55 protein-coding genes and 1 tRNA gene (1 of these 56 running past the window's edge) are annotated in these 57,671 nt (G+C 41.5%); 20 read left to right on the top strand and 36 right to left on the bottom strand.

All coding sequences use genetic code 11. The annotated features are described in order from the left end of the window. Positions 1-1,487 carry the 5' portion of an adenosylcobalamin-dependent ribonucleoside-diphosphate reductase gene (locus I4Q58_RS11170; RefSeq protein ID WP_203295965.1) on the bottom strand. Its footprint begins 1,066 nt before the window's first position, so 1,487 of the gene's 2,553 nt are visible here — the first part of the coding sequence; the start codon lies at positions 1,485-1,487; its stop codon lies beyond the left edge, outside the window. Positions 1,488-1,922: 435 nt separating this feature from the next. On the opposite strand from I4Q58_RS11170, the gene secDF reads away from it, so the two are divergent. After that, positions 1,923-5,009: a protein translocase subunit SecDF gene (gene secDF, locus I4Q58_RS11165; RefSeq protein ID WP_203295964.1), complete on the top strand. Its 3,087-nt coding sequence runs from the start codon at positions 1,923-1,925 to the stop codon at positions 5,007-5,009. Between the two features lie 60 nt (positions 5,010-5,069). Here secDF and arsB read toward each other — a convergent pair whose 3' ends face one another. The 11 genes from arsB to I4Q58_RS11110 form a co-directional block, all read right to left on the bottom strand. Then, a complete protein-coding gene (gene arsB, locus I4Q58_RS11160) occupies positions 5,070-6,116 on the bottom strand; it encodes an ACR3 family arsenite efflux transporter (protein WP_203295963.1) in 1,047 nt (348 codons plus the stop codon). Continuing rightward, on the bottom strand, positions 6,113-6,730 hold the full coding sequence (locus I4Q58_RS11155) for an arsenate reductase/protein-tyrosine-phosphatase family protein (protein WP_203295962.1): 618 nt from the start codon (positions 6,728-6,730) through the stop codon (positions 6,113-6,115). Before I4Q58_RS11155 ends, arsB begins: the two co-directional genes overlap by 4 nt. A 9-nt stretch (positions 6,731-6,739) precedes the next feature. After that, positions 6,740-7,210 (bottom strand): DUF6428 family protein, encoded by a 471-nt coding sequence (locus I4Q58_RS11150; RefSeq protein ID WP_203295961.1) that lies wholly within the window; start codon positions 7,208-7,210, stop codon positions 6,740-6,742. Between the two features lie 2 nt (positions 7,211-7,212). Continuing rightward, the gene (locus I4Q58_RS11145; protein ID WP_203295960.1) at positions 7,213-7,827 is read right to left on the bottom strand and encodes a hypothetical protein; all 615 of its coding nucleotides are present in this window, start codon (positions 7,825-7,827) and stop codon (positions 7,213-7,215) included. A 63-nt stretch (positions 7,828-7,890) separates the two neighbouring features. Further along, complete coding sequence (locus I4Q58_RS11140) at positions 7,891-8,223, bottom strand: ArsR/SmtB family transcription factor (RefSeq protein WP_203295959.1); 333 nt, start codon at positions 8,221-8,223, stop codon at positions 7,891-7,893. A 74-nt stretch (positions 8,224-8,297) separates the two neighbouring features. After that, positions 8,298-8,792 (bottom strand): DUF192 domain-containing protein, encoded by a 495-nt coding sequence (locus I4Q58_RS11135; protein ID WP_203295958.1) that lies wholly within the window; start codon positions 8,790-8,792, stop codon positions 8,298-8,300. A gap of 1 nt (position 8,793) precedes the next feature. Further along, positions 8,794-9,618, bottom strand: a complete 825-nt coding sequence (gene lgt, locus I4Q58_RS11130) for a prolipoprotein diacylglyceryl transferase (RefSeq protein WP_203295957.1) — start codon at positions 9,616-9,618, stop codon at positions 8,794-8,796. 56 nt (positions 9,619-9,674) lie between these two features. Further along, the gene (gene yidD, locus I4Q58_RS11125; protein ID WP_203295956.1) at positions 9,675-9,911 is read right to left on the bottom strand and encodes a membrane protein insertion efficiency factor YidD; all 237 of its coding nucleotides are present in this window, start codon (positions 9,909-9,911) and stop codon (positions 9,675-9,677) included. 41 nt (positions 9,912-9,952) lie between these two features. After that, positions 9,953-10,573 carry an anthranilate synthase component II gene (locus tag I4Q58_RS11120; protein WP_236002906.1) on the bottom strand — a complete coding sequence of 207 codons (621 nt, stop codon included), beginning with the start codon at positions 10,571-10,573 and terminating at the stop codon, positions 9,953-9,955. A 54-nt stretch (positions 10,574-10,627) separates the two neighbouring features. After that, positions 10,628-11,194 (bottom strand): YceI family protein, encoded by a 567-nt coding sequence (locus tag I4Q58_RS11115; RefSeq protein ID WP_203295955.1) that lies wholly within the window; start codon positions 11,192-11,194, stop codon positions 10,628-10,630. A gap of 33 nt (positions 11,195-11,227) precedes the next feature. Beyond that, complete coding sequence (locus I4Q58_RS11110) at positions 11,228-11,680, bottom strand: MarR family winged helix-turn-helix transcriptional regulator (RefSeq protein WP_203295954.1); 453 nt, start codon at positions 11,678-11,680, stop codon at positions 11,228-11,230. A 151-nt stretch (positions 11,681-11,831) separates the two neighbouring features. Between I4Q58_RS11110 and I4Q58_RS11105 the strand changes: the two genes are divergently transcribed. The 5 genes from I4Q58_RS11105 to I4Q58_RS11085 all read left to right on the top strand — a co-directional run bounded on the left by I4Q58_RS11105 (position 11,832) and on the right by I4Q58_RS11085 (position 14,341). Continuing rightward, on the top strand, positions 11,832-12,401 hold the full coding sequence (locus I4Q58_RS11105) for a TlpA disulfide reductase family protein (protein ID WP_236002905.1): 570 nt from the start codon (positions 11,832-11,834) through the stop codon (positions 12,399-12,401). Next, complete coding sequence (locus I4Q58_RS11100; RefSeq protein WP_203295953.1) at positions 12,398-13,042, top strand: thioredoxin family protein; 645 nt, start codon at positions 12,398-12,400, stop codon at positions 13,040-13,042. The genes I4Q58_RS11105 and I4Q58_RS11100 overlap by 4 nt, the downstream gene beginning before the upstream one ends. A gap of 113 nt (positions 13,043-13,155) precedes the next feature. After that, complete coding sequence (locus tag I4Q58_RS11095; RefSeq protein ID WP_203295952.1) at positions 13,156-13,470, top strand: rhodanese-like domain-containing protein; 315 nt, start codon at positions 13,156-13,158, stop codon at positions 13,468-13,470. After that, positions 13,467-13,856: a rhodanese-like domain-containing protein gene (locus tag I4Q58_RS11090; protein WP_203295951.1), complete on the top strand. Its 390-nt coding sequence runs from the start codon at positions 13,467-13,469 to the stop codon at positions 13,854-13,856. Before I4Q58_RS11095 ends, I4Q58_RS11090 begins: the two co-directional genes overlap by 4 nt. A gap of 104 nt (positions 13,857-13,960) precedes the next feature. Then, on the top strand, positions 13,961-14,341 hold the full coding sequence (locus I4Q58_RS11085) for a hypothetical protein (RefSeq protein ID WP_203295950.1): 381 nt from the start codon (positions 13,961-13,963) through the stop codon (positions 14,339-14,341). A 71-nt stretch (positions 14,342-14,412) separates the two neighbouring features. On the opposite strand, the gene I4Q58_RS11080 is transcribed toward I4Q58_RS11085, so the two are convergent. The 5 genes from I4Q58_RS11080 to I4Q58_RS11060 all read right to left on the bottom strand — a co-directional run bounded on the left by I4Q58_RS11080 (position 14,413) and on the right by I4Q58_RS11060 (position 17,790). Further along, positions 14,413-14,568 carry a hypothetical protein gene (locus tag I4Q58_RS11080; RefSeq protein ID WP_203296238.1) on the bottom strand — a complete coding sequence of 52 codons (156 nt, stop codon included), beginning with the start codon at positions 14,566-14,568 and terminating at the stop codon, positions 14,413-14,415. A 7-nt stretch (positions 14,569-14,575) separates the two neighbouring features. Continuing rightward, positions 14,576-14,734 (bottom strand): lmo0937 family membrane protein, encoded by a 159-nt coding sequence (locus I4Q58_RS11075; protein WP_203295949.1) that lies wholly within the window; start codon positions 14,732-14,734, stop codon positions 14,576-14,578. A gap of 81 nt (positions 14,735-14,815) precedes the next feature. Next, positions 14,816-16,351 (bottom strand): cryptochrome/photolyase family protein, encoded by a 1,536-nt coding sequence (locus I4Q58_RS11070; protein ID WP_203295948.1) that lies wholly within the window; start codon positions 16,349-16,351, stop codon positions 14,816-14,818. Positions 16,352-16,357: 6 nt separating this feature from the next. Then, positions 16,358-17,650 carry a DASH family cryptochrome gene (locus tag I4Q58_RS11065; RefSeq protein WP_203295947.1) on the bottom strand — a complete coding sequence of 431 codons (1,293 nt, stop codon included), beginning with the start codon at positions 17,648-17,650 and terminating at the stop codon, positions 16,358-16,360. Continuing rightward, positions 17,647-17,790: a DUF2256 domain-containing protein gene (locus tag I4Q58_RS11060; RefSeq protein ID WP_203295946.1), complete on the bottom strand. Its 144-nt coding sequence runs from the start codon at positions 17,788-17,790 to the stop codon at positions 17,647-17,649. The genes I4Q58_RS11065 and I4Q58_RS11060 overlap by 4 nt, the downstream gene beginning before the upstream one ends. A gap of 91 nt (positions 17,791-17,881) precedes the next feature. Here I4Q58_RS11060 and I4Q58_RS11055 point away from each other — a divergent pair, with 91 nt between their 5' ends. Beyond that, positions 17,882-18,685, top strand: a complete 804-nt coding sequence (locus I4Q58_RS11055; protein WP_203295945.1) for a class I SAM-dependent methyltransferase — start codon at positions 17,882-17,884, stop codon at positions 18,683-18,685. Between the two features lie 91 nt (positions 18,686-18,776). Further along, complete coding sequence (locus I4Q58_RS11050) at positions 18,777-22,463, top strand: BamA/TamA family outer membrane protein (protein ID WP_203295944.1); 3,687 nt, start codon at positions 18,777-18,779, stop codon at positions 22,461-22,463. A gap of 4 nt (positions 22,464-22,467) precedes the next feature. Here the strand turns inward: I4Q58_RS11050 and msrA are convergent, their stop codons facing one another. From msrA to I4Q58_RS11035, 3 genes are all read right to left on the bottom strand, one after another. Continuing rightward, a complete protein-coding gene (gene msrA, locus I4Q58_RS11045) occupies positions 22,468-23,148 on the bottom strand; it encodes a peptide-methionine (S)-S-oxide reductase MsrA (RefSeq protein WP_203295943.1) in 681 nt (226 codons plus the stop codon). A gap of 107 nt (positions 23,149-23,255) precedes the next feature. Continuing rightward, a complete protein-coding gene (locus tag I4Q58_RS11040; protein WP_203295942.1) occupies positions 23,256-24,038 on the bottom strand; it encodes a zinc ribbon domain-containing protein in 783 nt (260 codons plus the stop codon). 3 nt (positions 24,039-24,041) lie between these two features. Then, on the bottom strand, positions 24,042-25,136 hold the full coding sequence (locus tag I4Q58_RS11035; protein WP_203295941.1) for a Nif3-like dinuclear metal center hexameric protein: 1,095 nt from the start codon (positions 25,134-25,136) through the stop codon (positions 24,042-24,044). 87 nt (positions 25,137-25,223) lie between these two features. On the opposite strand from I4Q58_RS11035, the gene lpxK reads away from it, so the two are divergent. Further along, positions 25,224-26,237 carry a tetraacyldisaccharide 4'-kinase gene (gene lpxK, locus I4Q58_RS11030; protein WP_203295940.1) on the top strand — a complete coding sequence of 338 codons (1,014 nt, stop codon included), beginning with the start codon at positions 25,224-25,226 and terminating at the stop codon, positions 26,235-26,237. Here lpxK and I4Q58_RS11025 read toward each other — a convergent pair. The 6 genes from I4Q58_RS11025 to I4Q58_RS11000 all read right to left on the bottom strand — a co-directional run bounded on the left by I4Q58_RS11025 (position 26,234) and on the right by I4Q58_RS11000 (position 32,348). Then, a complete protein-coding gene (locus tag I4Q58_RS11025; protein WP_236002904.1) occupies positions 26,234-28,483 on the bottom strand; it encodes a response regulator in 2,250 nt (749 codons plus the stop codon). The genes lpxK and I4Q58_RS11025 overlap by 4 nt on opposite strands. Positions 28,484-28,514: 31 nt before the next feature. Continuing rightward, positions 28,515-29,513, bottom strand: a complete 999-nt coding sequence (gene gap / locus I4Q58_RS11020) for a type I glyceraldehyde-3-phosphate dehydrogenase (RefSeq protein WP_203295939.1) — start codon at positions 29,511-29,513, stop codon at positions 28,515-28,517. 3 nt (positions 29,514-29,516) lie between these two features. Then, positions 29,517-30,389: a lipoyl synthase gene (gene lipA, locus I4Q58_RS11015; RefSeq protein ID WP_203295938.1), complete on the bottom strand. Its 873-nt coding sequence runs from the start codon at positions 30,387-30,389 to the stop codon at positions 29,517-29,519. Between the two features lie 75 nt (positions 30,390-30,464). Beyond that, positions 30,465-31,034 carry an RNA polymerase sigma factor gene (locus tag I4Q58_RS11010; protein ID WP_203295937.1) on the bottom strand — a complete coding sequence of 190 codons (570 nt, stop codon included), beginning with the start codon at positions 31,032-31,034 and terminating at the stop codon, positions 30,465-30,467. Beyond that, positions 31,025-32,113, bottom strand: a complete 1,089-nt coding sequence (locus I4Q58_RS11005; protein ID WP_203295936.1) for a glycosyltransferase — start codon at positions 32,111-32,113, stop codon at positions 31,025-31,027. The genes I4Q58_RS11010 and I4Q58_RS11005 overlap by 10 nt, the downstream gene beginning before the upstream one ends. 28 nt (positions 32,114-32,141) lie before the next feature. Further along, positions 32,142-32,348, bottom strand: coding sequence for a membrane or secreted protein (locus tag I4Q58_RS11000; RefSeq protein ID WP_203295935.1), 207 nt, complete (start codon positions 32,346-32,348; stop codon positions 32,142-32,144). Positions 32,349-32,441: 93 nt separating this feature from the next. On the opposite strand from I4Q58_RS11000, the gene I4Q58_RS10995 reads away from it, so the two are divergent. Next, a complete protein-coding gene (locus I4Q58_RS10995) occupies positions 32,442-33,065 on the top strand; it encodes a fasciclin domain-containing protein (protein WP_203295934.1) in 624 nt (207 codons plus the stop codon). Here I4Q58_RS10995 and murB read toward each other — a convergent pair. Then, entirely contained in the window at positions 33,062-34,069 is a 1,008-nt protein-coding gene (gene murB / locus I4Q58_RS10990) for a UDP-N-acetylmuramate dehydrogenase (protein WP_203295933.1), read from the bottom strand. The two genes, I4Q58_RS10995 and murB, sit on opposite strands and share 4 nt — an antisense overlap. Next, positions 34,069-35,259 (bottom strand): pyridoxal phosphate-dependent aminotransferase, encoded by a 1,191-nt coding sequence (locus tag I4Q58_RS10985; RefSeq protein WP_203295932.1) that lies wholly within the window; start codon positions 35,257-35,259, stop codon positions 34,069-34,071. Before I4Q58_RS10985 ends, murB begins: the two co-directional genes overlap by 1 nt. Positions 35,260-35,502: 243 nt before the next feature. Between I4Q58_RS10985 and I4Q58_RS10980 the strand changes: the two genes are divergently transcribed. Next, on the top strand, positions 35,503-36,714 hold the full coding sequence (locus I4Q58_RS10980) for an aspartyl protease family protein (RefSeq protein WP_203295931.1): 1,212 nt from the start codon (positions 35,503-35,505) through the stop codon (positions 36,712-36,714). A 6-nt stretch (positions 36,715-36,720) separates the two neighbouring features. On the opposite strand, the gene I4Q58_RS10975 is transcribed toward I4Q58_RS10980, so the two are convergent. After that, positions 36,721-38,235 carry an OmpP1/FadL family transporter gene (locus I4Q58_RS10975; RefSeq protein ID WP_203295930.1) on the bottom strand — a complete coding sequence of 505 codons (1,515 nt, stop codon included), beginning with the start codon at positions 38,233-38,235 and terminating at the stop codon, positions 36,721-36,723. A gap of 31 nt (positions 38,236-38,266) precedes the next feature. After that, positions 38,267-39,292 carry a hypothetical protein gene (locus tag I4Q58_RS10970; protein WP_203295929.1) on the bottom strand — a complete coding sequence of 342 codons (1,026 nt, stop codon included), beginning with the start codon at positions 39,290-39,292 and terminating at the stop codon, positions 38,267-38,269. A gap of 104 nt (positions 39,293-39,396) precedes the next feature. On the opposite strand from I4Q58_RS10970, the gene proS reads away from it, so the two are divergent. The 3 genes from proS to rpsT all read left to right on the top strand — a co-directional run bounded on the left by proS (position 39,397) and on the right by rpsT (position 41,336). Further along, entirely contained in the window at positions 39,397-40,872 is a 1,476-nt protein-coding gene (proS, locus tag I4Q58_RS10965; protein WP_203295928.1) for a proline--tRNA ligase, read from the top strand. A 119-nt stretch (positions 40,873-40,991) separates the two neighbouring features. Then, positions 40,992-41,063: transfer RNA gene (locus I4Q58_RS10960), tRNA-Glu, on the top strand. 21 nt (positions 41,064-41,084) lie between these two features. Continuing rightward, positions 41,085-41,336, top strand: coding sequence for a 30S ribosomal protein S20 (gene rpsT, locus I4Q58_RS10955; RefSeq protein ID WP_203295927.1), 252 nt, complete (start codon positions 41,085-41,087; stop codon positions 41,334-41,336). Positions 41,337-41,388: 52 nt separating this feature from the next. Here the strand turns inward: rpsT and coaD are convergent, their stop codons facing one another. Further along, positions 41,389-41,841, bottom strand: coding sequence for a pantetheine-phosphate adenylyltransferase (gene coaD, locus I4Q58_RS10950; protein WP_203295926.1), 453 nt, complete (start codon positions 41,839-41,841; stop codon positions 41,389-41,391). A 362-nt stretch (positions 41,842-42,203) separates the two neighbouring features. Continuing rightward, positions 42,204-43,190: a D-alanine--D-alanine ligase gene (locus I4Q58_RS10945; protein WP_203295925.1), complete on the bottom strand. Its 987-nt coding sequence runs from the start codon at positions 43,188-43,190 to the stop codon at positions 42,204-42,206. A 96-nt stretch (positions 43,191-43,286) separates the two neighbouring features. Here I4Q58_RS10945 and I4Q58_RS10940 point away from each other — a divergent pair, with 96 nt between their 5' ends. After that, complete coding sequence (locus I4Q58_RS10940; RefSeq protein WP_203295924.1) at positions 43,287-43,910, top strand: PASTA domain-containing protein; 624 nt, start codon at positions 43,287-43,289, stop codon at positions 43,908-43,910. Beyond that, entirely contained in the window at positions 43,900-44,940 is a 1,041-nt protein-coding gene (locus tag I4Q58_RS10935; RefSeq protein WP_203295923.1) for an RluA family pseudouridine synthase, read from the top strand. Before I4Q58_RS10940 ends, I4Q58_RS10935 begins: the two co-directional genes overlap by 11 nt. 48 nt (positions 44,941-44,988) lie before the next feature. Here I4Q58_RS10935 and I4Q58_RS10930 read toward each other — a convergent pair whose 3' ends face one another. Beyond that, complete coding sequence (locus I4Q58_RS10930; RefSeq protein WP_203295922.1) at positions 44,989-46,737, bottom strand: T9SS type A sorting domain-containing protein; 1,749 nt, start codon at positions 46,735-46,737, stop codon at positions 44,989-44,991. A 160-nt stretch (positions 46,738-46,897) separates the two neighbouring features. Here I4Q58_RS10930 and yaaA point away from each other — a divergent pair, with 160 nt between their 5' ends. From yaaA to I4Q58_RS10915, 3 genes are all read left to right on the top strand, one after another. Then, on the top strand, positions 46,898-47,659 hold the full coding sequence (yaaA, locus tag I4Q58_RS10925) for a peroxide stress protein YaaA (RefSeq protein WP_203295921.1): 762 nt from the start codon (positions 46,898-46,900) through the stop codon (positions 47,657-47,659). 74 nt (positions 47,660-47,733) lie between these two features. Beyond that, complete coding sequence (locus I4Q58_RS10920; protein WP_236002903.1) at positions 47,734-48,345, top strand: uracil-DNA glycosylase family protein; 612 nt, start codon at positions 47,734-47,736, stop codon at positions 48,343-48,345. Positions 48,346-48,591: 246 nt separating this feature from the next. Further along, positions 48,592-52,047 (top strand): HYR domain-containing protein, encoded by a 3,456-nt coding sequence (locus tag I4Q58_RS10915; RefSeq protein WP_203295920.1) that lies wholly within the window; start codon positions 48,592-48,594, stop codon positions 52,045-52,047. Between the two features lie 112 nt (positions 52,048-52,159). Here the strand turns inward: I4Q58_RS10915 and I4Q58_RS15690 are convergent, their stop codons facing one another. From I4Q58_RS15690 to folE, 3 genes are all read right to left on the bottom strand, one after another. Then, positions 52,160-52,291 (bottom strand): hypothetical protein, encoded by a 132-nt coding sequence (locus tag I4Q58_RS15690; RefSeq protein WP_262896175.1) that lies wholly within the window; start codon positions 52,289-52,291, stop codon positions 52,160-52,162. Between the two features lie 156 nt (positions 52,292-52,447). After that, on the bottom strand, positions 52,448-53,935 hold the full coding sequence (gene cysS / locus I4Q58_RS10910) for a cysteine--tRNA ligase (protein ID WP_203295919.1): 1,488 nt from the start codon (positions 53,933-53,935) through the stop codon (positions 52,448-52,450). 27 nt (positions 53,936-53,962) lie between these two features. Continuing rightward, positions 53,963-54,634 (bottom strand): GTP cyclohydrolase I FolE, encoded by a 672-nt coding sequence (gene folE, locus I4Q58_RS10905; protein WP_236002902.1) that lies wholly within the window; start codon positions 54,632-54,634, stop codon positions 53,963-53,965. Positions 54,635-54,927: 293 nt separating this feature from the next. Here folE and I4Q58_RS10900 point away from each other — a divergent pair. Beyond that, a partial coding sequence (locus tag I4Q58_RS10900) for a hypothetical protein (RefSeq protein ID WP_203295918.1) occupies positions 54,928-57,671 on the top strand: 2,744 nt, incomplete at its 3' end.

Raw genomic sequence — 57,671 nt, 5'->3', positions numbered from 1 at the left:
GGTGCGATGGTCAAAAGCGCAATGTTTCGTCGCCCGTGCTCCAACATTTCATAATACAGTTGCTCGTCTGCTTCCTTAAGGCGAAGAATAAACGGATTTTCCTTCTCACGCTCCGCATCGAAAATTTCGAAAGCACCGCGTTCTTTAGCAGTGTGAACGGAAGCGCGATAGGCTTCGATGGCAATTGTTTTGTGGATCTCCTCAGAGAAATCGATTCCGTCCTTGCTTCCATATTGAATACCAAGTGCCGCTAACATATCGCCTTCGGCAGTAATACCGATTCCGGTTCGGCGACCTTCTTCGGCTTTTCTGCGAATGTTCATCCAAAGGTTGCGCTCAACCATTTTTACTTCTTCCGTTTCAGGGTCGGCATCGATCTTTTCGATAATAGCATCTACCTTTTCCAGTTCAAGGTCGATGATATCGTCCATAATACGTTGTGCCGCTGCGATATGCTTTTTGAAAAGGTCGAAATTGAATTTCGCCTTTTTGGTGAAGGGTTCTTCAACATAAGAGAATAGGTTGATTGCTAACAAGCGACAGGAATCGTAAGGACAGAGTGGAATTTCACCACATGGATTGGTCGATACGGTCTGATAGCCAAGATCGGCATAGCAATCTGGCACCGATTCATTTGTGATGGTATCCCAGAACAGGATTCCAGGCTCGGCCGATTTCCAAGCGTTATGCACGATTTTCTTCCAAAGCTTGTTGGCTTCAATCTCTTTAGAATACTTCGGCGTATCGCTAAAGACTGGATATTTTTGGGTGTAGGTAGTTTCGTCTTTAACAGCTTTCATAAAGCCATCGTCAATTCGAACTGAAACATTTGCTCCGGTCACCTTCCCTTGTTCCATCTTGGCATCGATAAAATCCTCTGCATCTGGGTGGTTGATAGAAACGGAAAGCATTAAGGCACCACGACGACCGTCCTGAGCCACCTCGCGTGTAGAGTTTGAGAAACGCTCCATGAAGGGTACGATGCCTGTTGAGGTAAGCGCCGAATTCTTAACTGGCGATCCTTTTGGGCGTATGTGAGACAAGTCGTGACCAACGCCTCCACGACGCTTCATAAGCTGGACTTGTTCCTGATCTATTTTCATTATGCCACCATAACTATCGCTATTTCCTTTGTTTCCGATTACGAAACAGTTGGAAAGCGAAGCGATTTGATACGGATTTCCAATTCCGGCCATTGGACTACCTTGTGGTACGATGTATTTGAAGTCCTTAATAAGATCGAATACTTCATCTTTGGTCAATCCGTTTGGATAACGTTTTTCGATTCGGGCGATTTCCGAAGCGATACGCTTGTGCATATCGTCCGGTGTCTTTTCGTAGATGTTTCCGTGGGAATCCTTCAGGGCGTATTTATTCACCCAAACCCTTGCGGCGAGATCGTCTCCTTTAAAATACTTCAGAGAGGCTTCGTAGGCTTCCTCCTGAGTGTAGGTTTTTTTGCTTTTTGCGGTGGCTTTTACTTGCATAAATCAGACTGGATTATTTGGTTGTTATCAAATTGTATCGAGTATGTAAATATAGAAAACAGAACAAGCGGTTTTTCGAGCAATTTTCAAAAGTTGTCAAGAATGAATTGTTAATTAATTGTTAATCAGAAAACTATGAATTTATCAACATAAAAAAGTTGACAAATAATTTTTATTTGATGTGTTGTTGGCATATTTGAGTGGCGCAAGTGTTTGATCATCAGTCGATAGATTTTTACTCTTAATTTTTGTGGGTGAAGAGGACGCGTAAGATTTATTTAATAGGGCTGTTTAGTGCTGAAATAATAATTAAGGTATAAAACACTCCCTTTGCTTACCTATTTAAAAATTGAAATTAATTGGCATTTCTTTGCTGAAAAACTATATTTGCACACCCGAAAAATCGGGCTTACAACCATATAAACATTTTTGAGAATGCAGAATAAAGGACTCATTACCGTTTTTGCGATCCTTTTCGGATTGGTAAGTCTTTACCAATTATCTTTTACGTTTATCGCAAATAAAGTGGAAGGAGATGCGGAAACCTTTGCACAGAGCAAGTACAGCGAAGACGAACCCCAGCTTCGCCAAGAGGCAGAATCGCGTTACTTGGACTCAATTGGAGGAGACCCATACATCTTGGGAATCGACTATAATACTGCTAAGGACAAGGAGCTGAACAAAGGTCTTGACCTTAAGGGTGGTATTAACGTAATCCTTCAGATTTCGGTTCAGGATATTCTTCGTGGATTGGCTAACAATTCCAAGGACCCCGCCTTCAACCAAGCGATTGCAAATGCCAATGAACTTCAAAAAGAAAGTCAGGATACCTACCTAGAGTCGTTCTTCCAAGCCTTTGAGGAACTGCCCGGCGATAACCAATTGGCGTCACCAAACATCTTCTTCAACAAAAACCTTGAGGAGGATATCAACATCAATATGTCGAACGATCAAGTTCGTGGCGTGTTGGAACGAAAAATAGACGAGTCGGTAGCCTCTGCATTTGAAGTATTGCGGAAACGTATCGATAAGTTTGGGGTAACCCAACCAAACATCCAGCGTCTTGGAAATTCTGGGCGTATCTTGGTAGAATTGCCGGGTGCGAAGGATGTAGAGCGTGTTAAGAAATTATTGCAGAGTACTGCCCAGCTTGAGTTCTGGCATGTGTATAAGGCAGATGCTTTTGGCGGATTCCTTCAACAAGCCAATGAGCGTTTAAAGCAAAAAAATACAAATAGTTCGGATGCTGATACAGCTACTGAGGAAGCAACCGATGAAATGGAAGAAAACGAGCAAGTAGCTGATACTTCTTCAACAGAACAAAATGAAGCTGTCGCTCAGCAGGATTCTACCGAAACAGACGACCTAAGTGATCTTTTGGGTGGTGAAGATGTTGAAGATGAAGCTGCCGAAAACCCAATCTTCGACAAGGTAGTATCGCCTGGATTCCAGGGAGGTGCTACATTGGCGGTTTTCAAACTACAAGATACAGCAGCCATCAATTCATATTTGCGCATGCCTGAAATCCGTTCGCTATTGCCGAACGATCTTCGTTACGCGCGATTTGTTTGGGGATTGCCGACCACTCGAGAGGGAGTAGATGGCGAAGTAACAAGTCTTTATGCCATTCGTAGCAACCGAAACAATGAAGCACCAATTTCTGGAGGTGTTGTTACCGATGCTGCACAGACATACGATCAAGTAGGACGTGTGGCAGTTTCCATGCAGATGAATGGTCAGGGAGCCAAGAAATGGGAAGAAATGACGGGTGAGGCCTTCCAAAACCAAAGTCAGATAGCGATTGTGCTGGATGATATTGTATACTCTGCACCAACCGTTACAAACGGAGCTATTTCTGGAGGAAGTACTCAAATTACAGGTGATTTCACCATTACGGAAGGACAGGATTTAGCAAACGTATTACGCGCGGGTAAACTTCCTGCTTCAGCCGATATCATTCAGGCGGAAGTTGTTGGACCAACCCTAGGTCAGGAAGCGATTAGCAGTGGTATTATTTCCTTTATCATTGCATTAGGTTTCGTATTGCTTTGGATGATTTTCTACTATGGAAAAGCAGGTGCCTTTGCCGATGTTGCTCTAATTGTAAATATTCTGTTCATCTTCGGAATATTAGCTGGACTTGGCGCAGTGTTAACGTTGCCTGGTATTGCTGGTATCGTATTAACAATCGGTATTTCGGTAGATGCGAACGTACTGATTTTTGAAAGGATTCGTGAGGAACTGGCCAAAGGGAAAGCACAACGCGACGCCATTAAAGATGGTTTCAACAATGCCTTGTCTTCCATTCTTGATGCGAACATCACCACGGGACTTACAGGTCTTATTCTATTGGTGTTCGGTACCGGTCCGATTCAAGGATTCGCGACTACCTTATTAATAGGTATCCTTACATCATTATTCACCGCGATTTTTATCACGCGCTTGTTTATCGATGGGTATACCAAAAACAACAAATCGCTTACTTGTTCTACTTCTTTCACAAAGAACTTGTTCAAGAATGTGAACATCAATTTCTTAGGAAAGCGTAAAGTAGCGTATATCATTTCTGGAATCTTGATCCTTATCAGTTTAGGTTCGTTGTTTACTAACGGATTGAATCAAGGGGTTGACTTCGTCGGTGGACGTACCTATACTGTTCGTTTTGCGAAAACGGTTGATGCCAACGCTGTTGAGCAAGATCTGATCGGAGTCTTCGGAAGTGCTGAGGCAAAAACCTATGGTAGCGATAACCAGTTGAAGATTACCACAAAATATAAAGTTGACGAAGCAAGTCAGGAAGTAGACCAGGAAATTGAGCAAATGCTTTTCCAAGGCCTTCAACCCAACTTGCCTTCTGGAATGTCATACGACGACTTTAAGAGTGATGAAGAAGGAAAAGAAGTCGGTCGAATGGAATATTACAAAGTAAGTCCGACGATTGCCGATGATATCAAGAAAGCCTCTTTCTGGGCGGTGCTTGGTTCACTTATTGTAGTATTCTTATACATCCTATTACGATTTAGAAGATGGCAGTTCTCTTTGGGTGCTGTGGCAGCGGTATTCCACGATGTGTTGCTTGTATTGGGTATCTTCTCATTAACGTATAAGATTATGCCGTTTAGCATGGAGATCGATCAATCCTTTATTGCGGCAATCTTGACGGTAATCGGTTACTCCCTGAACGATACAGTGGTTGTATTCGACCGTATCCGTGAGTTCTTTAACGAGCACACAAGCTGGAAGATGAATCGTATAATCAATAGTGCCTTGAATAGTACGTTAAGTCGTACATTGAACACCTCGGTAACGACCTTAATCGTATTGCTTTCGATCTTCATTATTGGAGCAGAGTCGATTCGCGGATTGATTTTCGCCTTGATTGTAGGTGTATTGGTGGGTACCTATTCATCGTTGTTCATCGCAACGCCAGTATTCTACGATACTGTGAAGAAGCGCGGTATCGATTTAACGGATAAGAAAGACGAAGAGGAAGAAGCCGAAGCAGATAAGCCAAAGGCGTAATACTCTTATAGAATATAGATAGGAAGCTGTTTTTAGAACTCTAAAAACAGCTTCCTTTTTTTATGCCTCTTTCAAATAATACTTCTTTCGAAGCCAAAAGGAAACCCGAACCAACAGAATTAGGGCGGGAACTTCAACCAACGGACCGATAACGCCGGTAAACGCCTGCCCGGAATTTAGTCCGAAGACGGCGATGGCGACCGCTATGGCCAATTCAAAATTGTTTCCAGCAGCGGTAAAGGAAATCGCTGCATTCTTATCGTAGGTAGCGCCTGTAGCCTTACTTACAAAGAATCCGATAAAGAACATCAGTGCGAAATAGATAAGCAAGGGAATGGCGATTAGCAACACATCTTGTGGGAGTTCCACAATTAATTCACCTTTTAAGGAAAACATCACAACAATAGTAAACAGAAGGGCTATCAAGGTTAAGGGTGAAATGGTCGGGATAAAACTATTCCGATACCATTCTTCACTTTTTAAGCGAACCAATACCACACGACTCAATATTCCGAGCGCGAAAGGAATTCCTAGATAGATAGCAACACTTTCTGCAATGGTCGCAATGGATATTTCGACTATGGCGCCTTCAAATCCGAGTAGGGGAGGAAGTTTGGTGATAAAAAGCCAGGCATAAAAGCTATAGGCTACTACCTGAAAGACGCTATTCAAGGCAACCAAGCCAGCGCCATATTCACTGCTGCCTTCCGCCAAATCGTTCCATACCAACACCATTGCGATACAACGCGCTAGGCCGATCAAAATCAAACCAACCATGTATTCGGGGTGGTTTGGAAGGAAAATGATAGCGAGGAAAAACATCAGTAGTGGACCGATAATCCAGTTCAATAATAAGGAAATTGATAATACCTTTACGTTCTTAAATACTTTCGGAAGTAGAGAATACTTCACCTTCGCCAAGGGCGGATACATCATAATGATCAAGCCGATAGCGATGGGAATATTCGTGCTTCCACTGCTGAAAGAATTGACGATATCGGGAAAACTGGGGAAAAAATACCCAATGCCCACGCCAACCGCCATGGCAAGGAAAATCCAAAGAGTGAGATAACGATTTAGGAATCCGAGTTGCTTAGGTCGACTCATACGGTTTTTTCGATTTTTTGAAAGATATATTTTAATTCGGTGGCAATCTGAAGGCTGCGTTCGGTGTAGGTTTCCAATTCTTCGGAAGAGCCATCGGATGTCTTTGGATCTTCATAGGGAAGTGAAAACCGGGAGCTAGCACCTGCTACAAACGGACAACCACCATCGGCTTCGGTACAGGTCATAATGGCTGAGAAACCATGACTTGGATTAAAGTCATGCCCATATTCCTTTGAAAAGGCAATGCTAGGTACCTCCGTTTCTTCATATTTTAAAGCATAAACAGGATTGTCTTCTTGAGAAAGGCGTAATATCTCAAATCCTTGGGCTTCCAAAACCTCTAGAACAGTTGGATACACCCGAGTGGCCTCGGTACCGCCAGAATATGTTTGAACTCCTTCAATGCCAGTATAGATGAAAATTGCTTGAGCCCAAAGCTGGGCAAGGTGACTGCGTCTAGAGTTATGGGTACAGATAAAGAGGATGTTTAATCGGTCTTCATTGCTGAGTATATTGCTCCATTTCGTTGCAATAGGATCCAACAGTTCAAGGCGTTCATCATTGATGGTTGAGACATCCAGCCTTTCGATGGTTTCTTTTAGGGTGGAAAACATAGAAAAAACTTAACAGCAGTTAGACGATGGCGAACAACATGGCTCGGCCTGTATACTCGACAAGGCTCTTTTTTCCTTTTTTTCGGGAATGCCACAAGCATCCTTTGCCAAACAATCGGTTTGGGTCGAAACTAGTTGAAAACTACCATCTGCGAATTCCAATCCGTAGGTTTCAATGGTGTTGCCTTGGTATTCCACTTCTATCGCAGCATCAGTAGGAAGTCCTAATTTCTCGATGGAAAGATTTATGATGTTAACTAGTTTTTCAGGATGAAGGCGATGGTTGTAATCGTTAGCGCTCCACAGTTGAAAATTGATTTTCTCTTCTTCACGAAGGGTCCCCCCACAATCGATAAACTTCTTTTTAACATGGCCGATTTCAGTTACATGAAAGTGTTCCGGTACCAATACACCACTCGGCAAGGAAAAAGTTATAGTGTCTAAATGTGATAGGTTTTGTTTTATGTCTTCTAATGTCATAATTATTTTTTAAGTGAATTAAGTCTGAATGCAAGGTATATCATTTCTCTTGCAATATATTCTTTCTTAAACATCGGTAAGGCGATTGTAGATTTTTCTTTTGCTGCCATCGTATTGCTTTCGAATAGAATTGTTAAGTCGCCACCATAAGCTTCCTTTGCATCTTTAAATAATATAGGTGAAAACTCCCAGCTTCCATTACCGTATCTCACCGAGTAACGTCCATTGTTTTCCGAGGAAACGGTAAAGCCATAACTATCGATACCGTCAAGGGACCTATTCATTAGAGGGGAGTGAAGGCCTGCGATAACTATATCAATATTATCTATGTTGTAGTATTCTAGACCAGTTCGAAGCCAAACCGCTCCAAGTTGGACTTTTTCAGAGGCGTTTAAGTCAGCTAGAATAATTGAAACTGACTGGTTCTTATCGGTTTTTCGGGAAATAGCGTAGGCAATTTGATTCAGTTCTGCGATTCTATTTTTCGGAATTTCTGAAAATTCAGCTTCGATTGTTGTCACTGCGGAAGCAATTTTCAAATCTAAGTTTTGAGCGGATCCCGATAGCGTTAGTAGGCTAACTACTAAAATTGATACTATAAAGTTTAAGGGTTTCATAGTGTATGGGTTTTAAGTTAATATTTATTTATTGCAATAAAGCGATTAATTGATCTAAATTTTTTAACAACAATCTTCGGGAGCGGCTGTATCCTGGTTCATAAAGACTTCCATTTCCTGTTTCATCTGCTGCCAATTATCGGTATCGATACAATAGCAAACACTGGTGCCTTCCACATTTCCCTTGATAAGGCCTAAATTCTTAAGTTCTTTCAAATGTTGTGAAATGGTGGGCTGCGCCAAGCCTATTTCTGTCACCAAATCACCACAAACACAGCCCTCCGTTTTAAACAGCTGCTCCAAAATAGCGATTCGTGCAGGATGTGCAAATGCTTTTGCAAAAGTAGCAATGGTATTTTGTTGGGTAGTGAATAGTTCTGTTTTTGCGAGTCCCATATTTCTTATATTGTTATATTGCAATATTACGATAAATAGTTGAAAAGACGAATTATGTTATAAAATGAATATTCTTAGTTTGTTGAAGTAGTATACTCGATATAGTCGCCTTCCTCAAGTCCCCAACGGTCGCTAAGGCCAGCATTTACTTCCAAGACATAGCGAGCGGGCTGGGTGGAAGGGAGTGAGGTTTCATCCAATGGACGCGCATTTTTCTTAATGTCGACTATTTTGCGCGCTTCGTTTAAATAAATAATATCCAACGGAAATTCGGTATTCTTCATATAAAACGAGCGTCGTAATTCGTCTTCGAAAATAAACAGCATTCCTCGGTTTTCAGCCATACTCTGGCGATACATCAATCCGGTTTGGATCTCATAATCATTTTTGGCTATTTCGATATCCAAAGAGGCTACGATAGAATCGGTTTCGGCCTTTTTTAGCTGAAGTTCCCCTTCTTTTTTAAAGGAAACTTTTTTTGTTAATACCTTTTCCTCTTTCTTCTCCTTACAGTTAAATACCGTAAGGGAAAAAGCGAGTAATACGAGTAGTAATGAAAACTTCTTCATGTTATGCTATGGGTTTCTTTTTCGATTGCACCATTAGGAATATACCGACCAAAATAAACGGAATACTTAACCACTGACCCGTGTTTAAGGCCCATTCGGCACGTTCAGCTACTTGTGCTTCCTTGACGAATTCAACCAAGAACCGTACCGTCCAGAGCAGGATTAAAAACACTCCGAAAATATAGCCTAAATAATTTCGCTTGTCCGTTTTCCAATAAATGAACCACAGCAGTAAAAACACGATGATGTAGCCTGCCGATTCATATAACTGCGCGGGGTGTCGTGGGAAGTTTTCACCCAATTGCTTAAAAATAACTCCGTAATCGCTATTGGTTGGCTTTCCAATGATTTCGGAATTGATAAAGTTTCCAAGTCGAACAAAGATTCCACCACAGGCAACGGCAATTACGATTCGGTCCAAAATCCACAATACCGGTTTTTTCAACACCTTTTTGCTATAAATAAACATCGCAATAATGATGGCGATGGCTGCACCGTGACTGGCCAAGCCTTGAAAGCCGGTAAATTCGAATTCCGGAACAGTTTGGATGGGAAGAAAAACAGCTAGCGGATCTTCCCATATTAGTTCCGTTTGGTAGAATATAACATGTCCCAGCCGCGCTCCGAGTAAGGTAGCAACGACCATATAGATGAAAAGGCTATCGAGTTTCGTTTCAGATTCGTTTTCATTTTTGAATATTTTCTTCATAATGAACCATCCGAGGGTGAAGGCGATGACAAACATCAAACTGTAGTAGCGGATGACAAAGAAGCCGAGGTCGATTCCCGGGGATGGGTCCCAGACAATAGCCGAAAAATAGGTCATGGTTGTAATTTTTGTAGGTGTAAAGATAGCAAAACCGAAAAGGGTAACGTCGGTTCTTATTTTTCTTTTTTGGGAGGAACCGGATCATAGCCCGAACCGCCCCACGGATGGCAACTTCCTATGCGCTTTAAGGCTAACCATCCTCCTTTTAACAAACCATGGGTTTTCAGCGCTTCCACACTGTAGTGCGAACACGTTGGCGTGTATCTACAGGTAGAAGGGGTGAGGGGTGAAATCACTTTTTGGTACACCCGAATCAGGAATAGGAAGGGAGCGATTAGAATTGCTTTCATGGAACGACAAAGATACGGTGGTTGAAGCAGACTTCAACCGTTTACGAATGGCGAACCCAATTTTGGATTATTTTTTTGCCTTCAGGGGTTAACACGCTTTCGGGATGGAACTGAACCGCACGAAGATCATACTCCCGATGACGCAAGGCCATGATCTGACCGTTTTCATCCGCTGCAGTAATTTCAAGCATCGGAGGGAAGTTCTTTTTGGAGACGACCCAAGAATGATAGCGACCGATTTCAAAAGGAGACGTAATATTTTTGAACAAGGGTTCATCTTCAACTAAAATGAAAGCCTTCGTAGCCACACCATGGAAAACGTTCTCCAAATTTTCAATCGTACCACCAAATACTTCCCCAATGGCTTGCTGTCCTAAACAGACGCCAAGAATGGGCTTTGTTTGGTAATACTGAAGAAGTAAGGGCTTCAACAAACCAGCTTCATCGGGAATTCCAGGGCCGGGCGATAAAAGAATTTTATCGTAAGCTGCTACTTCTTCAAGTGAAAACCGATCGTTTCGTTTCACCACAACGTCGCAGTCCAATTCCTCTAAATAATGAACAAGGTTGTAGACAAAGCTGTCGTAATTATCGATGACCAAGATTTTCATTCGCTTGAAAATTTCAGCAAAGATAACGGGAATCTTTGTTGAAGAAGGCATAAAAAAAGGCTTGCCATAAAGACAAGCCCTTTGGTCGCAACTTTTTCTTTTTCATTAGAATTTTAGCGTCACGTCCAATACAAACGTATCGGAAATCGTGTTATCGCCTAAATTGTCGAAGAAACTTCCAGAACCATAGCGTGCATTGTACTTTGTTCGGTCAATACGGACGCTGGTAATAGCAGTGCTTTCACCCATCGTTAATTCAAAATCGATTGGGTTTGTAATTCCCTTAATGGTAAGGTCGCCTGTTACATCGTACACATTTCCTTCGCGTGTTGCCTTTTTGATGACCAACGTAGAAGTAGGATGGTTTTCGACACCGAAGAAATCGTCGCTCTTCAAGTGACCTTCCAATTTTCCTTTGCCGTCTCCTTCGAGGTCAGTACAAACGATTGAGGTCATATCGACTACAAATTCGCCACCGACCAAGTTGTTTCCGTCCATTTCTAGGTAGCCACTCTGTAGATTAATCGTCCCGTTGTGTGAACCAAGGACTTTTTTACCTTTCCATTCAATAGTGCTTTCCTCTACGTTAATGCTTTTACGGTCGGAAGAAGTAAAGGCTGCGGTGCCAGTGGCAACAGCCAAGATTAATATGGGTTTTGCGATTTTTTTCATAGCGTTCTGTTTTAAAATTATAGTTAGCAATTATTAGGATCGTAAGCTGTCCAGCAAACTATTTAGTTGCTGAAGTTCCTCACTTTTTAAATTTTCAATGATAGCGGCATTGTTGGCTTCGGTTATGGAATCCAATTCCGCTAATAATTCTTTTCCATCATCGGTGATGAAAATCTCCACCTTTCTTCGGTTTTGTCTGCACACCTGACGACGTACCCAACCTTTCTTGATCAGTTTATCGACCAATCGGGTGGTGTTACTGCTGCGATCAACCATACGCTCATTTATTGTACTTAGGTTGGCCGGAGCATCTTTTTGTCCGCGAAGGATACGCAGTACATTATATTGTTGAATACTCAAATCGAAGGGTTTCAGTTCCTGTGCAACTTGCTCCTCAACAATCCTACTGGTATACATCAGGTTAATAATTGTCTTGGTTGGAAGTGGCATTTCCTTAGATGCTTTTATGGCGTCTTCGATCTTCATATATGTATCAACAATATTTGTATATACAAATGTATGGTGAAAATGGAGTCTGTCATAATCTTTAACGTTTTTTTAAGAATCGCTTCAATCCCTTCTGATACAAATTGTTAAATCTGAAGGTTAGGTCAAGCCAATTCAATATTTTTAGAACATGAAACAAGTCATGCTATTAGCGGTGCTCGTATTGCTTACTTGCTGCAAGGAGAAAGAGGATAATGGTGATACTGCCACTATTGAAGAAAAAAGCGAAGCTAGCATAGTTGAAGAAGTTCCTTCCAATTCTAAAACTGTCTTATTACCTACTTACAATTTTGAAGGCCTGTCCGAGCGCTATTTCGAAGCGACAAATGACACCTTATATGTCATGAATTTCTGGGCAACTTGGTGCAAGCCCTGCGTAAAAGAGCTGCCAGCGTTTGAACAGCTTCGGGAAAACTATTCTGATAAAAACGTGAAAGTGGTGTTGGCGAGTCTTGATTTTCCAGATAAGGTAGAATCGCAGGTATTACCCTTCATCAAAAATAAAAACTTACAATCGGAGGTGGTTTTATTGGATGATCCCGATGGCAATACATGGATTCCGAAAGTTTCACGAGATTGGAGTGGTGCCATTCCGGCCACTATTTTCTTACAGAATGGGGAACGAAAATTCTTCGAACAATCCTTCACTTACGAATCACTTGAAAAAGAAGTACAAACGTTTATAAATCAACAATCATGAAAAGAAAACATCTTTTACTAGAAATAGTCGTGGTCCTCGTTACCATTGGTGCTATTTATGGATTTACCACAAAATCTTCCACACCTAATCTTCCTACCTTTGCGGATGGATATAGTATTGGAGACGAAGCAACCGACTTTGAGCTTAAGGATGTCGATGGCGATATGGTGTCGCTTTCCGACTATCCAGATGCGAAGGGGTATATCGTAATCTTTACCTGTAATACCTGTCCGTTTGCGGTCGCCAGTGAAGATCGGATCGTAGCCTTAGACCAAGAATTCAAGAAAAAAGGATATCCCGTAATCGCTATTAATCCGAATAACCCCGAGGTACAACCAGACGATACCTATGAGCTAATGCAAGCGAAGGCGAAAGAGGCAGGCTTCACCTTTCCATATCTATATGGAGGCTATAAAACGGTGTATGCTGCCTATGGTGCTACCAAAACACCGCATGTATACTTGCTTCAAAAGGAAAACGGTAAAAACATCGTAAAATATATCGGTGCTATCGATGATAATGTTCGCAATGGCGATGCCGTGAAGGAGCGCTTTTTGGCCAATGCCGTGAATGAACTGTTGGCTGGAAAAGAAGTGACCGTAAAGGAAACAAAAGCGATTGGTTGTAGTGTAAAACAGTAGACTACCATGAAATTGAAAGCAAACCGACTCGTTATCTGGGTCGGTTTATTTTTTGTTGAAGGTGAAGAAACCTAACATAATTCTTACTTTTGTCTGTATATTAAAATCAAGCTATGGATCTTTCACAACAAGAATGGAGCGAAAAGCTCGAAAAAGACGATAACGCTGTAATCCTGGATGTACGTACCGATGCGGAAGTAGCCGAAGGGTATATTCCAGAAGCGAAACAGATCGATATTCAGAACCCGCCCAAGTTTATGGAAGCGGTTGAAAAACTGGACGCTTCCAAAAACTATTATGTGTATTGTCGTTCTGGCGGACGTAGTGCGCAAGCTTGCGCCATCATGAAATCGAAAGGAATCGAAAACTGTTACAACCTTCTGGGCGGATTTTCGGAGTGGGATGGTGACAAAACTTCTTCACTATGATACAGAAAGTGTTTGCTATAGTGGTTCTTTTCAGCTGTATTGCCTGTAATAACGGTAGTGCACAGGAAGACACCGTGTTGAAACCATCCGAGTTTTTACAAAAACTTCAGGAGGATAATTCAGCACAATTGGTCGACGTACGTACTGTTGAAGAATTTAGCGCTAGTCATTTACGGGATGCCCAAAACATTTGTGTAACCGACGATGATTTTGAGGAAAGAGTTAAGGAATTGGATAAATCGCAACCGGTGTATGTCTATTGCCGAAGTGGTGGGCGAAGTGCGCGCGCTGCCAAAACTCTACGCGATCTCGGATTTGAAAGAGTGTACGACTTAGATGGGGGAATTCTGAACTGGGAAAAAGAAGGCCTGGAAACCGAACGATAAGTTTTTAAAATTCTTAACAACCGCAGTTAAATTGACGCTAAAGCCACTCGAAACGAGTGGCTTTTCTATTTTTCATATTTATCTTGGATTCAAAATCAAGCGTTATGAAAAATCAGAAAACGTTAGTACACGACGAAATGCGTAAGCTTATTAAGAAAAGCTGCGCAGCCGATCAATTGCTGAACCCACATTATTATAGCTTTCAAAAGTCGCTGTTGAAATTCTTTTTCAACGCTGCGGCCATTACCATCGATTACGATGAGAAAGAAATAGCATTGTATAAAGGGCAAGGTGCGCAAGGAGATGACAGTAAGCTTTTCGATTTATCGGAAACGTCAACCATAAAAATTTCATACGATAACCTTGAGGAAACGCTTAAGGGATGTCTTGAGAAAGGACACAAACCTATTCACTTTTACAAATCGCAATTATTTCACTACAATCGCGTCGCTGATGTTATTACTGAGGAGCCCATCAGTGCGTAATCCCTAATTGTAAGCAAGAAAAAAGGTCTCGAATTTCGAGACCTTTTTTTATTTTTAAGATGAGAGGATGATTAATCTACTGCATCTTCAACATCGTCTGCAACATCCTCAACATCGTCTGCTACGTCGTTTTGTTCTCTACAGCTAACAAATCCTGTACTTAGAATTCCAGCTAGGAACATCAATAAAAATACTTTTTTCATAATTGTGGTTTTAAAGGTTAACATGATTGTTTTACGGTCGTCGGCCCGTGGCCAAACGATACAAAATACCTATGATTGCCAATACTAATAGAATGTGGATTAGACTTCCAACGGCTTCACCGAAACCGAAGTACCCGACTAACCATCCAATGATTAGTATTACAACGATAAGCCAAATTAAATCACTCATAGCTTTTTTGTTTAATAGTATTAAAGCTACAACAATTGTGTGTTGACCGATTCTACTTTAACCAGGGTTTAACGACTTCTGTTAATAGTCGTTAGGATTTTGAATAATATCTGCGGCGCGCTCTTTCAGGGCTGAAAGGTCTTTTGCCGACTTTTTTTCCAACAGGCTCATCATCATATTCATACGCTGATTATCCTTGAAATGTTCTTTCTTATCATCTAAAAAGTTCCAATACAAGCTGTTGAACGGACATGCATCTTCTTCTGTTTTCTTATTCACCGAATAGTGACAATCTTTACAATAATTGCTCATCTTATTGATGTAACTACCGCTTGAAACATAAGGCTTGGTTGCTACAATACCACCATCGGCATATTGCGACATCCCTCGAGTATTCGTAATCTCTACCCATTCAATGGCATCGATATAGATCCCCAAATACCAAGCGTCAACGTCATCAGGATGGCATTGCGCCAACAGCGCAAAGTTTCCGGTAATCATTAATCGTTGAATGTGGTGGGCGTATGCATTGTCCAAACTTTGGGTGATGGCATGATGAAGACAATTCATCTTCGTATCGCCAGTCCAATAAAATTCTGGCAACTCATTTTGATTATCTAATTTGTTTGAACGACGATAGCCGGGCATTTCTTTCCAATAGATCCCTCGCATATATTCGCGCCAACCGAGAATCTGACGTACAAATCCTTCCACCTGTGAAATATCGATAGCATCTTGATGCTCGCGCCAATATCCGATAACCGAATCTATCACCTCCTTGGGATGAAGCATTTTGCTGTTCATGGCGAAGGATAATCGGGAGTGAAACAAATATGCCTGGTCGGTATGCGAGGCATCTTGATAATCGCCGAAATGAACCAACAGATTTTTACAGAAATAGTTCAAAACTTTTAAGCAATCTTCGCGAGCGGTCGGCCAGTTGAAATTTTTCTCTTGAATGTTTCCAAAGGTAGTGACCCCTGCATCCTTAATTCTTGCCACTGTTTTTGAAACATCTTTCCGAAATCCTTTTTCGTGCGGTATCTCGGGTTCGCCCTTCCATTTCTTTCTATTGCTTTTGTCGAAATTCCATTTCCCGCCTTCTGGGTCTTTATCGTTAACCATCATGATATCGTACTTCCTCCGCATATATCGGTAGAAGTATTCCATGGTCAATTCTTTTTTTCCCTCATAAAATTCTTCTAAATCTGTTCTGCTAGTAAGAAAATGCTCGGTATCGAAGGCTTCGGTTTCGATGTCAAGCGTTTTACAGAAATCGTTTAGTTGCTCATCCAATCGATATTCGTCGGGAAGTTGGTATTCAAATTTTTTAATAGCATGTTCGTCGATAAGGTTTTTAAGGTTCTTCGGAAGGTCTTGTTTGTTCTCCGAGTCATCCAATTGATAGAAGATTACCGTATGACCACGGTCCTCCAACCAATCGGCAAAATTTCGCATGCTTTCAAAAAAGGCTACAACTTTTTGGATATGGTGCTTTACATAATCGGTTTCTTGCCGCATTTCGGCTAAGAAATAGATGATATCCTCATTCGGATCGTCGTACCAAGAATGTTTATGGTTTAATTGGTCGCCTAACAGCAAGCGAAGCGTTTTCATATTATATTACTTTTTTATCCAGCCCTTTACATATTTCTTATCGGGATCGTACCGATCAGCCTGTTTTTCTATATTGAATTTTCTATCGCGGGGATCGTTGCCTACACCTGCATTGTACATCCAATTTCCCCAATTGCTGTGTACGTCATAATCGATAAGCATACTTTCAAAATAACTCGCCCCAATACGCCAATCCTGATACTTTTCCTTTGCGAAATAACTGGCTACGTTTTGCCGACCGCGATTGCTCATAAATCCGGTAGCTGCGATTTCATTCATATTAGCATTCACAAAATCATATTCGGTGTTGCCTTCAATCCAATTTTTGATAACATCCTCTTCTTTCTTCCAGTCGTATTCCTTTTCCAAAATACCTCCTAGTTGAAAAATCTTCGAACCGTGCTGAAGCGATACATACTTGAAGAAATCGCGCCAGATGAGTTCAAAAACTAGCCAATAAGTATCTTGATTTTTGGTGATTTCAGATTCAAACTTCTTCACTTCCGCATAAATACTTCTTGCTGAAATGCTGCCATTGGCTAACCAAGCCGAAAACTTTGAACTATAGTCTTCACCCAACAAACCATTTCGTGTCTGTTTGTATTCCTGAAGCTTTTTTGTTTTCCAGAAATAATGGTCTAGTCGCTCCCAAGCTGCTTCTTCACCACCAGAAAACGGAAAAGCACTATTATTATGAACCTCAAAATCTTCTAGTCCAAGCTCATGAAGTGTTGGTAGCTTCATTTCGTTTTCTATGAGATTTTTTTCGGAAAGCGGTTCGGGCTTAGATATTGGTTTGCGTACCTCACTATTCTTCTCACTTCGTTTTCGAAATTCCGTAAATACTTTTGGAATCTTAGTGAAATCGTCAAAGGGAATATCCTCTGGGTGAAACAAAAACTGATCGTAATATTTTTGAATGCTTATATCGTTGGGAAGTGACGCCCGAACATTTTCTTCAACAGCAACCTCCTCTTCGGTCCATTCCCTTTGAAGGTAGAGCGTATTGATTTTATGCTTTTCGACTAGTGAAGGGAGTATGTTTTCGGGGGAATCGTGATATATAAGTAAAGGTATGTTTAGTTTTTTTAGCTGTTGCTGAAGGTTCTTCACCGTTTCCAACAAAAACTTGGCGCGGAATTTACCGGTCTTCGGAAAGCCGAAGTCGGTTTCAGCAAACTGAAGGGGGTCGAAACAGTATACTGCTATCACTTTTTCTGAAGTTTCACAGGCTTTAGAAAGCGACTGATTGTCGATTGTTCGCAAATCGTTTCGAAACCATACTAAACTATTCTTCATGCGTTGTTTTTATTTCGTCTACAGCGCTCGCTGCAATACACCACTGCTTCCCAATTCTTTTCCCACTTTTTACGCCACGAAAAGGAACGTTGGCACACGGGGCAAACTTTTTCGGGCAGATGAGGCTTTTTATGCGCCATGCTTAAAAATACAGATTGTTTAATGTAATCATGTTAATTTTAAACAAAAGTATCAATCGACCACAGTATCTTAGTCGAAATTTTTTTCGCGATGGATTATCAAAAGGAGTTTGATACAAATAGAGAGACATGGAATGCAAAGGTTTCTGCCCATGCAAACAGTGATTTTTATAATCTCGAGGCGTTTAAGAAAGGAAAAAACAGTCTAAATAGTTTCGAACTTGAAGCGCTAGGTAATGTGAAAGGGAAATCGCTGCTTCACCTGCAGTGCCATTTTGGTCAGGATACCCTTAGTTGGAGCCGAATGGGAGCCAAATGTACTGGGGTTGATATTTCCGATAGTGGCATTGCACTCGCCCAAAGCTTAAATGAAGAGTTACATCAAAACGCCGAATTCGTTTGTTGCAACGTACTGGATACGTCGAAGTATATTTCCAAAACCTTCGATATCGTCTTCACGAGCTATGGTGTAATTGGTTGGCTCCCTGACCTGAAACCTTGGGCGCAAATGATTGCGGAGCGGTTAAAACCTGGAGGTATTTTTTACATCGTCGAGTTTCATCCCATCGTCTGGATGTTCGATTATCTTCAGCAACCTCCAAAAATGATATATGGCTATCATCAAAAAGAAGCGATCTACGAAGAATATGAAGGCACTTATGCCGATACCGGTTCAAAAATGGTGAGCAGGGAATATGGCTGGAATCATGGGTTAGGTAAAGTGGTCACTACGCTTGCCGATGCCGGTCTTCACATTGAGTTCTTACGCGAGCATGATGAATCGCCTTACGATATCTTTCCAGGACTTCAGAAAAATGATACTGGGTTTTATGAACTTACCAATGGGTTATATCCACTACTATTTGAACTAAAAGCAAGAAAACCCGAACAGTAGGGAATACCTTCAGATGTTAAAATATTATTAGGGGGAAGCGAGATTGAGGTGGATTTTCCTATTTTTCGACCAAACCTAACGTACCATACCCTTGAAGAACTCCCAATACTCAAGAAATTTTACGATAATCCTAGGCTTTTTACTCCTTCTCAGTGGTTGTGCGGTGGAGAAAACGCAATATCGCAATCGCGATGATGCGACAGGTTCACAAATTCAAGAAGCTACAATCGATACCACTACTAGAAGAATCTTTCTCTTTGGTAATGCAGGAGCAAAAGAGAAACCAATCCCCTCAAAATATGCAGAAGCGGTCACTTCTTTTCTAAATGAAGAAGGGCGAAAGCAGGACTTGTTATTTTTCCTGGGGGACAATATTCATAATTCTTCATTCGAATCCTCCTTAAATGAAGAAAAACTGAAACAACAATTGAAATGGGCAAAGGAATTTAAAGGAGAAGCTTATTTCAACCCAGGAGAGCAGGAATGGAAAGGCGTTTCGCTCGAGCGACTTGAAAATATGGAAGATGCTGTTGAAGTTGCCTTGGACAAGGAACATTTCCTTCCTGAAAACGGGTGTCCGTTTGAAGAGGTCGTCATCGACGACCAAACCGCAGCATTTTTCATCGATACGCAATGGTATATCGAAAACTGGAATACTGTAAAGCATCTTAATGATGATTGCCAAATTAAGACACGCGAACAATTACTGGCTATTATTCGCGATGAGGTACGGAAGGTACGCCATAAAAATGTGTTGCTGATTATGCATCATCCATTGTTCAGTAACGGAATTCATGGTGGGGAATTATCTGGTGAAGCATTAACAAAACCCGTTGCTGAAAATGTCTACATTCCAGTAGCGGGAAGTATTTGGACGTTCCTCCGTACACAGGGTGGATTGTCAAAGCAAGATCAATTCAATCCGTTAATGAATGAATTGCTACAAGAGATAAAGTCAATTTCCCTTCAGGCAGAGCGCGTTTTTGTTCTGTCTGCACACGAACGCTCTCTTCAGTATATCGAAAATGGAAATGTACGTCAGTTGATTTCCGGAACTATGGTCGATACCAAAGGTGCCCGTTTAGGAAAGGACGGTTATTTCAGTAGCGGTCAACGTGGCTTTGCCGAACTTCAACTATATAAAGATGGAAGTTCAAAAGTTCTTTTTTATACGTTTACCGAAAAAAATGGACTACAACAGGTTTTTGAAAAAGAATCTTTTCAAAAACCAACACCATATCCTATCGATTCATTACCCAAAACATTTCCGAAAACGCAGGCCGCAACGGTGTATCCAAAGGAAGATGTAGAGACTTCCGAGCGCTATGAAAAGTTTTGGGGAAAACATTATCGTAAGCAGTATGGGGTGGAAGTAGAAGCTCCTGTCGGGTTAATCGATACCCTCTATGGTGGCTTTCGGATTGAACGTCCCGGCGGAGGAAATCAAACACAATCGCTTCGATTGATTCTAGGCGAAGACAAGGAATACAATATGCGCGCTTTGGCGAAGGATCCGGTGGCATTCTTGAAGTCGGCTGGCTATGACGAACTCGACGGCGCACGCTATTTTTCAGAAACCATTCCGGAAGCCATCATTAAAGATTTTTATACGGCGGCACATCCCTATGGAGCGTTTGCCATTCCAAGGTTAGCCGGAGCGGCCAATTTGAACCATACGCATCCCAAGTTATTTTACATTCCGAAGCAGGAAGCGCTGGGCGATTTTAATGATATCCATGGCGACCGATTGTATATGATTGTCGAAAAACCCGATGATGATTTCAACAGTGCTCATATGTTTTCCTTTAACGATGATGTGGAAAGCACCCAGGATTTGTTTGAAGAAATCCGTAAAGATGAGTCGAAGTATGTAGATGAAGAGGAATATATCCGCGCAAGAATCTTCGATATTTTGGTGGGCGATTGGGATAGACATGAAGACCAATGGCGCTGGGCCGAGGTTGAAAAGGAAGACGGAACTACCGAATTCTTAGCAATTCCTAGGGATCGCGATCAGGTGTTCGCGAATTTTGATGGAAGCTTTTTAACGTTTCTTCAGAAATTTATGAATGGAACCCGTCAGTTTGGTAAATACGGTCCCGATATTGAATTTATAGAAGGTTTCAGTGAAAGCGCTATCAATCTCGATCGAGCGCTAGTACAACGAAGCGACCGCGAGGAGTGGCTGCAGCAAGCAAAAATTCTTCAGGATAGCATTACTCCCGAAGTGGTACGGCAAGCATTTCTTGAAATGCCAAAGGAAGTACACGATGATACCTGGGAACAAATTCAGCAGGATTTGTTAAAGCGTAAGGAAAACCTACTGGATATCGTTAATCGTTACTACGACCACTTTATCCGTTTTCAAACCTTAAAGGGAACCGATAAGGACGAAATATTTGTCATTGAACGTAGATCGCCCGATATCACCACAATTTCAGCATTTCGCAAGATTGATGGAGAAAAGGGTGATACACTATTTATCAGGGAATTCAATAGAAAGGATACCAAGGAAATCTGGCTCTATGGATTAGATGATGACGATGATTTTATAGTGAAGGGTTCTTCCGCTGAAAAACCGATTAAAATAGTGCTGGCGGGTGGACTCGGAGAAGACACTTACAATATAGAAAATGGTCGTGCTGTTGAAGTATACGATCAAAAAATTCAGCGTACCACCATAGATGAAAAGGGTGGTGCTCGGTTTCGGTTGAATGATATCTATGAAAACCATGTATACGATTCCGAAAAGCGACCAGAAAGTCACTCCGTGTTTGGAGCAAAACTGTCGTATAACCCAGATTTAGGAGCTATTCCATCGCTAAAGCTTGGGAAACAAACCTTAGCCTTTGAACGGAATCCCTTCACTACGCAGTATTTTTTGGAAGCCGACTATTTTTCACTAACACAAGCTGCTGATATTAAAGGTGAATTGCATTTCGCCCACCTATTTCCAGAATGGAACCTAAAAGTGAAGGGGAGGGCAACGACTAATAATTTTACCCAAAACTTCTTTGGAATCGGGAATGAAACTGAAAATGAAGTGGAATCGTATGATGCTAATCGGCTATACCTTCAATATTTGCAAGGTGGTGTGTCTACCTATTATCAAGGAGAATACGGATCCAATTTCGAGTTCGGAGCCGATTATTCGTTTGTAGATATTTCACAAGGTAGTACGGAAAATCTTGCCATAAATGACGATACATTTCAATATGCCAAGGCAATTGGAAAATATACTTATGAAAGTCTCGATGACAATGCTTTCCCTACCAGAGGAATGCTTTTCGATGCAACATTAAATGCTAATTTTTTCACCGAAGGAAGCAGCGATCAAACATTCAGTGCCAATCCGAGTATTGCCTTTTTTAATGCAATCGATAATCAACGTCGGTTTGTAATGGAAACGAAGGCTAGCGGTCAATTGACGTTTGGCGAGAATATTCCGTTCTTTCAGTTAGCACAATTGGGAGGAGAGCAAAATTTACGAAGCTATAGATTGCAACGCTTTCATGGAAAGCATGCAGCCTTTGGTCGCGCTAATTTTCACTACCGTTTACAGCCGATTAAAACCCCCGTCTTTCCGCTGAAAATTTCTGTAATGGTTGGTGCCGATACAGGACGCGTTTGGACACCAAACGAAAGTTCGGAAAAATGGCACTCGAGTTATGGAGGAGGTATCCGTCTGAACATGGTTTCCTTCTTCGATACGCGGGTCACTTATTTCACGGGTGAAGAAGGCGGTCGATTTGCCTTTTCCCTGCTTTTTGGTGGCTAAAGTTTTAGTGTGAAGCGTTTTCCTTCAATAATTCCGGAAATTTTTGTTGAAAGCGTTTTAACCGTGGAATTGATACATTTTGAATATAGGGGTTATTCGGATTTCGCTTTTCGTAATCTTGGTGATAGCCTTCTGCTTCCCAAAATTTTTGAAAGGGTAGAACTTGAGCTGCAATTTCACCTTCACCATATTCTTTCTCCAATGCTACAATTTTTGAGTCGATAATCTCTTTTTGCGCTTCATTCTGATAGAAGATGATACTTCTATACTGCGAGCCCATATCGGGTCCTTGCCCGTTTACCTGCGTTACATCCTGAGAACCGAAGTATACATCGACCAAGGTTTCAAACGAGACTACATCTGGATTGTAAATAATTTCCACAGCCTCAGCGTGACCGGTACGTCCAGTATTACTCGATTCGTAGGTCGGATTTTTAGTATGACCGCCGCTGTAACCAGAAATTGATTCCTTAACACCTTTTACGCTTTCGTAGATAGCTTCTACACACCAAAAACAACCGCTGGCAAAGTAAGCGCGCTCCAAGCCATCTTGGGCAGGGACTTCAACAGGTTCTTGATTTTTCTGGGCTAGGGCTTCTGCTTCCTTATTTTTTTGGTTGGACTGGCAGGAAGCCGAAAGGCTTAACAGCGTAGTGACAAAGAGAAGGGAAAGAATCTTTTTCATAGTTGCTTTTTTGAATAGGTCGCATGCGACCTTACTTTCTTACTGAAAAGGTATAAAAAAAGCCTCCACGTATTGTGAAGGCTTTGTTATAATTTGAATAGTGATTTTTATTTCACTTTATCGAAAAGCTTGTCCATTTTCTCGCGCTCTTCATCAGCCAAGGCTGGATCGACTAAAATTCGTCCGCTATGCTCATCGGTGATGATCTTTTTGCGGGAAGCGATTTCCATTTGAACCTGTGGTGGAATGGTGAAGAAAGAACCTCCGGAAGCACCACGTTCAACGGGTACAACCGCCAATCCGTTCTTTACGTTCGTACGGATTCGGGTGTAGGCTTTTACCAAACGTTCTTCGATTTCTTTTTGGTATTTTTCAGATTCCTTAATAAGAGCTTTTTCCTCTTTTTCGGTCTCTGCTAGGATTTCATCCAATTCACCTTGCTTGTGCTTCAAGTGCTCTTCACGAGCTTTCAAGGTTTCCTTGGTATCTTCGATAACTTGTTTTTTCTGCTCGATCTGCGCCTTAAATTCCTTAATATGCTTTTCAGACAATTGAATTTCCAATTCTTGGAATTCAATCTCCTTGCTTAGGGAATTATATTCACGGTTGTTCCGAACATTATCCTGTTGTGAAGAATACTTTTTGATAAGCGCTTTCGACTCCTCAATTCCGTTTTTCTTCTCCTTGATTTTGTCCTCGATTACTTCAAGTTCATTCTCCAACTTCTCAAGGCGCTTGTTCATGCCAGCCACTTCATCTTCAAGGTCTTCAACCTCTAGGGGCAATTCACCACGAACATTTCGGATCTCGTCAATACGCGAATCGATTAACTGCAGGTCGTACAGTGCTCTTAACTTTTCTTCTACAGTTCTTTCTGTTTTCTTTGCCATATACTAAAAATAGCTAATAGGATTGGTGTTTGTCTTTGATAAAACGGTTGCAAAATTAGTGAATTTTTTCGTAAGGAAAGAATGTAGCAATTGTTTTGTGAACTGTTCACTTTCATAATGACCAATATCGCAGATTAAAATGCGGTTTTCGGCCTTAAAAAAGTCATGGTACTTGAAATCTGCCGAAATAAAGGCATCGGCACCTGCCGCTTTGGCCCCATCGATGGCGAAACTTCCGCTACCACCCAGCACAGCTATTTTTTTGATGTTCTTTTGAAGGCGTTGCGAATGACGAATACAACCTGTTCCGAACGTATTCTTCAACAGGGCTAAAAAATCACCTTCCGCCATTGGCGACTCGAATTCTCCTATCATTCCCATTCCAATATGCTGGTTTGCGTTTTCGAGGGTTGTGATTTCATAGGCGACCTCCTCATATGGGTGCGAAGTGAACAGGGCTTTGAGTACTTTCGATTGTGTATGCTTTGGAAAGGTAACCCCAATCTGAATTTCCGGTTCAAAATGGGTGTTTCCTTTTTCGCCTACCGTTGGGTTGGAATCTTCATTTCCCTGAAAACTTCCTTCCCCTTCCACATTAAAACTACAATGGTCGTAATTGCCAATACTTCCAGCGCCAGCAGCAAATAAGGCTTCCCGAACGGTTTCAGCATGCTTCTTCGGCACAAAGGTGATCAGCTTTTTGATGGTCCCTTTTTGCGGTACCAACACCGACGTTTTCTTCACTCCAAGCTTTTTACACATCATGGCGTTAACCCCATTCCAATGATTGTCCAAGGCCGTATGAATGGCAAAAATTGAAATGTCATGCTTGATGGCTTTCTGAACGACGCGTTCCACATACGTTCTTCCCGTAATTTTCTTCAACCCTGAAAAAATAATCGGATGAAAACTAACAATTAGGTTGCAATTGTTTTCAATAGCTTCATCCACTACAGCTTCCAACGTATCTAAAGTCACTAAAACTCCTGAAACCTTTTGATTACGGTCGCCGACCAATAATCCGGTATTGTCGAAATCTTCGGTATAAACGAGCGGTGAAAGCGTTTCCAGCGCATTGGTTACATCCTGTACGGTCATAGAAATACTTTTTCGTAAAGATACAGGTTTCAACAATTTCGATAGAATAAAGGAATCCGTTTATCTTTACACCGAATAATTACTTACATGAAGTTACTGCGCAAACTGCTTTTCCCTTTTTCTGTACTGTATGGTTGGATTATGTCCCTACGGAATTGGGCCTATGACAACGCATATTTGAAAAGTACTGCTTACGATATTCCCATTATTTGTGTGGGCAACCTTTCGGTTGGAGGGACAGGAAAGAGTCCGATGATCGAATTTTTACTCGATTTTTTAAAGGAGGAGTATCAAGTTGCTGTATTGAGTCGCGGGTACAAACGAAAAACCAAGGGTTTTGTAGAGGTGAAGGATACGAGTACTGCGGAAGAAGTAGGCGACGAGCCCCTTCAGTTTAAGCGAAAATTTCCAAAGGCGAAGGTCGCGGTATGTGAAGATCGTCGTAAGGGGATTGAAGAGCTTCAATCTTGGGCCGATATTATTTTATTGGATGATGCGTTTCAACATCGAAAAGTAAGACCTTCGACCACTATCCTGCTAACGCCGTTTCATGATTTGTATATCAACGATTATATGCTTCCCACGGGAAATCTTCGTGAACCCAGAAAAGGAGCGGAGCGAGCGGATATCATTGTAGTTACGAAATGTCCAGACCGAGTTCCCTACTCAAAATTGCAGGAAATTGAATATAAGATGCCGTTGGGCGACCTACAGGAATTGTTTTTCTCCAAAATAGGCTATTCTGAAGTGATTCATGGGAAATTTGAAATACTCCCGTTAGAATATTTGAGCGATAAACCATTCACCTTGGTCACAGGAATTGCAAATCCGATGCCGTTGACAACGTTCTTAGCGAACCAGGGATTTCAGTTTACACATGAGAAGTTTGGCGATCACCATCATTTCTCAAACGCTGAAATTGAAAAGTTGAAAACTGCTTCACCAATCCTTACCACCGAGAAGGATTATATGCGCTTAAAAGATCGGATGGAAGGTGTGGAATTATATTATTTGCCGATTACCACTAAAATCTTAAACGATCAAGGTCAGTATTTACGTAAAAGCATTCAAAACAGGATTAAGCATACGCTTCCGGATTAAGAATTTACAGGAAACTTTTGCTGTTCGAGGGTTCTGTAGATTTTCTCGAAGAACTCCTCGGGCTTAAACGGCTTTGGAATAATCTCATTGAAACCGGCACGATAGAAATCGTCTAGGTTCTCATCGATGGTCACCGCCGTTAGTGCTATAATAGGAATATGTTTGTTGAATTCACGAATCTTTTGCGTAGCCTCTACACCGCTGATACCTGGCATATGGATATCCATTAATATAACATCGTATTGGTTTTGCTGTACCAATTTTACCGCATCCATACCATTATCGGCTACTTCACACTTCATTTTGTTCTTCTCCAGAATCTTCTTGGTAATCATCTGGTTGATTTTATTGTCTTCAACCACCAATACCGAACGGTTTTCAAGCGCTACGTAATCGACATCGTAGATGATGTTTTTCGGATTCGAATCGTCTTTTACTTCTTCAGAAACGCTCAAGGTAAGGTCGAAGTGAAATTTGGAACCTTTCCCTAACTGACTTTCAAGATAAATCTTACTGTTCATCAGCTCCAAGAGGTTCTTAACAATAGCAAGTCCGAGGCCGGTACCTCCAAATTTTCTGTGAATCTGAAGAGATCCTTGCGAGAAGGTTTCAAAAATGCTCTTCTGCTTCTTCTTTGAAATTCCCACGCCATTATCTTCAACTTCAAAGTGAAGGGTAACGTTATCGTTCTTTTCACTTTTCTTTTGAATTCGAACCCAGATATCGCCATTTTCGGTAAACTTCACCGAGTTACCGATGAGGTTAATGAGAATTTGTGATAGTTTTAATGGATCGCCCACCAATTTGGATGGGATATCTTCGTCGTATTCCAAGTGAAGCGTATTGCTTTTGTCCTTAGCCGATTTTCCGAGCGCCACCAATACATCGTTAATACGTTTGCGAAGGCTAAAGCTTGTTTTTTCAACTTCAACCTTGTTCGCTTCCAATTTGTTTAGGTCAAGAATGTTATTGATTAAGGACAGGAGGTATTCACCAGAAAACTTTAAAGAATTAAGGTGCTCTTTTTGGTGTTCTTTCGGATTTTCCTCGAGTAGTAAATGCGTGAGTCCGGTTACGGCATACAGAGGTGTCCGTAGTTCGTGTGTAATGGTTGAAAGGAACTGTGCTTTTGCTAGCGATGCTTTTTCCGCCTTTTCCTTTGCCAATAATAACTCGTTGTTTTTATCCTTTAGTAAGTCGTTTGCCTTCGCTCGTAAATTGTTGTTTTTGAAAAGTGATAAGGTTAGCAGTGAAAGAATCACGATCAGGGCGATACTGAGCCCAGTCGTCATTTGAGTGAATTTGATAGATCGCTGCTTTTTATCTAGGTCATCCTGCTGAGAGGCAATAATCTCATTTAGATTCCCAATACTGGATTCGGCATCGGCACTTTCTGAAATGGCCGAGGAATATATGATGGTAAGCGAATCGCGCTTGGCATAATAGTCGTCAATTTGTGCAGAAGCTAATTCAACGTTGCCTTTTCTCAACGCGACTTTAGAGCCAATTCGAAGGGCTTCCATACGCAATCGCGAAAATTTGTTCGACTCCAAAATAGGCGTCGCTTTATCGAGAGAAATCTCTGCTTTTTCAACTGCATTTTCAACCTCGGTTGGCGGCAACAATAAATAAGCATTTGCCTCTTCCAATAGCGCATATACTAAATAGTACGATTGATTCGTCTGTTCAAGCGTTGGAATGGTTGCATTAAAATAGTTAATAGCGCTTTTTGGATTCTTCTGTTCTAGTTCCCATAGTCCTAACCCAAATAATACCAATGCCTGGTTCTTCTCATCATTTAATTCTGAAAAAATAGCATCGGCATCCTTCAAAAATTTTTCTGCTTCTTCAAAGCGATGCAATTCTGTATTTATGAGCCCCTTAAAAGTATAGGCTTCTGCAAGTTTTTGGCGGTCATCGGTATTCTTCAAAAAAGCAATGGCATGATCAATCTCCGTATTTGCCTTCTCATAGTTTTCAATCGTGAAGTGCAATTTTGCCAAAATAGTAATGACATCCGCCTTAGCGGAAATATCAGGATATTCGGTAACTAATTTGTTGGCTTCCTTCAGATTTTGAATGGCTTCAGAAAATTTCTGCTGCGCCAATGCTCTTTCAGCTTGCGCCTCAAAACGTGTAAGCATAGCCAAAGTATCCCTATCGCGCTCGTTGTCTTGCGAAAAACAGCTGAACGAAAGCAAAAGGGAGAGCAGGATTAGGCTACTACTTCTTATGATACCACCCATATAGGAATGTGCAGTTTGACGGTAAATATAGTTATTTCCTCGAAAAATGTAAGATTAAATCTACAATTCTCGATGAATAGCCGATTTCATTATCATACCAGCCGATGATTTTTACCATTTTACCTATGACGGAAGTCATTCCCGCATCGAAAATGCAAGAATGTGGATTATCAATAATATCAATGGATACGATAGGGTCTTCCGTGTATTGTAGAATTCCTTTAAGGTGTGTTTCAGAGGCTGTTTTAAAGGCTTGATTTACGTCTTCTATTGAAACATCTTTCTTTACGTTGAAAGTAATATCGCAAAGCGAACCGTTGGGAACGGGCACTCGAATACCACAGCCACCGATAACATCGGCTAAATCAGGAAAAATCTTGGTCAGTGCCTTAGCTGCTCCCGTCGTAGTGGGAACGATCGACTGTCCCGCAGCACGTGCTCTGCGCAAATCGCGATGCGGTTTGTCGTGAAGACTTTGGTCGCTAGTGTAGGAGTGAACTGTAGTGATGTACGCCTGATCGATACCGCAAAGCGAATTGATAACTTTTAACATCGGCGCCGCGTTGTTAGTAGTACAAGAAGCATTCGATAGGATAGTATCATTTTCGGTGATGATGTCTTCATTTACCCCCATTACCACTGTTTTGATATCATCTTCAACCGGAGGTACCGAAAGAATCACCTTTTTTGCGCCATTTGTAATGTGATGTTGAAGCTCCTCTTTCGACTTAAATTTCCCCGTACATTCAATTACAAAATCAACATTCGACCATTGAATATTTTTTGGGTAGCTTTCTGAAGTGAAGCGAAACGTTCGATCGTCGACCTGAATTGTATCTTCGTTCGCTTTTACATTTTTATGTAACACTCCGTGAATGCTATCATATTTCAATAAATGTGCTAGAGTTGTAGCATCGGCCATATCGTTGATGGCCACAACTTCTATTGAAGGATGGTCCAGCAACAAACGAAATAGGTTTCGGCCAATACGGCCAAAGCCATTGATGCCGACAGTTATCTTTTCAGCCATAAACTAAGTTAAGTGCTTTTGGGCTTTATAGGAAGAACGTACCAAGGCGCCGCTTTCTACATGGCGGAAGCCCATCTCCAATCCGATTTCCTCATATTTCTTAAACTGTTCGGGTGTGATAAATTCTTTCACCTGAAGATGCTTTTTAGAAGGTTGAAGGTATTGTCCAATGGTCACGATATCAAGGCCTACCTTTCGAAGATCTTCCAAGGTTTGAATCACTTCTGTCTCTGTTTCACCCAAACCAAGCATAATACCACTTTTAGTGCGGGTGATTCCTCGTTCTTTCAAGTACCGCAACACGTCAAGGCTTCGTTCATATTTCGCTTGGATTCGAACCTCTCGCGTCAGTCGTTTAACCGTTTCCATATTATGTGAAACTACTTCTGGGTGGACGTCGATAATTCTGTCAATATGTTTCGTGATGCCCTGAAAATCGGGAATAAGGGTTTCCAATGTGGTCTCTGGATTCATTCTTCGGATAGCCTTTACGGTTTCCGCCCAGATGATAGAACCCATATCTTTTAAATCGTCGCGATCTACCGAGGTTATAACGGCATGCTTAATTTCCATTAATTTAATGGAACGTGCAACTTTTTCGGGTTCTGCCCAATCTACTGTTTCGGGTCGCCCGGTCTTCACCCCGCAAAAACCACAGGAGCGCGTGCAAATATTCCCAAGGATCATAAAAGTTGCGGTACCTTCTGTCCAACATTCCCCCATATTCGGACAACTTCCAGAGGTACAGATGGTATGCAAATCATATTTATCGACCAAGCCCCGCAGTTCGGTATATTTCTTTCCAGTAGGAAGTTTTACGCGTAACCACTTCGGTTTTGGGGTTGGTTTTGGTCTATCGACAACAGCTGTTTCCATATGGCCGCAAAGATACAAATATTCCTATCGAGAACATATGCTTCGGCATACGTTGGAACATCTTAATTTTAGGGATTATTGTTTATTTCGAATGATCTCTGCGAGTAGCTTTCGAGCACGAAGGAGACGAACCTTTACATTGCTTAACGGTTCTTGAAGTTTTTCGGCAATTTCATTGTAGGACATCTCCCTAAAATACCGAAGGTTAATAATTTCCTGATAGTGGGGCTTCAATTCTTTTATGTATCGAAGCAATTCATCTAATTGCTGTTTGGTAATCAATGTGTCTTCAGGCGAAGGCGCTCCGTCAGCTATCCCTATCACATCATCGTCCAAATTTTTCGTGGTATTACGATATAGGGCCGCATTCTTCTTCCGTGTTTTATCGATTTGGATGTTCTTCGAAATAGCCGTTATCCAAGTTCCAAAGGCAGCCTGTTCGGAGTCATATTGTTGAATATTATCGAACGCCTTTGCAAAGGTTTCGATGGTAATGTCCTCGGCTTCCTGTTCGTCTTGTATCCGTTTCACCTGAAAACCAAAAACCCTGTTCCAATATTGATCCAAGAGAAAATTAAAGGCGGACTGATTTCCCTGCTTTGCGCGTTCGATATGATAAATGATATGGGGTTCGGTTATGTCCACCGGCTTTGTTTCGTTGTGCTGTTGGAAATAAAGATACGCAATTGAAACAAAATCAGAAACAGTTCAAATAAAGGAGCGTAGGGTGTTATATCATTCTCTCGAAGCCTTTTGGCAGCTTTGGAAAAGCAAAGTATTTGCATAAAAAAACGAAAGAGGATCATTCCCAATACAATGCGCCAATCGAAAAGAAAAAAGCACGCTACAGCTAGAACCCAAAACAATAGGTTAAGGCTGTAATAACCCCCAAGGAGCAAACGATATTTTAGTTTATAGCGAGTTGCGGTTGAATAATGCCTTCTTTTTTGTCGGTACCAAGCCTTCCAGGACTTCTTTGGAATGGAATAGGTAAATGCTTCTGGTGCTGTACAGAATATAGTATTGCTCGACGTAGCCGATTCGTTTACAAAAAGATCGTCATCGCCAGAGGGGACTTTAATATGCGACATGTACCCACGGTTGGCGTAAAACAAATCGCTGGTATAGGCTAAATTTCTGCCCACACCCATATAGGGCATTCCCATATTTGCATAGGAGAAATATTGGGTGGCGGTCATCAACGTTTCATATCGAATGAGTTTGTTGAGCAGTCCTGGTTTTTTTTGATAGGGTCCATAGCCTAACACCAACTCTTTTTCACCTTGAAGATGTTGTGCCATGAATGAAAGCCACTTATTTGATGCAGGTGTGCAATCGGCATCCGTAAAGACAAGCTTTTTATTCACCGCACGTTTTATGCCAAGGGTCAAGGCATACTTCTTACTAGCCCAGAACGCTTCGTTATTTTGTACGGTTACGATCTTGATTCTGGCATCTTTCGTTGCAAATCGTTCCATAACCTCGGCAGTATCATCTACCGAAGCATCATTGATAAGGATAAGTTCGAAACTTGGGTACTCTTGCGATAGCCACTTGGGAATGTTATGCTGAAGGTTTTCAGCTTCGTTTTTAGCACAAACAATTAGACTTACCGGAAACCTGGTAGGTTTGAGGTTGGAAGAAGACTTCGGAAACTTGGTAAAAAGTAAATAATAAGCACAATTAAGAAGAATTATTGCACCCAGTACGTAGAGTAGTGCCATAGCCTAAAGCAGCAAGAATATATTTGAATTATTCTTTATGTGAGGTCTCGGTGCAGTTTTCGAACTGATCGGGTGTTTTCCCGCAAAACCCACAGGCTTCGCCATCCTTATTCAAAAAAGGACTCTGACTGGCACAGGTGCCTGCAAATTTACCGTCTTTCTTACCCCAAATCTTAATAGCGATTCCGGCTACAGCCAACAGCAATAATAACAATGTTATAAGCAGTAATTCCATAGTTCGAATTTGTGTGCAAAAGTACAATCTTTCTTGCGGAAATGCTCAGTTTTTGGTTACTTTTAGACCTTTATTCCTATAACAACAACTACTATGAGAAATATATACATGATATTGATGGTTGCCGGGTTAAGTTGCATATTAATAGGCTGCAATGATGCTACTAAAAAAGAGGCTGACTCTGAAAAAGTTGAAGAAACGGCCGTAAAGGAAACGAAAAAAGCACCTCCAGCTGAAAAGAAAGAATTATCGGATACTGAGAAAAAGCAGGTGAATAGCGTGATGACCAAAGTAATGGTAACACCAGAAGCAAAAACGTTTACAAGTGCGTTGGTTACTGCCGGACTAACCAATATCCTATCGAAACAGCAAGGTCCTTTTACCGTATTCGCTCCCTCAAACACAGCTTTCGAAAATTTAGGTGAAGAAGGTCGCAGAAAATTATTGTCGCCAGCCCAATCGGATAGCTTACAGCTATTGCTGAAAAATCATATTGTCCAGGGAATGATGAGTTCATCAGACCTCGTGCAGCAGTTGAAAGCCAAGGGCAGTATAACCATGAATACAATAGCCGATACAAAATTGACCGCCAAAATGGAGGGATCTCAGATTGTGGTTCAAAATGAAGTGGGAAAATCGGCAGTCATAGGGAAAAGCGATATTGAAGGTTCCAACGGAACCGTCCATTTGCTAGATAGCGTGCTGCAGATAAACTAAAGGATGTTTACTTCGGGTTCGATATAAATCCCAAATTGTTCACGTACTTTCTTTTGAATCTGTAAGGCTAAGTTCCAGAGTTCTTCACCTGAAGCATTCCCATGATTAACCAATACAAGGGCTTGTTTGTCATGTACGCCAGCATCTCCAAACCGTTTCCCTTTGAATCCGGCTTGTTCAATTAACCAGCCAGCAGGTACTTTGTATTCAGCGTCGGAAAGCTCGTAATAGGGAGCTTCCGGGTAGTTGCTTTTAAATTCTCGAAACGCTTCGGCATTCAATACAGGGTTTTTGAAGAAACTTCCACTGTTGCCTATTTCTTTAGGATTTGGCAATTTTGATTGACGAATACTTATAACAGCCTTTGAAATGTCCTGAATGGTAGGTGAAGAAATATTCCGTTTCTTCAATTCGTCTTGGATAGCGCCATACGAAGTATGTAGTTCATGATTTTTCTTCGTTAGTTGAAGCGTTACCGATACGATGCAATATTTTCCCTTGGCTTCGTTTTTAAAGATAGAATCGCGGTACCCGAAATGACATTCATCTTTAGTGAAGGTTCTTTCCTTTCCTGTTTCAATCTCCACCGCTCGGCAGGATTCGAATACATCTTTCAGTTCCACTCCATACGCTCCGATATTCTGAATTGGCGCTGTACCGATATTTCCAGGAATTAGGGAAAGATTTTCAATACCGCCGTAGCCTTCAGCTAAACAGTGAAGCACAAATTCATGCCAATTTTCACCGGCCATGGCTTTTATATAAACGTGATCCTCCGTTTCATTTTCAATAGAAATTCCTTTAAGATTCAAATGAACAACTAAGGTGTCAAGGTCTTTGGTAAGCAACATATTGCTCCCGCCGCCTAAGATGAAGACAGGATTGTTTTCCGCTAGAATAGTCTTCAATTCATCGACAGCTGTAATCGACACAAACTGTTTCGCGGAAACGTCAATTCCGAAGGTATTGTAGGGTTGAAGTGATTTGTTTTGCTCAATATGCATTATCCGGGATAAACTTCTAGGGCTTTTTTCAGTATCTCGACGGCTTTCAGCAAACTGTCCTTTTTCAAAACATATGCAATCCGTACTTGGTTTTTACCTACGCCGGGCGTTGAGTAAAAGCCGGCAGCGGGTGCTACCATCACGGTTTCACCATTTAAATCGAAATCCTGCAGTAACCATTGGGCAAATGCATCGCTATCCTCTACAGGAAGTTCTGCGATACAGTAAAACGCACCCTTTGGTTCACCGACTTTAACACCTGGAATTTCCTTAAGCTTTTCAATCAATAGATTTCTTCTTTCCGTGTATTCCGTTATTGCTTCATCAAAATAACTTTGTGGTGTCTGTAGGGCTGCTTCACTAGCAATCTGTGCAAAGGTAGGAGGACTCAGCCGCGCTTGTGCAAATTTAAGGGCAGTTGCCATGACCGATTTGTTTTTTGATACTAAGCAACCGATACGTGCCCCGCACATGCTATAACGTTTTGAGACAGAATCGATAATGATACCGTATTCTTCCATACCTTCTTCTTGAAGGATGGAATAATGTTCGGCACCATCGTATGTAAATTCACGGTATACCTCGTCGGCTACTAGGAAAAGATCGTGTTTTTTAACAATGGCCGCCAATTTCTTGATCTCATCACGAGAATAGAGATATCCTGTCGGGTTACCAGGATTGCAAATTAGAATTGCCTTTGTTTTGTCAGTAATTAGCTTCTCAAACTCCGAAATAGGGGGGAGTGCGAAGTTGTTTTCAATTTTTGAAATAACTGGGACAATATTAATCCCAGAGGAAGTTGCAAAGCCGTTATAATTCGCATAAAAGGGCTCAGGGATAATAATTTCATCACCAGTATCAGCAATACTACCCATGGCAAATAAAAGCGCTTCGCTACCACCGGTAGTCACAATAATATCGTCTGCTGAAATGTCAATGTCGTTCTTCTTGTAGTAATCGGCGATTTTTTTTCGGTACCCCTCAGATCCTTCAGATCGGGTATAGGCCAATATCTCCAAAGAGTGAAGTGTTACGGCATCCATCGCAACCTGCGGCGATTTGATGTCTGGTTGCCCGATATTTAAGTGATATACTTTTTTGTTGGCTTTATAGGCTTGTTCAGCAAAAGGAACGAGTTTTCGGATAGGCGATTCGGGCATTTGCTGCCCCTTTTTCGATACTACTGGCATACGCAATTCATTAAACTACAAATTTGCGAATAATATTTATAATTAACGAAGGCTACGGTTGCTTTCAACTATTTTTTTTATCTTCATGAAACTGGTCCCAAGAATATGATATTCACACGAAGTTTTCTGATACAATTTATATTTTTCCTTCTTGCATTTAAGATGGTTTCACAAGAGGGTTTTAGATTTCCGGAAGGTGTTCGGAAGGATAAAGTTAAGTTTGAGTTGGTCAATAATCTAGTAGTGGTACCGGTAACAGTTAATGGTACGGAACTTTCCTTCCTCTTGGATACTGGTGTAAGAGCTTCAATAATTTTTAGTTTGGAGCAACGTGATTCTTTGTTGCTCGGTGATTCAATGCCCGTAACGCTTCGGGGATTAGGCGGAGGAGCTCCGATTGAAGCGCTCAGAAGTGAGAAAAATACTGTTAGATTGGGTAAGGCTTTCGATGATAATCATACACTATATGTGGTATATGGGAGTTCACTGAACCTCTCGCCTAGAATGGGAACACCTATTCATGGAATTATTGGCTATGAGTTTTTTAAAAAATTTACAGTTAAAACAAATTATGCAGGAGAGCGCCTAACTTTTTACTCTCCTGAAACTTACAGTTTTCGAAGCTGTAGTAGGTGCTCGGACCTCCGATTAGGCTTTTATTCAGGAAAACCATTTATTGATGTATCGTTGTTAGATAAATATGGTAAAGAAAGGGATGCAACATTGTTATTGGATAGTGGCTCCAGTGATGCAATTTGGCTCTTTGGCGAAAATGATTTTATCTCGAAAGCGCCTTCAAATTATTTTAAGGATTTTCTAGGTTTAGGATTAAGTGGTAATATATATGGTAAAAGGTCTCGTTTGGACATGGTTTCAGTGGGCGATTTTATGCTGCAGGATGTAAACGTTTCTTTTCCAGATACAACTTCTCTTCGGGAATTAGTTTTTTATGATGAAAGGGATGGGAGTATAGGTGGCGATATGCTAAGGCGATTTACAATATGGGTCGATTATAAAGGTCAGCGCTTACGACTACGCAAGAATCGAAGTTTTTCAAATCCTTTTCACTATAACATGAGTGGACTTACAATTCAGCACGATGGATTAGAGGTTTATGAAGAACAGTTTTCCGTCTATCAGTCGAATGAGGTTTCAGATCAATTTCAAAACAAGGAAAAGAATGTAATTTCTGCAAATACATTTTTAAAGCAAACCCGTTTTTCTTTGGTTCCGCGTTACGTAGTTGCTGCAATACGTCCTGACTCACCAGGTGCGAAAGCTGGTTTAAGGGTTGATGACGAAATTATAGAAATAAACAATAAACCAGCTCATAAATTTGAATTGTATGAGTTAAATGCACTGTTTACCTCAGAGGAGGGTAAAGAAATTGAACTTCAAGTCCGACGCAATGGACGCCAATTTAAAGTTCAATTTAAATTAGAGCCAGTACTATAGCGGTTGTTAGAAGCGTAAGGTGAACGAAACCATATAATTGCTCATAACGCTATTGACCCTAGCAGGATCGGTAAGGCCAGCTGCATACATTTGCTGATTTCTGTCCTGTTCAGCTCTACTATAAGCGATGTCAAAACTATAAGCCCCAAAATTATAGCCTGCACCTGCAGAAAAACCAGTCAAATCGCCCACAATAGTTGAGTCCTCATACGGGCTTTGCTCATAGCGATAACCGCCTCGTAGGCTAAACTGATTGATTCTGTATTCACCTCCAACTCGGATTCCCGAAGTGGAAGTCAAAGTGTTTTCGATAATGGTATTTAGTGAAGCAAAGGAAACATCCTCTGGACTAAAATGAATATTTGAATAATCCTTATACATATAATCAACACTCAAGAGGCCATTTTCGCCAAAGACATATGCCGCACTAGCGGTAAGCTTTCCTGGGGTTCTTAAATTATAATCCGCATACACGTTAACGACTCTTGGATCGACAATAGATGTAAGGGATTGGTCTCCCTCAGTTCTTTCGGTTTCCAAGTATTGAGAAGTTTCTTCAGAAATTTCAAACCACGTTGGAGTATCGTAAGTAAAACCAATCCTAAACGCTTTATTGATTTTAGCTATTGCTCCAAATTGAGCGGAAAAACCTGCTCCTAATACCGATAAATTGTTTTCAAAACCTATTGCGGTTATCCCATCACCACTATTATTTGTGTTTTCAGATAAAAAGGAGGTCTGTTGATAATCTATTACATGAGAATTCAAATTGATACCGAAGTAAAAATGTTCCTTAAACTGTGTAGCAAAATTGAAGGTATACTTGCCTCGGTATCCTTGTTCCAAACGCAAGTAATCCTGCGAGAAAGGACCGTTACCGACATTGGAAGTATATTCTGTATTTCCTGAAGTTGGAGCAACTGGGTCTATGATATACCCTTGATATGCTAAAAATGCATTTTGAGCAGCCACACCTTGCGTTTCCCCTAGAAATGAATATAAATCTGCAATGGTTTCTCCATTTTGTAATTGTAATAGGTTCAGTGGAATGCCTTGTGCTTGCGAAAGAAAAAAACTTCCTATGGAATTACTCCCATTTCCGCTGATAATTAAATCATTGTCAAAATTTCGGGTAATTGTATAATTTAATCCAATCGTAAACTTTTTCCAAGGGCTTTCGCTATTGTCATTGGGAAATACATAAGCACCACCGATATGCGATAAGCTTAAGTCATTTTCAAAACTCTTGGCATTTGTATTGAAATAATTGGTATTGTTTTCAATATCGAAAACAGAAGCAGCCATAGACATCTCCGATTGCAATAATACAGCACTTCCGGCGGGATTTATCGCTAGGGAAGATACATCGCCGCCAAGCGCTCCAAAAGCACCCGACATTGCAGTAAATCTAGCGGTTCCTTGCGTATCGTCTAGCGAATAACGCAATCCATCGTCAATGTTTTGTCCGCTCATTTGGGTCATAAAAAACCCTGCAATGAGAAAGATGTACATCTTATTCATGAGTATTAATTTATAATAGTTAAGGGAAATATTATCCGCGACCTCCACCGCGACGAGCTCCACCACCTGAACGTGAGCTACCAGAGGACCTAGAACTGCCACCACTCCGAATGCTCGATCCGCTTGAGCCGCTTCTTCGAACGGAATTATTCGATCTTCTCGCATTATTACTAGAGCGTCTAGCACTATTTGATCGTCGAACGGTAGTATTGTTTCTGCGCATATTTGGATTCGTTCTTCTTACACTTCGAGAATTACTTCTGCGCATATTGGCATTCCTATTTCGCGACATAGAGCTACGAGATCTCATAGTAGAGGAGCGATTACTGCGGCGTGCCATTTCTGATCGAGAATAAGAATTGCTTCGTCCGCGTGAATAGTCTCTTCTTGCGCTGCGAGCAGAAGATCGACCTATATAATCGGTGTTTCTTCTTCCGCGATTATAGGCAACCTGATTATAGGCATGATTATAATAGAAAGGGTAGTATCCACCATAGTTACCATAAAATGGGTGTCCCCAGCCATATCCATAGAAACCCCCATAGAATGGCTGTCCCCAGCCCCAGCCCCAGCCAAAGCCAGTACCCCAAGGTCTATAAAATCCATAAGGATACCCCCAGAAACTGTTAAAGCCCCAATAAGGAGTGTTCCAATAGCCGAAGCCCCAACCCCAGTTGTCGTTATAAATGTTTACGGTAACATCTTGAGCATTCGAACCCCATGCACCATAACTTTCTTCATATCCTCTATTGTCTTCGGTAATGATATAGCCTTCATCATCTATATATTCAGTAGTGGAGTAAGCTTCAATATCGGTAAAGATTACATCTTCTTCAGGTACGTCTTGATACTGGGCAGCCTTGGTTTGGAAATATTGTTTATAGTAATTTGTTTTGTCTACCGGTGTCTCGGTTTCGGAAACCTGTTGACCATCATTGTAAATTCCGTCAGAATCGTAATAATCTTCATTATAAGTTCCGCACGAAACCAATAAAGTTGCGATTAGTGCCAAAAAAGGCCCTTTGGTTAATTTTTTAAAGTAATATATTGGATACATAACTGCGGTATTTAAATTGTTGGACTTTATAAAAATAACTAGTTTTGTCGAGACAAACTAACTATCGCGTAATAAGTCACAACATCTGTGCCAAACCCTAGTATATGGCTAAAAACTTAACCCCTAGAAAAGAGGATTATTCAAAGTGGTATAACGACTTGGTAATCAATGCAGACCTTGCTGAAAACTCAGGTGTTCGCGGCTGTATGGTTATCAAACCGTATGGCTTTGCCATTTGGGAGAGAATGCAAGCCGAGTTGGATAGAATGTTTAAGGAAACGGGGCATCAAAATGCTTATTTTCCGCTGTTTATTCCTAAATCCTATTTCAGTAAGGAAGCAAGCCATGTAGATGGATTTGCAAAGGAATGTGCAGTGGTTACCCATTATCGACTAAAGAATGATGAAGATGGCAAGGGTATCGTTGTCGATCCTGAAGCGAAATTGGAGGAGGAGTTAATCGTTCGGCCTACTTCGGAGACTATTATCTGGGATACGTATAGAAAATGGATACAGTCCTATCGCGATTTACCGATTTTGGTGAACCAATGGGCAAATGTGGTACGCTGGGAAATGCGTACGCGCTTATTTTTAAGAACTGCTGAATTCCTATGGCAGGAAGGTCATACTGCCCATGCGACGGAAAAAGAGGCAATTGCAGAAGCTGAGCAGATGATGAATGTGTATGCCGAGTTCGCTGAAAACTTTATGGCGGTTCCCGTTGTAAAAGGGTTGAAGACGGAAAGTGAACGCTTTGCTGGGGCGTTGGAAACCTATTGTATTGAAGCCTTAATGCAGGATGGAAAGGCGTTACAGGCAGGAACTTCTCACTTTTTAGGGCAGAACTTTGCGAAGGCGTTCGATGTGAAGTATGCCACAAAAGAAGGAGGCTTGGAACATGTTTGGGCTACTTCTTGGGGTGTGTCAACGCGATTAATGGGTGCATTGATTATGACGCATAGCGATGATAACGGATTGGTGTTGCCTCCAAATTTAGCACCCGATCAAGTTGTTATTGTGCCTATTTATAGGAGTGAAGAACAATTTGAGATGGTGTCGAAAGTTGCGAAAGAATTACAGCAGCAGTTGAGAAGGGAAGGATTACGTGTGAAATTTGACGACCGTGATACCCATAAACCTGGCTGGAAGTTTAATGAATATGAGTTGAAGGGGGTACCTGTGCGTATTGCGATTGGTCCCAAAGATGTTGAAAAAGGAACGGTCGAACTCGCTCGTCGCGACACGCTAACGAAGGAATTTATTCCGCAAACTGAAGTAGTCGAAAAAGTGAAACTTTTGATGGAAGATATTCAATCGGTTCTTTTTGAAAAAGCGAAGCACTATCGTGAAGCGCATACAACGGAAGTCGATTCATATGAAGATTTCAAGAAAGTTTTAAAAGATAAAGGTGGATTTATATCCGCACATTGGGATGGAACATCCGCAACGGAAGAACGTATTAAAAATGAAACCAAAGCAACCATTCGATGTATTCCTCTAGAGGGTTCAAAGGACACGGGAAGCTGTATGGTTACAGGGAAACCTTCATCCCAAAGAGTGCTGTTTGCGAAGGCGTATTAAAATTTTCAAAAAAAAGTTTGATACCGTTTGGAGTATTCAAAAAGTGTTGTATTTTTGCACCCGCCTGAACGACATAAATTAAAATTGAGTGTCGGGCAGGTCCGCAATTGAAAAACAATGGCCCGTTCGTCTAGGGGTTAGGACGCCAGGTTTTCATCCTGGTAACAGGGGTTCGATTCCCCTACGGGCTACAAACAAATAAGAAAAGAAAAATGGCGAATCACCAGTCAGCATTAAAGAGAGTAAGGAGCAACGAAAAGAAGCGCCTTCGCAATCGCTATCAGCATAAGACTACACGTAATGCGATGCGCAATTTGCAGGAAATGACAGACAAGAAAGAAGCTGAGAAAAAACTTCCTGAGGTAATGTCTATGTTGGATAAGTTGGCAAAGAACAACGTTATTCACGATAATAAAGCAGCGAACCTTAAGTCGCAGTTGGCGAAACACGTTCAGTCGCTATAAGATTTTTCTTAATGAATTAGAAATCCCTTTCAGGAAACTGGAAGGGATTTTTTTATGATACCGATTTTGGAACCAATTTGGAATAATCCCCACCGTTCCGCTCTATATCACGTACAATGGAGGAGGAAATATAGGCAACCGCTGGAGATGCTGTCAAAAAGATACTTTCAACACCAAAATTCTCCTTATTGGCTTGGGCAATGGTTTGCTCGTAAATGAAATCGTTTGAATTTCGTACTCCCCGAACAATGTAGTCGGCTTCGATATTTTTACAAAAATCGGTGGTAAGTCCTTCGTAGGTCATTACCTTCACAGTATCTTCATCCTTGAAGGCTTTCTCGATAAAACGCTTTCGTTCTTCAAGCGACCATCGATATTTCTTGGCGGCATTCACCCCAATGGCTATAACGACTTCATCAAACAATGGAAGTGCTCGTTCTATGATGTCGATATGTCCTATTGTGATAGGATCGAAGGAACCCGGAAAAACAGCGCGTTGTGCCATAGGGGAAAGATAGTAATATCTTCAATAAGATACCAAGGAATTCGGAAAGTACTATAAATTAGTCTGTAGTCTGTAGTCTGTAGTCTATAGTCTATAGTCTATAGTCTATAGTCTTTAGTTGCTAGAAGTATGGAGTAGAAATGTGGCTTTCAGCATTTTTGTATAAATTTTGCTTAATTCACCGTTCACCGCCTGCTAGGCAGGTTCACCGTTCACCGTTCACCGTTCACCGTTTACCGTTCACCGTTTACCGTTCACGCAAACCCCAATTCCCAAGCTCCAAATTCCAAAAGTCAATAGTCATGTGCAAAATTTATAGCCTTTAGACTCCTAGACTCCTAGACTCCTAGACTCCTAGACTCCTAGACTCCTAGATTCAATGCCTCATCAATCAGTACGCTAAAGAATTCCTTCAACGTTAGTCCTGCTTCACGCACCTGTTGTGGTACGATACTTTCAGTCGAAAGGCCAGGATTACTATTCAACTCAATGAAATACGGTTTTCCCTTCACCAAAATAAAATCGCTACGGGTAATTCCCTTCATATTAAGCAAGCGGTAGATTTTTATTGCTTGTGTTTGCAACATTCGCGTTTCCTTCTCTGAAATGCGTGCCGGGGTTATCTCTTCTGAGGCCCCTAAATATTTCGCTTCATAATCAAAGAATTCATTTTTGGATACGATTTCGGTGGGAGGGAGTGCAATTACTTCACCATCATGTCTGTAAACGCCTACTTGAACCTCCATCCCATTGAGGCCGGTTTCTATCAATACTTCAGTGTCTTCCTCAAAAGCTTTTTCGATAGCCGCATCCATATCATTCATCTCCTTCACCTTACTAATACCAAAACTGGAACCAGATCGGTTCGGTTTCACGAAACACGGTAATCCTACCTTCTTTACGATTTCTTCAACATCATACTCTGTGCCTTTGTTCACATAATAAGAATTGGCGCATTCTACCCCAAACTGTTTCAATACCGATAAGGTATCGCGCTTATTGAAACTGAGCGCTGCAGGATAATACTCGCAACTGGTTTGTGGAATACCCAGTAACTTCCAATAGGCCTGTAAATACCCGTCTTCACCAGGGGTGCCGTGAATACAGTTAAAAATTACATCAGGTTTGTGCTTTTCGCCTTCCACCGTAACGCTAAAATCAGCTTTGTCGACTGGAATTTTCTCACCTTCCGAAGGAGCATATTCCCACCCCTTTTCCAAGATATGGATAGGAAAAACACGATACTTTTCACTATCGAGAGCTCCGCAAACCACCGTTCCGCTGTTCATAGAGATTTCGTATTCGCTAGAATACCCGCCCATGGCGACAAATACATTGAGTTTCTTCATACCAAACCTGGTTTCAATTCGTTTAACAAAAATATCACTAAACACGCGAAAGATAGTACCTTTGGTTTTTTATTTTTGTCCTTTAACCCTTACTGTATGACTTTTTTCAGGTTTCTCTTCACCAAGGCTTTTTTAAAGCAGTTGTTATTGGCCATTGTGGCTTTGATTGTATTGAGTTTCTTGGTGATGTGGTGGTTGAAGTCGACAACAAATCACGGAGAGCGCATCGAGGTGCCGAGCCTTTCCAAGCTTTCATTGGACTTAGTTGAACAGAAGCTGGACGAATTCGATCTTCGGTATGAAATCCTCGACTCGGCGAATTACAATCCCGATTTTCCTAAGTATTCGGTTATTGAACAGATACCGAAAGCAGGCAAATACGTTAAAGAGGACAGAAAGATTTATCTGTACTTAAACCCATCGGGCTATCGAAAAGTTCCGGTTCCAGATGTTACAGGAAAAACCTTGCGTCAAGCAGAACCAACGCTTCTAGCTACCGGTTTTGAAATCGGAAAGATTAGTTATCGTCCCGATATTAGCGATCAGGTGAAGGAAATGCGGTACAAGGGTGAAAAGTTGAATCCAGGGGAAGAACTTCAGAAAACATCGGTAATCGATTTAATTGTGGGCGATCAGTCCTTGAACCGTGTTAATGATATCGACGATGATGGCAGTACTGAAGGTGAAGATGAATCGGAAACTATAGATAATGAGCAATAATCCACAGATAGAGGATAATGACGGTAATGATGATTTATATGAACATTACCGCTTTATTGCCGATAAAGGGCAAAACCCGTTGCGTGTCGATAAGTTTTTGATGAATAGAGTTGAAAACGTGACGCGAAATAAGATTCAGAAAGCAGCGAAAGATGGCAACATTCATGTAAACGAAGCGGTCGTTAAACAGAACTATAAGGTGAAGCCGGGCGATGTGGTGCAAGTGCTTTTCGAGCACCCACCCTACGAATATCTATTGGTTCCAGAAGATATTCCACTCGATATTATATATGAAGATGACGCGCTTCTGGTAGTAAATAAACCTGCCGGAATGGTGGTACACCCAGGTCATGGAAATTATAGCGGTACGTTGATTAATGCGCTAACCTTTCATTTTGACAACCTTCCGAATAACAGCAGTAATCGACCTGGACTGGTCCACAGAATTGATAAGGATACGAGTGGCTTATTGGTCGTAGCGAAGACCGAAGAGGCTATGGCACATCTTTCAAAACAGTTTTTCAACAAGACTTCCGAACGAGAATACATTGCTTTGGTATGGGGAAATGTTGAAGATGATGAAGGAACCATTGAAGGAAATATCGGGCGTCACCCTAAAAACAGATTGCAGAATACGGTTTTCGATGAAGAGGAAGAAGAGCGTGGAAAACATGCGGTAACACATTATAAGGTATTGGAGCGATTAGGATATGTAACCTTAGTTTCTTGCCGACTGGAAACCGGACGGACCCATCAAATTCGAGTGCATATGAAGCATATCGGCCATACGTTGTTCAACGATGAACGATACGGTGGTGATAGAATTCTGAAAGGAACCCATTTCAGCAAATACAAACAATTTGTGGACAATTGTTTCAAGGTTTTGCCACGGCAGGCTCTTCATGCAAGAACCTTGGGATTTGAGCATCCTGAAACTGGAAAGAAAATGAGTTTCGAGTGCCCCGTTCCAGACGATATTGAAGCTTGCTTGGATAAATGGCGAAATTATTCAAAACACGTAATCGACTAAAAAAAGCCGAGTGGTACCACTCGGCTTTTTACTTATTTGTATGAATGTCTACCGCTTCACCCATTTAAAAGTCTTCTTATTTGTTCCATTCGAAATAGAAATAAAATAGAGTCCGCTGCTAAGTGCATTCAACTGTAGCGATTTCGCTTCAAAAGGAGAAAGGGAAAGGGCTTCGGTAAACAATTTTTTGCCTTCTACGTTCAGGATTGAAATAGAGCCATTTTCAATATTGATTTCACTTTCAATACGAAGCATGCCTTCGGAGGGATTAGGAGAAATGGAGAGGCCATTTGCAAAAACTTCATTAGAAACTGATAATTCCTCTTCACCTATAAGACCATCGCGAGTATTGCTTCCTTTGTATCCATTGCTAAGGATAGCATCTTCACTATACGGCACATTCAAACCATACACATTAATAAAGGTAGAATCGATGCTTGCTCCGAATGTTTGCGTATAACTGTTTACCGTAATATCCATTTGGCCATCGTCATCTACATCACCCACCACAGCTCCGTTCAAAAATGTAAAGCCCTTCGGGCGCAATGGGAAGCCAGGGACTTCCCCGCTGCCATCCACAGAATAGGCGTGTAAATATCCAAAGCCGTCGCCATCGACCAACGTGCTAGAGAAAAGAATTTCCATGACGCCATCGTTTGTGATGTCGGCAATAGTCAATACACCTTCATTTCCGCCATATTTTGAAATAGGAAAATCGGGTAAATCCATTCCATCAGGGGTTAAGCCATATATTGTAGGTAGTGGGCTGCCATCGCCGCTGGTATTTCGATCGGCCATAAACAATTCGTATGTGCCATCATCTTCCAAATCGACCACAGTAGGAGGGGAGTAGGTCCATCCAGAGGTTGCAATGGGCCAACCGGGATAATACGTCGCATCGTGATTTAGCACATAGAATCCAGGAGAATCACCGTGATTAGTGCCCACGATTTCAAGTGTTTCGTCAGCATCTAAATCGACTAAAATAGGCGATTGGTAGGAGTATCTAACGTTTGGGTCAGCCAATGGAAAACCACTTAACAATGTTCCATTAGCATCATAAGCATACATGCCAGTGGAAGAGGTTGCGATTACAATATCTTTTGTTCCATCGTTATCGATATCGCCAATCGAAGGAGTGAAAGCAGGGGTGGCATTAAACTGTACTGGCCAATTGGCATTTAGTTCCGTTCCGTCCAAGCGCAATACGTGTACATACCCTTCGGTACTTCCGGCACGTTCGCAAGTGACTATCTCCAATGCGCCATCATCGTCAACATCGGCAATAGCAGGAGCGCTTATCATCCAATTGTCGTTAAAATTCAATGGCCATCCACTGAGGTCTGCACCACTAGCTCCTTCAACAACATATATCCGACCGACAGTTGTTGGATATCCTGTATTAACAATAACTTCAGGGTTTCCGTCATCGTCAAGATCTGCGACACTTGGGGGAAGAAGAACGGGTCCGAGTACATCCTTTTCCCATAAAATGGAACCATCTCCCTCAATAGCGAATAGTTTTGTATCCATTCCGTAGAGAATTTCTTCAACACCGTCGCCATCAACATCGGCAAGGGTTGCACCGCGCGAGTTTTTAATGGTAGGATTTGCAGGACGACCGAAGGTAAACAATGGTGCTGCGGCACCGGAGCGCTCCTGTAAAATGGAGGGTATTTCTACCGCTTCGGTAACGATTTCTCCAGTTTCGGTAAGACTTGCTTTTTTTCCTATGGATTGGCCAAAGGAACCGAAGCCTACTAATAAAGTAGCGCAATAGAGTAGTGATTTTTTCATAGTGATAAAATTATATTTAGGAATTTTGATAAAAGGTACAGAAATAATTTTTGTTGGGGAGGAGGCATAATTCGATTTTATGATGCTTTTGAAGTTATCGATAGCGTTAAACCTAATAGATCTAAGGAAATCCATTATTTTTGAAAGAAAAGAAAGAAAAATGAAAATTGTCGTCTCTCCCGCAAAAACTCTCGATTATGAATCCAAACTCCCTACTACAAGAGGAACACAGCCGAAGTTTTTGGAAGAAGCAGAAACTTTGAACAAAAAACTAGAGCGAAAAACAAAAAGTGAACTTTCTAAGCTGATGAGCATCAGCGACAAGTTAGCCGATTTAAATTATCAGCGGTACAAGGATTTTTCTACTCCTTTCGACAAACATAATGCTCGAGCTGCGATCTATGCGTTCGCTGGCGATGTATACGATGGCTTGGATGCATATTCGTTACCAACCGAAAAATTAGACCGTTTACAGGATACCCTTCGAATTTTATCGGGTATGTACGGTGTGCTTCGTCCGTTGGACTTAATGCAGCCCTATCGATTAGAGATGGGAACCGATTTGAAAATTCAGCGGAACGATAATTTATATGAATTTTGGGGCGACAAGATTACCGAATTCTTGAATGATGAATTGGAACGAGATGAATTATTCCTGAATCTAGCCAGTCAGGAATACTTTAAAAGCGTACATACAAAAAAATTGAAGGTGCAAGTTATTTCACCAGTATTCAAGGATTTCAAAAATGGAAAGTTGAAGGTGATTGCTTTTTATGCGAAGAAAGCAAGAGGAAGTATGGTTCGCTATATTATGGATAAAGATATTTCTTCACTTGATGGTGTAAAAGGCTTCGATTATGACGGGTATGGCTTTAGTGAAAAGTATACAGAAAAAGAATCAGAGCCGGTTTTCGTTCGATAAAATAGTATAGTATTAGGAACTTCTTTCATCATATTCATCCATATCCGCCTTTCATTCCTGAAAATGCTACGAAGTTGATTGTTGGAACATTACCACCACCTCGATTTACAACACAGAATTTCAAGGAAGGGGATGTCGATTTTTGTTATGGTAGTCGCGACGGTCAGTTATGGCCAATCCTAGAACGAATTTTCGATCTCGAACTTCAGTATGAAACTACCGATAAGGCTGTAGCACAACGAAAAAATTTTCTAGTTAAGGAAGGTATAGGGATTTGTGATATGGTTGCTTCTGCAAAACGTCAGAAAGTGGATGCTAGCGATATTGGAATGCAGCAGGTTGAACTTCGGGATTTGATTTCGATTCTGGAGAAGCACCCGTCGGTAGCTACCTTATTATTTACAGGAGGTAACAGCAAAAATGGTCCTGAATATTTCTTTCGGAAGGTGGCACGACGCTATAAGCTCCAATTAAAAACATTATCAAAAAAATCTCCTCGTCAATACGAATTCATATTGCCCCAAAGCAGAAGAGCCATTCAAACAGTATCCCTCATCGCACCTTCCGGAGCAGCGAATATGGCAGTGGGTAGTATTTCCAGCTATAAAGAGCGTAAGGCGGTAGATCCTTCTTATACTACCATCGACTTCAGGGTAGAGCAGTATGCTCCGTTTTTCAAAGAGTAGCAATATGTGTCATTTAAGAGTTTTCTTTTAGGATTTTTGTTAAAATCTGCAGTATTTTGAAGTGATTTAAATAATGGTTGAAAACTTCTGGTTTTCAATGATTTATTTTTTGTTCGTCTCGCCCTACGCTCGCTACTATTGATGGTTTTTTATCCAAGAAAAAAGTAGACTGTCTATTTTTTTTCGTGTTAACATTATTTTTAGTAATTTAATCCCTTATTAACAATCAAATTATAATCTAAGATTATGAGAAAAATTACTTTAGGCTTATTTGTGCTTTTGGTTAGCTGTTTTTCGTGGCAGGCTATGGCACAGACGTACACAGCTGGAGATACTCCAGTGAGCTTAGGACCTGATGCTGGAACGGTAAGTACCTCAGTTATTTCTGTTGGGGATACCGGACTTATTGGGACAAATCCTGGCGAGTATAATTTAGACGATTTAACCATGACCCTAACCCATACGTGGGCGAGTGACTTAGATGTTACGCTTACCTCACCAGCGGGAACCGTTGTAACGGTTTTTGCTGCAGACGGTGGATCATCGGGGCTTGATTCTGAAAGAACATTGGTGTTTACTGATGCTTCTGGAAATGATGTCGATGACTGGAACTTTGGTGCTCCAGCTGCCGATTATCAAGCAGAGGGAGGTTTGCTTAACACCCTATTTGCCGGTGAAGATATTAATGGCGATTGGACGTTGTCTTTTACCGACAATTTTAACGGTGATGGTGGTTCCTTAAATGCGGCCTCTATTACAGTAACCAGAATTCCAATCGGAAATCCACCGGTTATTTCTTGTCCTATGGACATTATGGCCGACACCGATCCAGGTGAGTGTGGTGCCATTGTTAACTTTGCGGATGCTATTGCATTAGACGTTGAGGATGGTCCAATTACTACAACTCAAATAGCGGGTCCTGCTAGTGGAACTCAATTCCCAACTGGAGATACAGTAATTGAATACCAAGCAGAGGATAGCGATGGAAACCTTGCTTTCTGTTCTTTTACTGTAACGGTAATGGATACTGAATTGCCTATGGCGGTTTGTCAAAACCTTACTGTTGAAGTCGATCCTATGACTGGATCTGTTGCTATTACTGCAGACGATGTCGACAACGGATCTAGTGATAACTGTGGTATTGCAAGTATGTCGTTAGACCAGACAACATTTAGTTGTGCTGACACGGGTGAAAATACCGTGACACTTACGGTGACTGATACTAGTGGAAACGTTTCTACATGTGAAGCTACGATTACAGTTGAAGACAACACAGCTCCTGTAATTACCTGTATCGGACAACCAGGTACGGTTACTGTAATGGAAGATTTCGACGCTGGACTTCCAGGAGATTGGTCAACTGTAATTAACAGTGGTACTTGCGACTGGCAGAATGGTACGGACCTACCGATTGGAGATGATTTCCCAACTCCAGGTATGTTCTTCGATGATGACGATTGTGGTAGCGGTGCTGATCCAAGTAACGTTTCATTATTGTCTGCTGTTTATGATTTAACTGGTTCTGCTAGTGCATCAATGTCTTTCGACGCAGCGTTTCAGGAAATTGCTGGCGGTGAAACTTTCACTGTTGAAGTATGGGACGGTAGTGCATGGCAACAAGTTGCTTTCTTTGATACTGACTTAGATCCAGATATCCAAAATGTTTCTGTAGATGTATTGGCCTTTGCCAACGCCGACTTCCAAGTACGTTGGACGTATGATGACGGTGGTGGAACCTGGGGATGGCATGCTGGAGTTGATAACTTCCAGTTAGACTATGACGTTCCTGCATCTCCGTTAGATCTTGAATTGGATGCAATGGGAATGGCTACAATTTCTGCCGATGACCTAATCCTTTCAGCTGATGAAGCTTGTGGATATGTAGTTACTGTTGGTGGTCCTGCTACTGGCGGTACGCAAACTACCGAAAGCTTAGAAACAACATACGCTGGCGGTAATGGATTGGATGGAGCTATGTTCGACGTAAACGTATTGAATGATGTTACCTTCCAAACATTTAATGTAAACCTTGATACTGGTATTACAGTAGATATGGAGGTTTATTATAAGATGGGTACATGGCAAGGATTTGAAGAAGATCCTTCCGCATGGACATTGATTGAAACAACCAATGTTACTTCTGCAGGTGATGGCCTTCCAACGCCACTAGGTCTTAATATGGATCTTGCAATTTCAGCTGGTGAAACAGTAGCATTCTATGTTACCTCTACTAGTGGTGGTGTAAACTACACTAATGGTACTACTACAGGTGCTGTTTTCGCAAGCGATGATAATATAGAGTTCTTAGAAGGTTCAGGTAAATCTTATCCTTTCGGAGCTTCTACATTCGCTCCTAGAATTTTCAATGGAGATATCATTTATGACGTAGGACCTCCAGTAGATAACGATATTTCTTTCGATTGCTCTCAATTAGGTGAAAACCAAGTTGAAGTTTTCGTAACCGATAACAGTGGAAACTTCTCTTCATGTATTGCTACAGTTAATGTATTAGATGTAACTGATCCAGTATTGGTTTGTGCTGATACAACTATCGAACTAGGTGAAGACGGTACTGCAGAAGTAGATCCAATGGCACTATTGGCTACTGCGCCTTCTACTTTCGAAGCAATGGTTATCGGTAGCGATAACGGTTCAGGAAGTGAAGGGTTTACAGACTTTACTGTTAATGTAACGGAAGCTGCTTCAATCTCTTTCGATTGGGATTATACTACGATTGATGGAGCTGGTTTCGATAGCTTCGGATACGTGCTAAACGGTGCATACACTGAATTAACTGATCCTTTAGTTGGTAACCAATCAGGTAACGCAACTATCGCTGTTGAGGCTGGTGATGTATTTGGATTCCGTTCTCAAACTTCCGATAATGGATTTGGAAACAATGAAACTGTGGTTTCTAACTTCATGCCAGGATTCGAAGGTCAATTCGCACCAGCGAACTGGACTTTGGAATTGACCAACTCTGATGGAGATGCATTCTTCGTTGAGATTCCAGGTGGACCATTATCATTCGATGCTTGTGGTATCGATGTAATGGCAGTAGATATAAATGAAGTTACATGTGCAGACATAGGAACTCCTATAGAAATTACCGTTTTTGCTAGCGATGCAAGTGGAAACACTGCTGCCTGTACTTCTATCGTAACTGTTGTTGATACACTCGGACCAGTAATTACTTGTCCAGAAGATCAAACTGTTGATCCAGGAGCAGAAGAGCTTTTCTATGAAGTTCCAGATTATTTCGCAACTGGAGAAGCAACTGCTACAGATAACTGTACTGATCCGGTGACTGTGTTTACACAAGATCCTGCTGCGGGAGAATTGATTCCTGACGGTACGTATACTGTAACACTTACTGCAGAAGATGAATACGGAAATGTATCTTCTTGTGAGTTCGAATTAACAGTTGAAAGTATTCTTGGAGCTGATGATAATGATTTGGGTGCTTCCATAGCGATGTATCCTAACCCAGCAGATACCCAAGTAACAATTGCAACTCGTGCCGATATCGGATTGCAGTCAGCTGTTATCTATGATATCAACGGTAGAATGGTGAACGAAATCAATCTTGTAGGTATGCAAGGTGAAAAAGTAATCGATATTTCTACTTTGGCATCTGGTGTATACGCTGTGAAGCTTAATGCTGAAAGCGGTACAGCTGTGAAACGATTGATCAAGAAATAATCAATCATAATAACCAACCAAATGAAGAAACCCCCACTGGAAATCCAGTGGGGGTTTCACTTTATAATAAAGAGCAATTATCGTAAAAAATTATCTTCAATAGAAGAATATATTACTTATTCTGCTGATCTTTAATTGTGCTTTCATCAATATCTACTTCATTTTGATCACGTTCTCGTTTTCCCGTGGGATTTTGAGGTTGTTCTTGATCTTTCGTTCTATTTCTTTCAAATTTCTTATCCATAACTCGTAATTTAAAAATTCCTCAATAAGATACAGGGACTGCCGTAAAATTTCTATTAAGGCACTACTAAAGTATGGTTAAAATAATGGAGAAATAAGAATAATGCGCAGCCTTTAGAAAGAGTATGTGCTAAGCATTAATCAAAATTGCAGACTCCTATTTCTGAATAGAATAAGAAGTTCCATCCTTCCCATCCTTTAACTGAATGCCTGCGGCTAATAGCTCATCGCGAATGCGATCACTGGTTGCAAAATCTTTATTAGCTCGAGCACTATTGCGTAACTCGATCAAAACCTGCATAGCAGCATCAAAAGGAGCTCCGTCAGTTTCTGTAGCCTTCCCAACTTCCTCCAAGCCCAAAACATCGTATAAGAATGCTTTCATAGTAGCATGCAGCTGTATGGCGTCCTCTTCAGTAATTGATGCAGATCCGTCTTTTACTGCATTGATGTATTTTGCCCCTTCAAACAGTTCAGCTATTAATATTGGGCTGTTAAAGTCGTCGTTCATCGCATCGTAGCATTTTTGTTTCCAAGCAGAGATGTCAAAATCACTTTTTTTAGAATGCGATAAGCTTTCAATACTTTTAAAGGCCTCCATAAGTCTGTTAAATCCTTTTTCTGAAGCCTCCAATGCACTATTGGAAAAATCAAGAATACTTCTGTAATGTGCTTGATAGATAAAAAACTTCACAACCGTTGGAGAAAAACCTCTCTTCAACAAATCGTTGTTTCCGGAGAACAATTCCCTTGGTAAAATACTGTTTCCAGTACTTTTCGACATTTTCTTTCCATTTATTGTAAGCATATTAGCATGCATCCAATAATTGACAGGCGACGCTCCATGAGCACCTTCTGCTTGGGCAATTTCACATTCGTGATGTGGAAACTTTAAATCCATACCGCCTCCATGAATATCGAAACGTTTGCCTAAATATTTAGTGCTCATTACGGTGCATTCAAGATGCCACCCAGGAAATCCAACACTCCAAGGAGAGGGCCAGCGCATAATATGTTGCGGTTCTGCTTTTTTCCATAAAGCGAAATCCTGAGGATTCTTTTTGTCGCTTTGTGCCTGTAGTTCTCGAATATTGGCAATCATGTCTTCCAGTTGCCTTCCGCTTAACTTACCATACTCATGATCCTCGTTAAAAGTCATTACATCAAAGTAAACCGAGCCATTCTTTTCATAAGCATAGCCTTTATCAATCAGGGTTTGTACAATCTCAATTTGTTCTACAATATGCCCGGTTGCTGTAGGTTCGATGCTTGGCGGATTAGCGTTGAAAAGGGCCATGATATTATGAAAGTCTACCGTGTATTTTTGAACAACTTCCATCGGTTCTAACTGCTCTATTCGTGCCTTTTTTAGAATAGGATCATCGCCGCTTTCTCCGTCATTTTCAAGATGGCCAGCGTCGGTAATATTTCTTACATATCGAACCTTATAGCCTAAATGCTTCAAATAGCGAAATACCAAATCGAACGATAAAAAAGTTCGACAATTTCCAAGATGAACATTACTGTATACGGTAGGTCCACACACATACATTCCAACCGCACCTTGGTGAAGCGGGGTGAATAGTTCCTTTTCCTTTGAAATTGAATTGTATATCGATAACGATTGATCTTTATAAAGGCTCATTCGATAATTGGAATTGAATGTTAATATTTAGAATTCAGTGTCGAGATTGATATAATCCAAAAAATCTCTTCGGACTTCGGCTTGTTTAAATTTACCGCCAAATTCGCTGGTTACAGTACTGCTATCAATATCGCGAATGCCGCGGGAATTGACGCATAAATGCTTGGCATCGATTACACAAGCTACGTCTTCAGTCTTAAGAACACGCTGTAATTCCTTAACTACCTGCATGGTTAATCGTTCCTGTACCTGAGGTCGCTTCGCATAGTAGTCTACTATCCGATTCATTTTGGAGAGGCCCACCACAGTTCCATTGCTTATATAAGCGATGTGTGCCTTTCCTACAATAGGAAGAAGATGGTGCTCGCAGGTGGAATAAAGCGTAATATTTTTTTCGACCAACATCTCTCCATAGCGATATTTGTTTTCAAACGTTGAAGCTTTTGGCTTTCTATCAGGATGAAGTCCCCCAAAGATTTCCTGGACAAACATTTTAGCTACCCGGTTGGGAGTGCCCTTTAGGCTATCGTCGGTTAAATCGAGCCCTAATGTGTCCATGATATTATAAACATCCTTCTTGATGCGTTCTATTTTTTCTATATCACTAAGTTCAAAAGCATCTCCCCGAAGCGGTGTTTCCGTCGCTCCACTGAAATGGTCATCTCCTACAGCGTCTAATTTTTCAAGTGGTTTTTCCAATACTAAAAGTTTTATGGTATGAAACCTATTTAAATAAGTGAAATGCAACAATTTCTTACAAGGACAAGTCACTCTCAATCTCCGGATAACAGATTGGGAGGCAAAGATACACAAACCACTTTTGGAAATAAAAACTGTGGTTGCTATTTAATTATCTACAGACTATAGGGTTTCACAAAATTTTCTTAATTTTCCCAAATTATAGTAATCGCATTTTAAAAATTATCATATATCGGGTCTAATCCCTTTTATATAAAGGATCCCGAGTAAAAAATTGCTAAATATTCGTACCGATGAAGCACATTTACAATTCCCCAAAACAATTAGTTTTATTTTTCTTTCTATTAATTTCCGCAAGTGCATATGTTAATGCGCAGGGAACCAGTTGTTCTGAAATTGAACCTTTCTGTGCAGGAAGTGATGGTTTAATCTTTCCAAACTGTAATAATGCGGACCCTAATTGTCCGAATTCGGCAGAACCTGGTCCTGATTATGGCTGTCTTTTTTCACAGCCATATCCAGCGTGGTTTTATTTGCAGGTAGATCAGAGTGGAACACTTGATTTTGAGATTATTCAAAATACCGCTTTCGATGCGAATGGGGATCCGATCGGTACCGGATTAGATGTGGATTTTATTTGTTGGGGGCCTTTTAATCAAGGAGACGATTTATGTGACTTTTCTCAATTGCAATCCTTTAATGAAGTCGCCTGTAGCTATTCTGCGGCGCCTATTGAGAATTTCACTATACCTGCCGCTACTGCAGGTGAAATATATGTGCTCGTCATTACCAATTTTAACCAAAGCCCCGGATTTATTAGCTTGGTGCAAACAAATGCGGGTGCCTCAGGAGCGGGATCTACCGATTGTTCTATTGTAAATACCCAGACAGGATGTGAAGGTGAGGACTTCGTTCTTGATGCGGAAATTTTAGGTGCAACCAATTATCTTTGGGAATACGATGATGGGACAGGATTCGTAACAATTTTTGATGGTAATTTCCCGACGATTACCGTTAATCAAGGTGGAACGTATAGAGCGACTATTACCTTGGCAGGAGGTACTACGGACCAACGAGAATTTATCGTTGAAGTGTATCCGCAACCTGAAATAGACTCCCCTCCCAATGACATATTTATCTGTGATGATGGTGTTAATTCAGGAATATTCGATTTAACCCAAAACACTCCTTTGGTATTAGGGGCGCAAGATCCATCGGTCTTTACGGTCACTTATCATAATACACAAACGGATGCCGACAACGGCACGGCTCCTATCGGTACACCAAATGCATATCCAATTACCGGGACATCAGAAACAATTTACGTTCGAATTGCCGATTCTACGGGAACATGTTTTGCAACTGCTGAATTTGAAATCGAATTTTTGCCTGTTACGATTGGTACTTTAACTGATATAGAAGAATGCGACACAAATAGCAATGGCTTCGAACAATTCGACTTACCTGTTATTAAGGATACCGAAGCACTGAATGGACAAGATCCTTTAGAATATACTGTTACGTATTACGGCAATAGCGCAAATGCAAATGCAGGTGTAAATGAGCTTCCAAACCCATATACCGTGAATGTTCCTGGAGCTACAGTGTTTGTTCGTGTGGAACGAAACGATAATGCTACGACTTGTTACATTGTAGACAGTTTCGATATCATTTTAAATCCACAACCGGTGATAGCATCGCAACCAATTGATTTATTCATATGTGATGATGGGGTTAATCCTGGAATTTTCGATTTGACTCAAAATACTCCAATTGTCCTAGGAACGCAGGATCCTGCCGATTTTAATGTTTCTTATCATAATACACAAACGGACGCTGATAACGGTACGGCACCTATCGGTACGCCAAACTCATATCCTATTGGAGGTGCCGTTGAAACTATATATATAAGAATTGAGGATCTTTCCGGGAACTGTTTCGTAACAGCAAATTTTGAAATTGAATTTTCTAGTGTCACTACCGGAGTTATCGACGATTATTTTGTTTGCGATCAAGATGAAACCGGCGATGAGACTATCAACCTTTCTGCTTTATTCGATGCGACTGCCTTAGACGGTCAAGATCCACTAGACTATACAGTATCTTATCATGTTTCTCAATCGGATGCCGATAATGATGTAAATGCACTTACCTCACCATATAATATTTCAGTACCTTCTCAAACGATTTTTGTAAGAGTTGAATACAACGATAATTCGAATTGCTTTGACACAAGTGTTAGTTTCGATATTAGTTTGGATACACCACCTGTTGTCAACTCGATGCCCTCCCCCTTGGTTTATTGCGATTCTGACAGCGACGGTTTCGGGGAGTTCTTTCTTCACGACGCTGACGCTGACATCACCGGCGGTGACCCGGACCTTACGGTGACCTACCACGGCTCGCTGCTGAACGCGGAGAACGGCTTCCTGGAGCTTGTGGACCCTTACATGAACGACGACCCGTACTCGGACGTTGTCTGGGCGCGCGTTGAGAGCTCGGTGAGCACGTGCTATTCGGTGGTGGAGCTCGCCCTTGAGGTGCGCGACACTCCGGCGACGCAGGCGCCGGATCCGCTTCGCCTGTGCGACGACGACGGGGACGGGCTGCAGGTCTTCGACCTGACGCTCTCGGCGCCCGGTGTTCTTGGCGGGCTTGACCCGTCGCAGTACGACCTTTACTGGTACGCGGAGCTGGCGGACGCCGTGGCCGCCGGTGACCTTGCGCTGACGTCGCCGGACTACTCCCAGGCGATCGCGGGCCCCGGCTCCTACCAGAACGTCGTGCCCGGCTCCCAGACGGTCTACGTGCTTGTGGTCGGGGCGCCGGGCTCGGTGACGGCCCAGGGCACTGCCGAGGGCTGCTACTCGATCGAGGAGCTGGAGCTTTTCGTTGACCCGCTCCCGGCGGCGGTGCAGCCGACCGAGGCCTATGAGCTCTGCGACGACGAGGTTGGGGGCAGCGCCCCCGACGACCAGGTGAGCACGTTCGACCTGACGAGCCGCAACGGGCTCGTCACGGGCGGCGACCTCTCGCT

The organism is Luteirhabdus pelagi (genome assembly GCF_016827595.1).
Classification (GTDB): Bacteria; Bacteroidota; Bacteroidia; order Flavobacteriales; family Flavobacteriaceae; genus Luteirhabdus; species Luteirhabdus pelagi.
Note: the sequence above shows the minus strand (reverse complement) of the source record. Positions and strands in the feature narration are given on the sequence as shown.

What these genes read in the sequence shown, in the direction of transcription:
- secDF (WP_203295964.1), top strand. Translation starts at nt 1,923, where the DNA reads ATGCAGAATAAAGGACTCATTACCGTTTTTGCGATCCTTTTCGGATTG.
- arsB (WP_203295963.1), bottom strand. Translation starts at nt 6,116, where the DNA reads ATGAGTCGACCTAAGCAACTCGGATTCCTAAATCGTTATCTCACTCTT.
- I4Q58_RS11155 (WP_203295962.1), bottom strand. Translation starts at nt 6,730, where the DNA reads ATGTTTTCCACCCTAAAAGAAACCATCGAAAGGCTGGATGTCTCAACC.
- I4Q58_RS11150 (WP_203295961.1), bottom strand. Translation starts at nt 7,210, where the DNA reads ATGACATTAGAAGACATAAAACAAAACCTATCACATTTAGACACTATA.
- I4Q58_RS11145 (WP_203295960.1), bottom strand. Translation starts at nt 7,827, where the DNA reads ATGAAACCCTTAAACTTTATAGTATCAATTTTAGTAGTTAGCCTACTA.
- I4Q58_RS11140 (WP_203295959.1), bottom strand. Translation starts at nt 8,223, where the DNA reads ATGGGACTCGCAAAAACAGAACTATTCACTACCCAACAAAATACCATT.
- I4Q58_RS11135 (WP_203295958.1), bottom strand. Translation starts at nt 8,792, where the DNA reads ATGAAGAAGTTTTCATTACTACTCGTATTACTCGCTTTTTCCCTTACG.
- lgt (WP_203295957.1), bottom strand. Translation starts at nt 9,618, where the DNA reads ATGACCTATTTTTCGGCTATTGTCTGGGACCCATCCCCGGGAATCGAC.
- yidD (WP_203295956.1), bottom strand. Translation starts at nt 9,911, where the DNA reads ATGAAAGCAATTCTAATCGCTCCCTTCCTATTCCTGATTCGGGTGTAC.
- I4Q58_RS11120 (WP_236002906.1), bottom strand. Translation starts at nt 10,573, where the DNA reads ATGCCTTCTTCAACAAAGATTCCCGTTATCTTTGCTGAAATTTTCAAG.
- I4Q58_RS11115 (WP_203295955.1), bottom strand. Translation starts at nt 11,194, where the DNA reads ATGAAAAAAATCGCAAAACCCATATTAATCTTGGCTGTTGCCACTGGC.
- I4Q58_RS11110 (WP_203295954.1), bottom strand. Translation starts at nt 11,680, where the DNA reads ATGAAGATCGAAGACGCCATAAAAGCATCTAAGGAAATGCCACTTCCA.
- I4Q58_RS11105 (WP_236002905.1), top strand. Translation starts at nt 11,832, where the DNA reads ATGAAACAAGTCATGCTATTAGCGGTGCTCGTATTGCTTACTTGCTGC.
- I4Q58_RS11100 (WP_203295953.1), top strand. Translation starts at nt 12,398, where the DNA reads ATGAAAAGAAAACATCTTTTACTAGAAATAGTCGTGGTCCTCGTTACC.
- I4Q58_RS11095 (WP_203295952.1), top strand. Translation starts at nt 13,156, where the DNA reads ATGGATCTTTCACAACAAGAATGGAGCGAAAAGCTCGAAAAAGACGAT.
- I4Q58_RS11090 (WP_203295951.1), top strand. Translation starts at nt 13,467, where the DNA reads ATGATACAGAAAGTGTTTGCTATAGTGGTTCTTTTCAGCTGTATTGCC.
- I4Q58_RS11085 (WP_203295950.1), top strand. Translation starts at nt 13,961, where the DNA reads ATGAAAAATCAGAAAACGTTAGTACACGACGAAATGCGTAAGCTTATT.
- I4Q58_RS11080 (WP_203296238.1), bottom strand. Translation starts at nt 14,568, where the DNA reads ATGTTAACCTTTAAAACCACAATTATGAAAAAAGTATTTTTATTGATG.
- I4Q58_RS11075 (WP_203295949.1), bottom strand. Translation starts at nt 14,734, where the DNA reads ATGAGTGATTTAATTTGGCTTATCGTTGTAATACTAATCATTGGATGG.
- I4Q58_RS11070 (WP_203295948.1), bottom strand. Translation starts at nt 16,351, where the DNA reads ATGAAAACGCTTCGCTTGCTGTTAGGCGACCAATTAAACCATAAACAT.
- I4Q58_RS11065 (WP_203295947.1), bottom strand. Translation starts at nt 17,650, where the DNA reads ATGAAGAATAGTTTAGTATGGTTTCGAAACGATTTGCGAACAATCGAC.
- I4Q58_RS11060 (WP_203295946.1), bottom strand. Translation starts at nt 17,790, where the DNA reads ATGGCGCATAAAAAGCCTCATCTGCCCGAAAAAGTTTGCCCCGTGTGC.
- I4Q58_RS11055 (WP_203295945.1), top strand. Translation starts at nt 17,882, where the DNA reads ATGGATTATCAAAAGGAGTTTGATACAAATAGAGAGACATGGAATGCA.
- msrA (WP_203295943.1), bottom strand. Translation starts at nt 23,148, where the DNA reads ATGAAAAAGATTCTTTCCCTTCTCTTTGTCACTACGCTGTTAAGCCTT.
- I4Q58_RS11040 (WP_203295942.1), bottom strand. Translation starts at nt 24,038, where the DNA reads ATGGCAAAGAAAACAGAAAGAACTGTAGAAGAAAAGTTAAGAGCACTG.
- I4Q58_RS11035 (WP_203295941.1), bottom strand. Translation starts at nt 25,136, where the DNA reads ATGACCGTACAGGATGTAACCAATGCGCTGGAAACGCTTTCACCGCTC.
- lpxK (WP_203295940.1), top strand. Translation starts at nt 25,224, where the DNA reads ATGAAGTTACTGCGCAAACTGCTTTTCCCTTTTTCTGTACTGTATGGT.
- I4Q58_RS11025 (WP_236002904.1), bottom strand. Translation starts at nt 28,483, where the DNA reads ATGGGTGGTATCATAAGAAGTAGTAGCCTAATCCTGCTCTCCCTTTTG.
- gap (WP_203295939.1), bottom strand. Translation starts at nt 29,513, where the DNA reads ATGGCTGAAAAGATAACTGTCGGCATCAATGGCTTTGGCCGTATTGGC.
- lipA (WP_203295938.1), bottom strand. Translation starts at nt 30,389, where the DNA reads ATGGAAACAGCTGTTGTCGATAGACCAAAACCAACCCCAAAACCGAAG.
- I4Q58_RS11005 (WP_203295936.1), bottom strand. Translation starts at nt 32,113, where the DNA reads ATGGCACTACTCTACGTACTGGGTGCAATAATTCTTCTTAATTGTGCT.
- I4Q58_RS11000 (WP_203295935.1), bottom strand. Translation starts at nt 32,348, where the DNA reads ATGGAATTACTGCTTATAACATTGTTATTATTGCTGTTGGCTGTAGCC.
- I4Q58_RS10995 (WP_203295934.1), top strand. Translation starts at nt 32,442, where the DNA reads ATGAGAAATATATACATGATATTGATGGTTGCCGGGTTAAGTTGCATA.
- murB (WP_203295933.1), bottom strand. Translation starts at nt 34,069, where the DNA reads ATGCATATTGAGCAAAACAAATCACTTCAACCCTACAATACCTTCGGA.
- I4Q58_RS10985 (WP_203295932.1), bottom strand. Translation starts at nt 35,259, where the DNA reads ATGCCAGTAGTATCGAAAAAGGGGCAGCAAATGCCCGAATCGCCTATC.
- I4Q58_RS10975 (WP_203295930.1), bottom strand. Translation starts at nt 38,235, where the DNA reads ATGAATAAGATGTACATCTTTCTCATTGCAGGGTTTTTTATGACCCAA.
- I4Q58_RS10970 (WP_203295929.1), bottom strand. Translation starts at nt 39,292, where the DNA reads ATGTATCCAATATATTACTTTAAAAAATTAACCAAAGGGCCTTTTTTG.
- proS (WP_203295928.1), top strand. Translation starts at nt 39,397, where the DNA reads ATGGCTAAAAACTTAACCCCTAGAAAAGAGGATTATTCAAAGTGGTAT.
- rpsT (WP_203295927.1), top strand. Translation starts at nt 41,085, where the DNA reads ATGGCGAATCACCAGTCAGCATTAAAGAGAGTAAGGAGCAACGAAAAG.
- coaD (WP_203295926.1), bottom strand. Translation starts at nt 41,841, where the DNA reads ATGGCACAACGCGCTGTTTTTCCGGGTTCCTTCGATCCTATCACAATA.
- I4Q58_RS10945 (WP_203295925.1), bottom strand. Translation starts at nt 43,190, where the DNA reads ATGAAGAAACTCAATGTATTTGTCGCCATGGGCGGGTATTCTAGCGAA.
- I4Q58_RS10940 (WP_203295924.1), top strand. Translation starts at nt 43,287, where the DNA reads ATGACTTTTTTCAGGTTTCTCTTCACCAAGGCTTTTTTAAAGCAGTTG.
- I4Q58_RS10935 (WP_203295923.1), top strand. Translation starts at nt 43,900, where the DNA reads ATGAGCAATAATCCACAGATAGAGGATAATGACGGTAATGATGATTTA.
- I4Q58_RS10930 (WP_203295922.1), bottom strand. Translation starts at nt 46,737, where the DNA reads ATGAAAAAATCACTACTCTATTGCGCTACTTTATTAGTAGGCTTCGGT.
- yaaA (WP_203295921.1), top strand. Translation starts at nt 46,898, where the DNA reads ATGAAAATTGTCGTCTCTCCCGCAAAAACTCTCGATTATGAATCCAAA.
- I4Q58_RS10915 (WP_203295920.1), top strand. Translation starts at nt 48,592, where the DNA reads ATGAGAAAAATTACTTTAGGCTTATTTGTGCTTTTGGTTAGCTGTTTT.
- I4Q58_RS15690 (WP_262896175.1), bottom strand. Translation starts at nt 52,291, where the DNA reads ATGGATAAGAAATTTGAAAGAAATAGAACGAAAGATCAAGAACAACCT.
- cysS (WP_203295919.1), bottom strand. Translation starts at nt 53,935, where the DNA reads ATGAGCCTTTATAAAGATCAATCGTTATCGATATACAATTCAATTTCA.